Source organism: Actinomyces qiguomingii (assembly GCF_004102025.1).
GTDB lineage: Bacteria > Actinomycetota > Actinomycetes > Actinomycetales > Actinomycetaceae > Actinomyces > Actinomyces qiguomingii.
In genome coordinates this window covers 1,324,805-1,382,475 of sequence record NZ_CP025228.1, presented here as the reverse complement: position 1 = coordinate 1,382,475, position 57,671 = coordinate 1,324,805, and the positions used below count along the sequence as shown (strand labels likewise).

At 64.8% G+C, this 57,671-nt stretch carries 42 protein-coding genes, 6 pseudogenes and 1 other annotated feature (2 of these 49 running past the window's edge); of the genes and pseudogenes, 14 read left to right on the top strand and 34 right to left on the bottom strand.

The genetic code is table 11. The annotated features are described in order from the left end of the window. A protein-coding gene (locus CWT10_RS05680; protein ID WP_128683307.1) for a DUF2142 domain-containing protein crosses the window boundary here: on the bottom strand, positions 1–444 show its 5' portion. It extends 1,014 nt beyond the left edge of the window; 444 of the gene's 1,458 nt are visible here — the first part of the coding sequence; its start codon is at positions 442–444; the stop codon falls past the left edge of the window. Positions 445–597: 153 nt separating this feature from the next. Here CWT10_RS05680 and CWT10_RS05675 point away from each other — a divergent pair, with 153 nt between their 5' ends. Beyond that, complete coding sequence (locus tag CWT10_RS05675) at positions 598–1,920, top strand: UDP-glucose dehydrogenase family protein (RefSeq protein WP_103063631.1); 1,323 nt, start codon at positions 598–600, stop codon at positions 1,918–1,920. Positions 1,921–2,089: 169 nt separating this feature from the next. Here the strand turns inward: CWT10_RS05675 and CWT10_RS05670 are convergent, their stop codons facing one another. From CWT10_RS05670 to CWT10_RS05650, 5 genes are all read right to left on the bottom strand, one after another. Beyond that, the gene (locus CWT10_RS05670; protein ID WP_103063632.1) at positions 2,090–4,150 is read right to left on the bottom strand and encodes a glycoside hydrolase family 99-like domain-containing protein; all 2,061 of its coding nucleotides are present in this window, start codon (positions 4,148–4,150) and stop codon (positions 2,090–2,092) included. 9 nt (positions 4,151–4,159) lie between these two features. Further along, the gene (locus CWT10_RS05665; RefSeq protein WP_233188228.1) at positions 4,160–4,876 is read right to left on the bottom strand and encodes a rhamnan synthesis F family protein; all 717 of its coding nucleotides are present in this window, start codon (positions 4,874–4,876) and stop codon (positions 4,160–4,162) included. A gap of 113 nt (positions 4,877–4,989) precedes the next feature. Next, on the bottom strand, positions 4,990–5,256 hold the full coding sequence (locus CWT10_RS05660; RefSeq protein ID WP_103063634.1) for a methyltransferase: 267 nt from the start codon (positions 5,254–5,256) through the stop codon (positions 4,990–4,992). Then, a complete protein-coding gene (locus CWT10_RS05655; RefSeq protein WP_103063635.1) occupies positions 5,249–6,550 on the bottom strand; it encodes an ABC transporter ATP-binding protein in 1,302 nt (433 codons plus the stop codon). The genes CWT10_RS05660 and CWT10_RS05655 overlap by 8 nt, the downstream gene beginning before the upstream one ends. A 1-nt stretch (position 6,551) precedes the next feature. After that, complete coding sequence (locus CWT10_RS05650; RefSeq protein ID WP_103063636.1) at positions 6,552–7,382, bottom strand: ABC transporter permease; 831 nt, start codon at positions 7,380–7,382, stop codon at positions 6,552–6,554. A 211-nt stretch (positions 7,383–7,593) separates the two neighbouring features. Between CWT10_RS05650 and CWT10_RS05645 the strand changes: the two genes are divergently transcribed. Next, positions 7,594–8,496, top strand: coding sequence for a glycosyltransferase family 2 protein (locus CWT10_RS05645; protein WP_103063637.1), 903 nt, complete (start codon positions 7,594–7,596; stop codon positions 8,494–8,496). 31 nt (positions 8,497–8,527) lie between these two features. Here CWT10_RS05645 and CWT10_RS05640 read toward each other — a convergent pair whose 3' ends face one another. The 10 genes from CWT10_RS05640 to CWT10_RS05595 all read right to left on the bottom strand — a co-directional run bounded on the left by CWT10_RS05640 (position 8,528) and on the right by CWT10_RS05595 (position 22,358). Beyond that, the gene (locus CWT10_RS05640) at positions 8,528–10,798 is read right to left on the bottom strand and encodes a lysylphosphatidylglycerol synthase domain-containing protein (RefSeq protein WP_103063638.1); all 2,271 of its coding nucleotides are present in this window, start codon (positions 10,796–10,798) and stop codon (positions 8,528–8,530) included. Continuing rightward, positions 10,795–11,958: a glycosyltransferase gene (locus tag CWT10_RS05635; RefSeq protein ID WP_103063639.1), complete on the bottom strand. Its 1,164-nt coding sequence runs from the start codon at positions 11,956–11,958 to the stop codon at positions 10,795–10,797. Before CWT10_RS05635 ends, CWT10_RS05640 begins: the two co-directional genes overlap by 4 nt. Before the next feature lie 4 nt (positions 11,959–11,962). After that, positions 11,963–12,991, bottom strand: a complete 1,029-nt coding sequence (locus tag CWT10_RS05630) for a glycosyltransferase family 2 protein (RefSeq protein ID WP_103063640.1) — start codon at positions 12,989–12,991, stop codon at positions 11,963–11,965. Between the two features lie 113 nt (positions 12,992–13,104). Next, positions 13,105–15,297, bottom strand: coding sequence for an N-acetylmuramoyl-L-alanine amidase (locus tag CWT10_RS05625; protein WP_103063641.1), 2,193 nt, complete (start codon positions 15,295–15,297; stop codon positions 13,105–13,107). A gap of 322 nt (positions 15,298–15,619) precedes the next feature. Then, complete coding sequence (locus tag CWT10_RS05620; RefSeq protein WP_233188230.1) at positions 15,620–16,312, bottom strand: response regulator; 693 nt, start codon at positions 16,310–16,312, stop codon at positions 15,620–15,622. 12 nt (positions 16,313–16,324) lie between these two features. After that, the gene (locus CWT10_RS05615; protein WP_158247670.1) at positions 16,325–17,482 is read right to left on the bottom strand and encodes a sensor histidine kinase; all 1,158 of its coding nucleotides are present in this window, start codon (positions 17,480–17,482) and stop codon (positions 16,325–16,327) included. Positions 17,483–17,712: 230 nt separating this feature from the next. After that, positions 17,713–19,683 carry an ABC transporter ATP-binding protein/permease gene (locus CWT10_RS05610; protein ID WP_103063644.1) on the bottom strand — a complete coding sequence of 657 codons (1,971 nt, stop codon included), beginning with the start codon at positions 19,681–19,683 and terminating at the stop codon, positions 17,713–17,715. After that, on the bottom strand, positions 19,680–20,993 hold the full coding sequence (locus CWT10_RS05605) for a peptidoglycan-binding domain-containing protein (RefSeq protein WP_158247671.1): 1,314 nt from the start codon (positions 20,991–20,993) through the stop codon (positions 19,680–19,682). The genes CWT10_RS05610 and CWT10_RS05605 overlap by 4 nt, the downstream gene beginning before the upstream one ends. Then, on the bottom strand, positions 20,980–21,921 hold the full coding sequence (locus CWT10_RS05600) for a hypothetical protein (protein ID WP_128683303.1): 942 nt from the start codon (positions 21,919–21,921) through the stop codon (positions 20,980–20,982). The genes CWT10_RS05605 and CWT10_RS05600 overlap by 14 nt, the downstream gene beginning before the upstream one ends. A gap of 29 nt (positions 21,922–21,950) precedes the next feature. Beyond that, complete coding sequence (locus CWT10_RS05595; RefSeq protein ID WP_128683302.1) at positions 21,951–22,358, bottom strand: peptidase inhibitor family I36 protein; 408 nt, start codon at positions 22,356–22,358, stop codon at positions 21,951–21,953. Between the two features lie 1,108 nt (positions 22,359–23,466). Here CWT10_RS05595 and CWT10_RS17925 point away from each other — a divergent pair. Both CWT10_RS17925 and CWT10_RS17920 read left to right on the top strand, forming a co-directional pair. Further along, a pseudogene (locus CWT10_RS17925) lies at positions 23,467–23,663 on the top strand (transposase); the annotation flags it as partial. 75 nt (positions 23,664–23,738) lie between these two features. Further along, positions 23,739–24,057 (top strand): annotated as a pseudogene (locus CWT10_RS17920) (IS3-like element ISTesp3 family transposase); the annotation flags it as partial. Between the two features lie 219 nt (positions 24,058–24,276). On the opposite strand, the pseudogene CWT10_RS17915 reads toward CWT10_RS17920, so the two are convergent. Then, a pseudogene (locus CWT10_RS17915) lies at positions 24,277–25,545 on the bottom strand (IS3 family transposase); the annotation flags it as partial. Beyond that, positions 25,132–25,263: a sequence feature (AL1L pseudoknot), on the bottom strand. (Overlaps the previous pseudogene by 132 nt.) Positions 25,546–25,569: 24 nt before the next feature. Between CWT10_RS17915 and CWT10_RS17300 the strand changes: the two are divergent. Then, positions 25,570–26,274: pseudogene (locus CWT10_RS17300) on the top strand (IS3 family transposase); the annotation flags it as partial. Positions 26,275–26,493: 219 nt separating this feature from the next. Further along, the gene (gene rfbB, locus CWT10_RS05570; protein WP_103063661.1) at positions 26,494–27,489 is read left to right on the top strand and encodes a dTDP-glucose 4,6-dehydratase; all 996 of its coding nucleotides are present in this window, start codon (positions 26,494–26,496) and stop codon (positions 27,487–27,489) included. A gap of 40 nt (positions 27,490–27,529) precedes the next feature. On the opposite strand, the gene CWT10_RS05565 is transcribed toward rfbB, so the two are convergent. The 4 genes from CWT10_RS05565 to CWT10_RS05550 form a co-directional block, all read right to left on the bottom strand. Further along, entirely contained in the window at positions 27,530–29,242 is a 1,713-nt protein-coding gene (locus CWT10_RS05565) for an LGFP repeat-containing protein (protein ID WP_103063660.1), read from the bottom strand. A 48-nt stretch (positions 29,243–29,290) separates the two neighbouring features. Further along, on the bottom strand, positions 29,291–31,291 hold the full coding sequence (locus tag CWT10_RS05560) for a DUF6541 family protein (RefSeq protein WP_233188234.1): 2,001 nt from the start codon (positions 31,289–31,291) through the stop codon (positions 29,291–29,293). Positions 31,292–31,324: 33 nt separating this feature from the next. After that, entirely contained in the window at positions 31,325–33,286 is a 1,962-nt protein-coding gene (locus tag CWT10_RS05555; RefSeq protein WP_103063658.1) for a DUF6541 family protein, read from the bottom strand. A 122-nt stretch (positions 33,287–33,408) separates the two neighbouring features. Continuing rightward, positions 33,409–34,704 (bottom strand): nucleotide sugar dehydrogenase, encoded by a 1,296-nt coding sequence (locus CWT10_RS05550; RefSeq protein ID WP_103063657.1) that lies wholly within the window; start codon positions 34,702–34,704, stop codon positions 33,409–33,411. Between the two features lie 100 nt (positions 34,705–34,804). Here CWT10_RS05550 and CWT10_RS05545 point away from each other — a divergent pair, with 100 nt between their 5' ends. Further along, on the top strand, positions 34,805–35,962 hold the full coding sequence (locus CWT10_RS05545) for a glycosyltransferase (RefSeq protein ID WP_103063656.1): 1,158 nt from the start codon (positions 34,805–34,807) through the stop codon (positions 35,960–35,962). 18 nt (positions 35,963–35,980) lie between these two features. Next, positions 35,981–37,057: a non-hydrolyzing UDP-N-acetylglucosamine 2-epimerase gene (gene wecB / locus CWT10_RS05540; protein WP_103063655.1), complete on the top strand. Its 1,077-nt coding sequence runs from the start codon at positions 35,981–35,983 to the stop codon at positions 37,055–37,057. A 418-nt stretch (positions 37,058–37,475) separates the two neighbouring features. Here the strand turns inward: wecB and CWT10_RS05535 are convergent, their stop codons facing one another. The 3 genes and pseudogenes from CWT10_RS05535 to CWT10_RS17910 form a co-directional block, all read right to left on the bottom strand. After that, entirely contained in the window at positions 37,476–38,249 is a 774-nt protein-coding gene (locus CWT10_RS05535; protein WP_218937330.1) for a hypothetical protein, read from the bottom strand. A 211-nt stretch (positions 38,250–38,460) separates the two neighbouring features. Beyond that, entirely contained in the window at positions 38,461–38,703 is a 243-nt protein-coding gene (locus CWT10_RS05530) for a hypothetical protein (protein ID WP_218937329.1), read from the bottom strand. Between the two features lie 85 nt (positions 38,704–38,788). After that, positions 38,789–40,124 (bottom strand): annotated as a pseudogene (locus CWT10_RS17910) (IS3 family transposase). Positions 40,125–40,165: 41 nt separating this feature from the next. Here CWT10_RS17910 and CWT10_RS05520 point away from each other — a divergent pair. Further along, positions 40,166–40,737 (top strand): annotated as a pseudogene (locus CWT10_RS05520) (transposase family protein); the annotation flags it as partial. Here the strand turns inward: CWT10_RS05520 and CWT10_RS05515 are convergent. From CWT10_RS05515 to CWT10_RS05500, 4 genes are all read right to left on the bottom strand, one after another. Further along, a complete protein-coding gene (locus CWT10_RS05515; RefSeq protein WP_103063834.1) occupies positions 40,734–42,860 on the bottom strand; it encodes a DUF6541 family protein in 2,127 nt (708 codons plus the stop codon). The pseudogene CWT10_RS05520 and the gene CWT10_RS05515 sit on opposite strands and share 4 nt — an antisense overlap. 49 nt (positions 42,861–42,909) lie before the next feature. Further along, complete coding sequence (locus CWT10_RS05510; protein WP_233188273.1) at positions 42,910–43,785, bottom strand: glycosyltransferase; 876 nt, start codon at positions 43,783–43,785, stop codon at positions 42,910–42,912. Positions 43,786–44,030: 245 nt separating this feature from the next. Then, positions 44,031–45,314, bottom strand: a complete 1,284-nt coding sequence (locus CWT10_RS05505) for a glycosyltransferase (protein ID WP_103063836.1) — start codon at positions 45,312–45,314, stop codon at positions 44,031–44,033. 91 nt (positions 45,315–45,405) lie between these two features. Further along, positions 45,406–46,713: an oligosaccharide flippase family protein gene (locus CWT10_RS05500; protein ID WP_103063837.1), complete on the bottom strand. Its 1,308-nt coding sequence runs from the start codon at positions 46,711–46,713 to the stop codon at positions 45,406–45,408. Positions 46,714–46,863: 150 nt separating this feature from the next. On the opposite strand from CWT10_RS05500, the gene CWT10_RS05495 reads away from it, so the two are divergent. Next, the gene (locus tag CWT10_RS05495; protein WP_158247684.1) at positions 46,864–48,432 is read left to right on the top strand and encodes an asparagine synthase-related protein; all 1,569 of its coding nucleotides are present in this window, start codon (positions 46,864–46,866) and stop codon (positions 48,430–48,432) included. Positions 48,433–48,772: 340 nt separating this feature from the next. Further along, positions 48,773–49,948: a S1 family peptidase gene (locus CWT10_RS05490; protein WP_128683298.1), complete on the top strand. Its 1,176-nt coding sequence runs from the start codon at positions 48,773–48,775 to the stop codon at positions 49,946–49,948. A gap of 75 nt (positions 49,949–50,023) precedes the next feature. Here CWT10_RS05490 and CWT10_RS05485 read toward each other — a convergent pair whose 3' ends face one another. The 5 genes from CWT10_RS05485 to CWT10_RS05465 all read right to left on the bottom strand — a co-directional run bounded on the left by CWT10_RS05485 (position 50,024) and on the right by CWT10_RS05465 (position 55,228). Further along, a complete protein-coding gene (locus tag CWT10_RS05485) occupies positions 50,024–51,031 on the bottom strand; it encodes a glycosyltransferase family protein (protein ID WP_103063840.1) in 1,008 nt (335 codons plus the stop codon). Between the two features lie 79 nt (positions 51,032–51,110). After that, on the bottom strand, positions 51,111–52,349 hold the full coding sequence (locus CWT10_RS05480) for a glycosyltransferase family 4 protein (RefSeq protein ID WP_103063841.1): 1,239 nt from the start codon (positions 52,347–52,349) through the stop codon (positions 51,111–51,113). After that, the gene (locus tag CWT10_RS05475; RefSeq protein WP_103063842.1) at positions 52,346–53,392 is read right to left on the bottom strand and encodes a Gfo/Idh/MocA family protein; all 1,047 of its coding nucleotides are present in this window, start codon (positions 53,390–53,392) and stop codon (positions 52,346–52,348) included. The genes CWT10_RS05480 and CWT10_RS05475 overlap by 4 nt, the downstream gene beginning before the upstream one ends. Before the next feature lies 1 nt (position 53,393). Next, positions 53,394–54,524, bottom strand: coding sequence for a DegT/DnrJ/EryC1/StrS family aminotransferase (locus CWT10_RS05470; protein ID WP_103063843.1), 1,131 nt, complete (start codon positions 54,522–54,524; stop codon positions 53,394–53,396). After that, positions 54,524–55,228 carry an acyltransferase gene (locus CWT10_RS05465; protein WP_103063844.1) on the bottom strand — a complete coding sequence of 235 codons (705 nt, stop codon included), beginning with the start codon at positions 55,226–55,228 and terminating at the stop codon, positions 54,524–54,526. The genes CWT10_RS05470 and CWT10_RS05465 overlap by 1 nt, the downstream gene beginning before the upstream one ends. A 102-nt stretch (positions 55,229–55,330) precedes the next feature. Between CWT10_RS05465 and CWT10_RS05460 the strand changes: the two genes are divergently transcribed. Both CWT10_RS05460 and CWT10_RS05455 read left to right on the top strand, forming a co-directional pair. Next, on the top strand, positions 55,331–56,047 hold the full coding sequence (locus CWT10_RS05460; protein WP_103063845.1) for a glycosyltransferase family 2 protein: 717 nt from the start codon (positions 55,331–55,333) through the stop codon (positions 56,045–56,047). A gap of 21 nt (positions 56,048–56,068) precedes the next feature. After that, positions 56,069–56,419: a DUF2304 domain-containing protein gene (locus CWT10_RS05455; RefSeq protein ID WP_103063846.1), complete on the top strand. Its 351-nt coding sequence runs from the start codon at positions 56,069–56,071 to the stop codon at positions 56,417–56,419. 49 nt (positions 56,420–56,468) lie between these two features. On the opposite strand, the gene CWT10_RS05450 is transcribed toward CWT10_RS05455, so the two are convergent. Further along, positions 56,469–57,359 carry a glycosyltransferase family 2 protein gene (locus CWT10_RS05450; protein WP_233188274.1) on the bottom strand — a complete coding sequence of 297 codons (891 nt, stop codon included), beginning with the start codon at positions 57,357–57,359 and terminating at the stop codon, positions 56,469–56,471. A gap of 147 nt (positions 57,360–57,506) precedes the next feature. On the opposite strand from CWT10_RS05450, the gene CWT10_RS05445 reads away from it, so the two are divergent. After that, on the top strand, positions 57,507–57,671 hold the 5' end (the start) of the coding sequence (locus CWT10_RS05445) for an LCP family protein (RefSeq protein WP_103063928.1). Its footprint extends 1,134 nt past the window's final position; the window shows 165 of its 1,299 coding nt (coding positions 1–165); its start codon is at positions 57,507–57,509; its stop codon lies beyond the right edge, outside the window.

The following is a 57,671-nucleotide window of genomic DNA, read 5'->3' as shown; positions in this document are numbered from 1 at the left end:
AGCGCAGCCGACCAGGGCCACCGCGGCCGCGCCCAGCAGGACGTTCAAAGCGCGTCCGGCCATCCCGGCAGTAAGCACCCCTGCGGTGTCGGTCAGTGGCCCCGCCAACGGGGCCATGAGCAGGTAAAACAGCGGGGGGTGCTGTGAAACCGCCTGCACGGACAACGGCGACTTGGGCCCGGCTCCCGGGATGACGGGACCTTCGAAGAAGTCGGGCCAACGCCCGTGCCAGAGCTGGTAGGCGTAGTCGAGATGGTTGGCCTCATCGGCGCTGCCGAACAGCGGAATGAGCAGTGCGCGCCCCGCGGCGCACAGAACAAACCCCATAACCACCAAGCCTTGGATCCCACCGGGCGTCCAGCTGTGCAGCAGTGCGAGCCCTGCCGCACAGCGGTCTGCGATACCGTCGTCAGGATCCTTGACCCGGGGCGTCGTGCGATTCACCGGGCCACAGTAATCGGAACGGGGTCACCACGTGGCCTCAGTCACGCAAACGTGATCCGGGCTCCGTCTCTGTGGGCAAGGAATCCGGAAACCAACCTGCCTTTGGGACCCGACACGCAGCTAAGACCCTACTGCGTCCGCTAGCCTTCCAGCATGCGCCTTTCCGTAATTGGTTGTGGGTACCTCGGTGCGGTTCACGCCGCCTCAATGGCCGAACTGGGCCACACGGTCGTCGGTGTGGACGTCGACGCCCACAAGGTCGAGCTGCTCTCCCGGGGCATGGCCCCCTTCTTCGAGCCCGGGTTCGAGGAGGTTCTGCGGCGTAACGTGGATGCCGGTCGCCTGACCTTCACCACCGATTACGCGGCGATCGCCGGCGCACAAGTCCATTTCATCGGGGTGGGCACCCCGCAGTTGGACACCGGTGCCGCAGACCTGACCTACGTGGATGCGGCCGTTGAGGCCATGCTCCCCCACCTGGGCAAGTGCGCCGATCGTCCCGAGATCGTCGCCGGCAAATCGACCGTACCCGTCGGTACCGCTGCGCGCCTGGCCGAGTCGATCGCCCCCACGGGTGCGACACTGGTCTGGAATCCGGAGTTCCTGCGCGAGGGATTCGCGGTCAAGGACACACTCGATCCAGACCGCATGGTCTACGGGCTGCCGGCTGACGAAGACGCGGCCGTCAGCGCGCAGGCAGTGCTGGATGACGTGTACCGCCCCATACTCGAGAAGAACAAGCCCCGACTCGTCATGGATTATGCGACGGCGGAGCTGGTGAAGATCTCCGCCAACGCCTTCTTGGCCACCAAGATCTCCTTCATAAATGCCATGGCGCAGATCTGTGACGCCGCCGGCGCCGACGTGACTGCCCTGGCCGGCGCCATAGGCCTGGACGACCGTATCGGTAAGCGCTTTCTGCGTGCCGGTATCGGCTTCGGCGGCGGTTGCCTGCCCAAGGACATCCGCGCCTTCCAGGCCCGCGCCGACGAACTGGGGGTCGGACGGGCGCTCGGATTCCTCGCCGAGGTGGACAGGATCAACGACGCCGTGCGCCACTCGGTGGTGGATACCGCTCGCCGCATGCTCGGGGAGGACCTGGCCGGCAGGCGGGTGGCGGTGCTCGGGGCCGCCTTCAAGCCGGATAGCGACGACATGCGCAATTCCCCCTCCCTGGACTTGGCCGCGGAGTTCGCCGAGCTTTCGGCATCCGTGGTGGTTATGGATCCGGCGGCGGGCCCGATTCTGGCGGCGCGCACGGACCTGCCGTACCAGATCACGGAAAGCATCGAGGAGGCCCTAACCGGTGCGGACCTGGTGGTGCTGGGCACCGAGTGGAAGCAGTTCACCACTTTCGATCCCGCCAGAGCGGCCGAGCTGGTGTCCCGCCGCAACGTGATCGACGGCCGCAACTCCCTGCCGCGTGAGGCTTGGAAGGCCGCAGGCTTCACCTACGCGGGGATCGGACGGCGCTGAGCAACCTGGTTCAGCGGCGTATCTGCGCATTGGGCGGGAGTGTATCGGGCGCCTGCCAGCGCATCGGTATGAGCGCACGGCGGCGGAACCCAGATGCGCACCGCCGCCGCAACCCGTCCCGGCCAAGTCCGCATCTTCAACCGGAAGGACCTCTGCCAGGGCCCGTTGCTCAGCTCCAGACGGCGTCGCGCAGCGCGAGCAGGAATGTCCGCCCGAAACGTGTAGTCGGCTCCAGTACGGCGCTTTCCGCCCATTCGTTCCAGGCGTTGATGAAGACCACGCGCTGCTGCGGATCCCGTGGCATTACCGAGTCGATCAGACCCGCCACCCAGCGTCGGAAGGTGTAGGGGTTCGAGCCGTACCATGTGTCCGCCGTCCATTGGCGGCGCGCGGCGTTATCAAAGGCGACCATCGCCCCGGGGTACTCGTTGTCCGCAAGGTTGCCGGACATGGCCAACGAGGCCTTCACGGTTTCCTGGTAGCTCATGAAATTCCCGCGCCAGCGTGAATCGAGTCCGACCTCAGTCGCCGGGCCGGCCACCCAGGGAAGATTATGCGGCGGGAACTGGAGCGTTCCGTCAATGCCGGTGTCGGACCCCAGTGCCTGAATGCCGTCGAACTCCTCTGCAACGGCAACGGCAAGCACGTACAGCTCACCGACCCCGGCCTCACGCGCCCGCTCACGCCACACCTTTACCACGTCGGGGAAGTTGCTCATCTGCGCAGGCCGGTACACCGCCAGCACGGCCTTGCCGGCTATACGCATGTAGCGGGGGTCGAGGAGGAACTCCATGACATCGTCGATGAAGGTCTCCGCCGGCACCTTGGTGTAGTCCTGGCCCACGAGAATATCGGCCGCCCGTCCGTCCCAGCGGCGCGTCCAGTTCTCATTGGCCCACATGATGCAATAGGGCTGGTCCAGGTCGCTGGCGTGCAGCCGCTCGATCGGCACGTGCAGCAAGCGCTCTCCGGAGAACCAGTAGTAGTAGTACATGAAGCCGGCGACGCCGTGCGCGCGCGCAAGCTCGGCCTGCTTACGGCGGACGTCGTCATCAGCCAGGTCGTAGAAGCCCAGCTCTGTGGGAAGTTTTGGCTGGTAGTGTCCCCGGTATCCGGGGATGGCCGCGGTGACGTTGGACCACTCGGTGAAGCCCTGTCCCCACCAGCGATTGTTCTGCGGCGAGTCATGGAACTGCGGCAGGTAGAACGGGATCACCTGCGCACGCGCGTGCCGTACCGCTCCACGCTCGAAGCGCCTGTATGCATCGGTCTCGTAGGCGCCTTCGCGGTCGAGCTCACTCACCTCCGCCATTCGCAGTCCCGCCTCCTGGGTGAGGATTCCCAACAGACGTTCGACGGCGTGCGCGGTGGTGGCGTCCACCTGCCCGTTCTCCTCATCGAAGTCCGCGGCCTGCAAGTTGAGCGCGCGCAGACCCTGCAACACGAAGCCGCGGATCCAATACATGGAGCCGGAGGCGAAACGCAGCGAATCGGGGTCGTCCAGCGACATCTCCAGCCGGCGCAGCAGTTGCTGGACTATGTACCGATCACCGCCCCAGAACTCCGCACCGACTATGCAGTCCTCCGCCGTAACCAACCCAAGTGAGGAGTCCGAGGCGAAGGCGTTGAGAATCTGCTCCACACGCTCGGCGCTTCCCAGAAGGTCGGACAGCAGCTGTCTCCTCCAGCCGGCGCCGTCACCCGCGAGTTCGGCATGGTCCTCACGCCAGGGACTGCGCTTGGTGTGAACCTTGAGCACTATGTCATAGGGGTCCAGCAAACCGGCGTTGACCAGTTGAATGGTGGGAAAGATGTCCCGACCGTGGTTATCTACCTCGACTATGGACACATGACCCAGGCGGGGCAGCCTGTTGCGCGGCACGGTGATGGCCTGACCGGAGGCATTGGTGATCAGGACGTCGAAGTCGACCGGAACTGCTGCTAGCGCCTGGAACAGTTCATCCATCAGTTCGGGATAGAAACAGTGGATGACCACCGCGACCCGCGCCGGCGAGTCGTTGACCAACGAGTCGTCCACTCGCCAGTGGTCGGGAAATCCGGAGTTCTGCCGACCGCCCAGGCGAGATACATACTCGTTGAAGTCAGCGCAGTGCCGACTCTGATAGCCGTGTATGTTCCCGGAGGCGACGAGATTCGCCAGGGCGTTTCGCCCCCTGGCGGCGAAGTAGCTCGCCCGACGCACAACGCCGGTCTTGGTGACTTTAGTCATCGCATATCCTTACCACTCGTCGACGTCGGCCCCGAACCGCCGCCGGATGTACTGAGCCGCCTCGGCCGCCTCGGCCTGGGTGGACGGGTGGGTCATGATCGTGCGCTTGAGGAACGGAAGACCCGACTCGATGAGATTCTTCCAACCGTCGACGGTGGGGTTCCCGTAGGGCACACCCACTTCCGGACCGGTGACCCACACCTCCGTCGAATAGCACTCGGAGAAAGAGGTTCGCGACACGCCGATCTCATAGGAGCGCACCACTTCATCCTTGCCCCGTTCCACCCGCACGGCGTTGAAGAAGTCCCGCCAGGGCCGGTCCGCCAAGATTCCTCCGCGGAAGGCCAAGAAGTAGCTCTGTATGTGATAGGCGAACTGGTAGGACGCGGTCAGGCCGCGGATGTCAGGACCGGGCTCGGCGGCCCACTCCAGCAGCTCGTCGATGGGGGCAAAGGGCCCCAGCAGGGAGTCATTGGTGAGCAGCACCGTCTCGGCGTGGCGCAGCTCGGGAAAGCAACCCAGCGCCGTCGCCCATGATCCGAAGTCATATCCGAGGTTCGGGCGCCGAACGATCAGGGTGTCTTCCGGGACTCCGGCGGGAAACTCCAGCGGTTCGGCGGACTCGCAGGTGGAGATGACCACGGTGGCGTAGCCGGCTGCGTCCAGCCGGCGCAGGTACTCCGAAAGCGACCGGGGTTGGATCGGCCCGACGGAGAACTGGGCCACCAGCGCCACCCGTTGTGAGCCGACGACGACGCTGGGCCGGCCGCGTTCAACATGAACACGGCCGCGCGATACCTCCGATACCAGCGGACCGCGGCCCCGCAACCGCGGGCGCATCACCGCAGTACCCCCCGCAGCCGCGCCTTAACCGCACGCACCGGAGCCGTCAGCTGCCAAGAGGAGGAATGCCGCATCACGTCGAGCTGCTCCCACGCACCCGCCACCACGCGGTTGGCTCGCCGCAGCTCCTTCTCAAGCTCCTCGTTGCGCAGGGACAACTCGGCGATCTCGTGGCTCATCTTGCGCAGTGTTGCGCGCAGCTGACGGATCTCCTCGTCGCGATCGGAAGCATCATGCACCGAATCGGCATTCTCACTAGTCATTGAAACGGCCCTTCTCCGGCGCGGACTGCCCCGGTCGCTTACTCCACTGGCCCGGCGCAAGAGTAACAAGTCCGGGTTCGTCCATCGTGCGGTCGGCGCGAATGATCATCTCGGTGCGTCGGTCAGACAGGTCATAGATCTGGCCGTCCCTGACGAAGCAGGTGGTCAGCCACAGCCGTCCGGGCTGGAATACGACCTGATCGATGCTGTAGTCGATGAACGAATCCCCACGGTAAAGCGTGTACAGCGTCCCCGCCGCCCGGGAGTTCGGCCCCGCGATGGTCACCCCGCCGTCGGTGGCGAAGCCCAGGCCCAGTTCAACATCATGCAGGTCCTTCTTGGCACGCACGTGCACACGCAGCGTCAGCGGCTTACCGTAGGTGATGAACGGCAACTCCTCTCCGTTCTCATCAAGGAACTCCACGCCCGTCATGCGGCAGTCCCCGTTCCCCTGGTTGAGCTTGTACTGATCGTCCTCGGGGAACTCCTCCTCCGGCTGTTCCTGCAGGCGCTGGGCGGCCTCCTTCTCGTTGACCGAGCTCAGGTAGGCGGAGACGACCTCGTCGGCGTCACCGATCATCTGCACCTTGCCGTGGTCGAGCCAGACCACCTCGTCACACATCTCGGTGGCCAGCGACAGCGAATGCGTCACCAGCACGATGGTGGTGCCACGGTCGCGCAGCTGGCGCATGAGTTCGAAGCACTTGCGCTGGAACTCCTCGTCGCCTACGGCGATGATCTCATCGACCACCAGAATCTCCGGCTCAATGGCAACGGCCGTGGCGAATCCCAGGCGCACCGTCATGCCGGATGAGTAGACCTTGACCGGTTCGTCGATGAAGCCGCCGATGTCCGCAAACTTCACGATCCAGTCGATGGACTCGTCGATCTGCTTCCTACTGCGGCCCAGGATGGCGCCGTTGAGATAGATATTCTCACGGCCAGTGAGTTCCCCGTGGAATCCGGCACCCACCTCCAGCAGGGCGTCGACCTTTGCGGAGACCATGACCTCGCCGTCGTTGGGCCGATACACACCGGCGAGGATCTTGAGCATCGTCGACTTGCCGGATCCGTTGTGCCCCACCAGGCCGAAGGTTATGCCCTTCTTGACCTGGAAGCTCACGTCGTCCAGCGCATGGAAGACGTGGGTGTCCTGCGATCTTCCGCGTACAAAGCGCTCCTTGAGGGAGTCGCGCCTGTCGGCGTGCAGCGTGAAACGCTTCGACACGTTGCGCACCTCAATGGCGTACTCCTCACCCGACTCGGCAGATGTCGGGGCAGATGCAGCGTTCACCTCAGATCCTCTCTCCCAAGTCGGCACCCCAGCGGCGGGAGACCCAGACGGCTCCGATAAGGGCCGCGGCCGCCCAGCCGCAGCAAGCCAACCAGTCGGTGAGCGCACCGGGCTGCAGTGAGTACACCAGCGACCGGAACAGACTGATGAACTGGGCCATCGGCATCGCCTGGACCAGGTCGTGTGCGGGAAGCCCCCACACCGTCTCCGGCACGATATCGGCGTTGTAGATGATGGGGGTGGCGTAGAACATGAGCTGAAGGAACACTCCCACCAGATGGGCGAGATCGCGCACGTAGATGTTCCAGATGGCCAGTATGACGCTGACGGCCCCGGTGAATGTCACCAACAGCGCCAAGAAGGGGACGAGCAGCAGCCAGGTCCACGAGATATTGGTCAGCAGTGCCAGAACCACCAGCAGCAAACCGACCTCGATCACCGACTGGACGCCGATCGCCAGGCACGATCCGAGCACCGCCGAGTATGCCGGGAAGTAGACCTTTTGCAGCAGCCCGCCGGAGCCGAGCAGGCCGTTGATGCCGGCATTGATGGAGTTCTGGAAGAACCCCCATATGGTCAGGCCGGCGAACAGCCATACGGCGAAGATCCCGATGCCTTCGTGACGTGAGGCGATGGTGGCCGGGACCATTTTAAACAGGCCGCCGAATATCAGCGTGTAGATTCCCAGGGAGGCCAGCGGAACCACCAGCGACCAGAGCCAACCCAGAACCGTACCGTTGAACTTCGACTTCAGATCACGCTGCCCGAAGGCACTGATGAGATCCCACTCCTGCCAGAACGGCTTGACGGATCTCACGTTGGTTTTGCTCATGCGGTCCTCACTTGCCTCTGGGAGGCTCCGGGGGCACATGCGAGTCACCGGGGCTCGCATACGGATGTCGGCTGGCGGCAGACCATGCCACCATACCCGGTGGGCAGGACACCCCGCAGATCGGACCCGGTGATCTGTCCCGCAGGCCGCCGCCCACCCGGCTATGTGCCCGGTCTATGCTACTGCCAGATTCATCCAGGAGGTCCCACGCATGTCGATCGTCGTGGCGGTGGTCGTCACCTATGAGCCGGATCATGAACTCACCGGCCTGTTGAACGACCTGGCCGCACAGTGCCGGCATGTGCTCGTGGTAGACAATGGCAGCTCACCGGCATGCCTGGCACGTATCACCGCGGCGGTCACGCAGGCAGGAGCCGAGCTCATAGCCCTGGGGAGCAATCGCGGCATAGGGGCCGCACAGAACGTCGGCATCGCCAGGGCGCGTGAACTAGGGGCCTCGCACGTGCTGCTGTCAGATCACGACTCCCTGCCCGCGCCGGGCATGGTGGACCGCCTGCTGGCCGGATTCGATTCCGCCGGGCATGTGGCCGCCGTAGGGCCGTTGCCGGAGGAGGACCGGGCGGGCGCCGATCAGCTCGTCTATGTGTCCCGCACCTGGAAGCCGGGGCGCGCAACGCGCGAGGAGTTGAACTGTGATCGGCTCGAGGTAGCCTTCCTCATAGCCTCGGGATGCCTGATCCGCCTGGAGGCGCTCGAGGCCATCGGCGGGATGGATGAGTCGCTGTTCATCGACCATGTCGATCTGGAATGGGGCCTGCGGGCGCGTAATGCCGGGTACAGGCTGTTGGTAGTCCCCGCAGCGAGGCTGAATCACCGTCTGGGGGACGAGGTGGTCATGCTGCCCGGACGGTCACAGCCGATTCATGTTCATGGGCCTGCCCGCAACTACTTCCTGACGCGCAACACGATCACGTTGATTCGCCGATCCGGTCTGATGCCGAAGCGCTGGCGCCTGCGGTACGTCTACTGGCTCATCAAATACGTCGGCTTCAATTCCCTGCTCCGAGACCGCGGGCCGGAGCGGCGGCGGATGCTGCTGCGCGGGGTACGTGACGGCATGCGCTCACGCTCAGGCGCCCTGCCGTCTCACTGAGCGTGCCGTCTCACTGAGCGTCCAGCGGCGCTCAGGGGATCCGGCACAGTCCCGCCACGTCGGTGAATACGCCCAGCAGTACCACGGCGCACACGCACCAGGTGACTACGCGCCCGGGTACCCGCACCGGTCTCAGGAGCAAGCCCAGTACCAGCATCGTCAGCGGGATCAGGGTGATCCCGTAACGTGCCGAGACGCTGGGGAAATAGACCTCTTCACGCATCCAGGACTGCGCCTGAACAAACAGAACCACCATGACCGGTCCGATCGCGGCCACGCCGGCCACCACGCGCTCTGAGCCCCGCAGAACCACCAGCCCACAGAACGGAATCACGGTCAGGGCGAGTCCGACCACATCGATGAGCAGGTTCCCCTGATAGGTAGACACCGGGGCGCCCTGCCAGGCGCCGGCCGTGTAACCGAATACATGCGTCAGTGTTGGCAGCCACTCGTCGAAGGGCAGGCCCACGTAGTCTGTGTTGTTCTGCCCCAGCACCAGATTAACCCAGTCCGGAGGCGTATTGGCGGTCACATATCTGCCCCAGGCAAAGGTGACCGCTCCCCCGCCGACCACACCGGCACCCACGGTCAACAGTGGCCGCCACCAGCCCGCCTGCCCGCGCACCAGCCGAATGACGGCGATCACCCCCAGCAACGCCAGCACGATTATCAGGGCGGACAAGGAGATGGTCTTGACCAGTCCCGTGCAGGCACCCGTGACCAGCGCCAGTGGTGCGGCCGATCGCCCATTGAGCTCCAGGGTCAGTACCAGCGCGGCAAGCACCCCCAGGATGAGGAAGGGCGCATCGGTGGACACGGTGGTGGCGACCATGAGGGTGAAGGGATTGGCCAACAGCATCAGGGTCGCCGGAGCGGCGAGTTCACGGGCCACCCCCCATAGTCGTAGCAGGGCGTAGACCATCCCCATGCCCACCGCCACCAGCACGGCGCAGGACAGCCGCATCAGCGTCACGGCGTCCAGCGCGGTCAGTGCAACGCCGATCCTGGTCAGCAGGGCCACCGCCGCGAAGAAGCCCGGTGGCTGCCAGGCGTTGTAGTTCTCCCTGATCACCTGGAACTGGGAGAGATCATCCACTCCGCACGCGGGGAGCTTATCGAGGACATTCGCCTGCTTCCGGCAGGCCCACTCCCCCAGGGTGAAAGACGTGTAGGTGTCACCCCGATGCGGCAGCTCACCGTGCATAATCCGCCACACATAGTCGATATGTGTGGCCTCATCCACAGGACTGATCTCGGTCACCCGCATCAACTGCACGGCGGCGACGGCGATGGTGACTAGTCCTATCGTCAGGGCGATCCCCAGATCTGTCCTCCAGTGCCGCCATGCGCCGAGCCAACGCGGCGTGACGGCTCTGCGCTCCCGGCGCGCAGCGATGATCCCGGCACTGCCCATGGCCAGATCGGCGATTGTGAGAACCGCGCGCGAAAGCAGCACCACGGCGACTACGCCGCCGGTGGTCAGCGACCCCGCCAGGACCAGTGCTAGCACGCCCTCACGCACTCCCGCACCGGCGGGAACGAACACGATCAAGAAGCCCACGGTCCAGGCCATCGCGTACCCGCCTACGCACAGGGCGAGCGTGGTCAGGGATCCGGTCATCCCCAGGCCCACCGCCAACAGCCACACCTGAATCCCGGCGACCATCCAAGCAACGAGGGTCCAGGCCGTGCAGGCGCCGATGCCGGCCCAGCTGACCGGATGCTCCAGCGGCGGCCTCCCGGCGAGCCGGAACACACGGGCAAGCAGCCGGTTCAGCACCGGGGGCAGCAACACGATGACGAAGGCGGGCAGCGTCCAGCTCACCCAGCCGTAGCTCTCGCGCAGCCGCTCGGAGGCGAAGGGCATGATCGCCACGGCCAGCGCCGTACCGGTGACGATGGAAACGACAACGGTCACCGCCATAACGGACACGGAACGTCGCCGGGGGATGTCGTGATCCGCCCCCAACTCGGCGGCGGCCACGATATTCCACACTCCGCCGGGCAGGTACTTGCCCAGTTGGGATACGAAGAACACGCGGAAGGCGATACCCAGTGGCACCGTGGTGCCCATGTCGGCCAACAGAACCCGCCAGGCGAGCATGGTCAGCAACACGTATACGACCCCGGCAGCAAGCGCCCCCAGCAGCAACAGCGGATTCATGCCTACCACGACGGGCAGGATCTCGTCCCATTGCGATACGACCGCGTACACGGCCAGTACCACTACCAGTGCGAGGAACCCGACGCGCACTGGCGTGGATCGCAATGTCGCCATGGCCTTCCCCGGGATCGCGCTCACCGACTCGCCTCCTCGATTTCCGCGTGCTCCAGCGCGGCGACCAGCGGAGCGACGGCCCGTTCAGGCACGAAGGCTGCCGCCGCGGTCCTCGCCCGCTCCCGGGCGCCACGTAGCGCCACCGGATCAGTTGCCAGATGCTGCAGGGCGTCCGCTAGGGCACGAGCATCACCCGGTGGCACTAGGACCGCACCGTCGCCGAGCAGGCGTCGCTGCGGGACGGTGTCGGAGGTGACGACGGCACATCCGGCCGCCAGCCCCTGGAATACCTTGTTAGGGACCACGTCCAGTGCCTTGTCGGTGGTGCCGACGATGCCGAGACAGACATCATGCTCGGCAACCACGCGGGGCAACTCGGCGGAGTCCACCCAGTCACACCACTGAACCATCCGCTCGGCCGGACAGCCGGCCAGTATCTGTTCGCATTCGGCACGATCCTGCCCCGAGCCAATCAACAGGACGCGCACCGGGGCGCCCCGCTCGGCGAGCAGGCGCAGGGCGCGTGCCATGTACGGAGCCCCCTGAAGCGGGGTGAAAAGCCCGAAGAAGACCACCGTGAGAGGACGATCCGCCGCCCGGCGGCCGTCGTCGTCAATGCGCGCCGCGGCGGCGCGACGTCCGGCCGCATACCAGGAGGCGGGGGCACCGACCGGGACGATCACCCCGCGGTGGGCGATGTCGGCGTCCAGCCTGGCGGCGTGCTCAGCGGTGTCCAGGACCACCACATCCGCGCAATGCGTAGCCAGGCGATCGAGGACGGACAACACACGTGCCTTGCTCCCGCCCTCTCCCCGGTCTCGAGCGGTGCCGGAGGCGAAGATCAGGTGGTCCAGAATGATCGTCGTCCGCGGGTAGAGCACACGGGCCAGCAGCACGTCAAAATGACCCATGTAGCCCACGAGCAGGGCGTCGGGGGCGTGAGAGCCGCGATACCGGCGGCTGCCTGCGGCCAAACGGGACCAGCGTGAAGCCAGCCGCCCAGCGAGGACGGGCAGACGCCATGGCTGCTTGAGCATCGCGACTCGTTCGGCGGTGCTAAGCCCCAGCGGCCGATCCAGCTCAAGCACCTGATTGCCGGGGGTACGGCGCAGGCCTTCCAGAAGCACCTCCACGCGTGGGTGCGATGCGACGTCGTAAGTGCCGAATCCCAGGATTCTGCGCATGTGCTCAGGCCTCCCGCGCAGAGGGATCGCTGCCTCCGGGCGCCCGGTCGCTGATGATTGCGTCCCGAATGCCGGATATCCGCGTATCGTCCACGCGACCGTACTCGATGTTCTTCACCCGCTCCAGCGTCTCCTCGATCAGTACCCGGTTGGTGCGCTGCAAATCCGCGATCACCAGCAGAGCCACGCACAGCAGGGCCGCCACCAGCATGGTGGTGCCGAACAGCAGGGACTGGACGTGGCCGCCGGCAGTGCCCAGGCACCACAGGATGAAGAAGCGGATGAATGGGATGGCCCCAATGATCGCGAAGAACGCTGCCAGCCAGCCCAGCACCACGTGCGGCTTGAACATCAGGTAGGAGCGGGTGATCGCTCCCCCTGACTTCGCCATGTGCTGGAAGATGTTGTTGAACAGGCGCGATTCACGGGTCTTGGGGTTGGTGGTGATGGGCACCGAGGCTATGCGCAGCCGCTTGTTGCCCGCCTGGATGATCGTCTCCATGCAGTAGGAGAACTGGGTAATCACGTTGAGTTTGAGCAGGGCGTTCTTGGAGTAGGCGCGGAACCCGGAGGCGGCGTCGGGCAGGCGAGTGCCGGCCGCGTAGTTGACCACCTGGGAGCCGAAGTGCTGCATGCGCTTCTTGAACCAGGAGAAGTGTGCGATCTTGGCGGTCTGCCGATCGGCAATGGCGATGTCGGCCTCACCGCGCACCACCGGGGCCACCAGGTCGCCGATGTACTCCTGCTTGTACTGGTTGTCGCCATCGGTGTTGACCACGATATCGGCGCCGTGCGCCAGAGCGTAGTCCACGCCGTCGCGGAAGGAACGGGCCAGCCCCATATTGCGGGCGTGGAACACGAAGTGCTTGACCCCGTGCGCCCGGGCCACCTGAACGGTGCGGTCGGTAGAACCGTCGTCTATGACCAGGATCTCGATCTCGTCCACGCCGTCGATATGGCGTGGGATCGTGTCCAGGACTATGCCCAGTGTCCCCTCCTCGTTCAGACAGGGGACCTGCACGAACAGTTTCATCGACTTCCTTCTCACGGGCTCACTACCACTCGGGCAAGACACGGCGCGAGGGCCGCGACTAGACTACAAGTCGTAGTGAGCCCGCGCCCATCCGAGAGGTCGGGCCGTGCTGTTCAGCGCACCACTCCCAGCGTGTCCTTGCCGTTCCCGTTCCAGTCGCCCACGATCGTCTGGTCCGTAGCCCGACCGTAGGTCTGGACGATGTCGGCGACCCCGCTGGTCAGAGAGTTGCGCACGTAGTAGGTCGCGCTGCGGCGCACCGCCAGGGTGTCCTTGCCGTCACCGTTCCAGTCACCAACCAGCACGGCGTCGGTGGGTTTGCCGTAGGTGACGACCCGGTCCGCCTTGCCACCCGCCAACGAGTTCTTAATGTGATACTCACGACCTCGCCGCACCGCCAGGGTGTCCTTGCCGTCGCCGTTCCAGTCACCAACTATGACCTGATCGGAGGCGGTGCCGTAGGTGACCACCTTGTCCGCGTTGCCGCCATACATGGAGTTCTTGAAGTAATAGGTGTTGCCGCGGCGCACGGCGAGCGTGTCGGTGCCGTTGCCGTCCCAGTCGCCCACGAGTACCTGATCGGTGTTCCTGCCGTAGACGAATGTGCGCAGGCTGGCACCGGAGGTGTTGGTGTTGCGGAAGCCGTACGATGCACCGTTGCGCACACCGGTGGTGTCGATCCCGTCCCCGTTCCAATCGCCTGCGAATACTGCGGTCGCCGGGGTGGTGTAGGTGAAGGTCTTGTTCGCCTGGGCGGACCAGGAGTCGTTGAGATAAATCTGGTGGCTGCGTGCACTGCTTGACGTGCCCTTGGGCGATGACGTCGAATTGCCGGTCGAGCCGTTGATCTGGCTCTGTGCGGTTGAGCGGATCTGTCCCAGTTTGGAGTAGCCGATGTCTCCCGGGCAGGTCGTGTAGCCGACGTCGCGGTGTCCGGTGATGGCGGGCAGTGAGATCGTCTGCCCGGCACTGTACTTCTGGGTCGACTTGAAGGTGAAGGGGGCGGAGCCGGTGGCGCTGGTGACCCCGGCCCGCTTCAGGAACCAGCCCGCCATCTTGCCGACGTTGGTCAGCTGGGTAGAGGAGGGCGACACCGTTGTGTAGGTTCCCATCATGGAGATGCCCATGGTGCCGGTGTTGGCGCCGTAGGCGTGACCGCCAACAACCATTTTGCCGGCCGCGGCGCTGGTGGATCCGTAACGGCCCTCGAAGACCTGCCCGTACTTGTCCACCAGGAAGTTGTAGCCGATGTCGCCCCAGCCGAGGGTGACCGCGTGGTAGTAGTAGATGCCGTTCACGATCGAGGCGGATTGGCCGGAGCTGTAGTTGTTCGTCCCGGCGGTGTGGTGGACAATCACGTGTTTTGCGGTCGCATACGACGGCGACCAGGTCATGTAGGAGGAGTTGGCGCCCCATTCCGAGCGGGTGATAACCGGGACGGGCAGCCCGCCCGCAGTGGTAGTGGCCGCCAGCGCGGCGGGCAGGTTCGAGCCTGCCGACATGCCCCCGCCCGTGCCGTTGGCCTCTGCGACGGAGTCGGTCTGGAGCGGCTCGGGCTCCTGCGCCGGCGCAGCCGGGTCGTCAGCCGATTGTGTGGCGGACTCGGGGGCGGGTGTTAGCAGGCCACCCGTCAGATCGTCCTCCGACTCCTCCGGGGTGGCCACCGCAGTGGGTTCGGCGTCCGCGGATTCGAGTTCGGCGGGGTCGAGTACCTCCTCCCCGACTGGCCGCCCCGGGATCAGGGCCAACTGAAGATCGGTCGGGAGCTGAGCCGCGTCGCCGACGACGCTGGCCTGGACGGCGTCGGCGCCGCCGGTGACGAATTCCTCGGTGCCGGCGATGCCGGTGTCATCGTCCCTGCCAGCGCCGCTGACCTCGTTGAGGTACCACTCCGACCAGATGCCGCCCTCGCGCACCCGCAGATAGACGTCAAGTCCTTCCGGCAAGTCATCGGCGCCGGTCCAGGTGAATCCCGCCACCAGGAAGTCATCCACCTCCAGTGGCTCGGTGAGCAGAACTGCGTCTATCTCCGGATCCACACCGCCCGCGGCGGACGCCTGGGCCAAAGCGTCCAGTTGGGGGACGAGCACCGACGCAAAAGAGGTGCCGCCACTGACGGAGGCCGACGCGGTCTGCACCAGTCCCGCCTCTGCGGCGTCTGTGGCCTCTCCTGCGGAGGTGGTCAGCTCAAGGAGTTGCACGGGCGCGGCCTCATCCGCGGTATCGGCGACCGCCGTTGCCGGCATGATTCCGGCCGCGAGCAGCGGGATCGCCACGCTCAAGCCGAGAAGTCGGGGGGTTCTCATGGGATTCCTTTCAGTGCACGGTCAACGAGCCACCTTCTACATGTGCACATTGGGACGCGTGTGACTCATGTGATTCATGATGCACCTTACCGCTCACCCGCCTTCAGTCCACCCCTTTGTGCCCCATGCCATAATCGCACCGGCGTAATTACAGCCATGTACTCTCCGGCTTTCGCGCGGTACTCCGCCCCTTCCACCGTATGAGTGCGGGGATTGCAGAACCGTTTCGGACTCCTCGGGCCAAGACCGAGCAAGGGCAAAGGACGGCGGAGGAGACGTAAGTCGCCCGCCAGAGGATCCCCCCCTGCCGAGAATCTGCGACTCAGCGCCGACTATCTGGGTAATACCGCGCGCGGGCAGCGAGCACGGCCAATTGGGTGCGCGAGCCGCATTCGAAGGCGGCCAACACCTGGGAGGCGTAGGTCCGCACGGAGGCCTCTGACAAACCTGTGTGCCGCGCGATCACGCGGTTCGTCACCCCTGCCACAATCCCATCGAATACCGGACGCAGGCGCGGGTCGAGGCCTTCGATGCGAGCATAGAAGGACTGCGCCTGTTGCCGTTCCGCCTCCTGCCTGCGGTAGCTATCGACCAACCGCTCAGTAGCAGCCGGCGCCAGCACCCGTTTCCCCGCTGCTGCCGCGATCACAGCACTCACGATCGTCGAGGCGGGAAGGTCCTTGGTCAAGAACCCATCAACCCTCTCCAGCAAGGCCCGCCCCAGACTCTCGGGGTATTCGAATGCCGTCAGCATGACGATACGCACATCCGGAAATCGACCAGCTATGACACGCGCGGCCTCCACGCCGCTCATCTCCGGCATCGCGTAGTCCAGGAGCAGCACATCCACCTCCTGGCTTTCAAGTGTCACCATGGCCTGCGCGCCGCTGGCGCACGCCCCCACCATGGCAATGCGTGGCTCCCGAGACAAGAGCGCAACCAGGTCCGACCGCAGTGATTCGTCGTCGTCCACCAGCAGGACACGGACAGCGCCAGTGCCACACCCTTGCACCATCGTGTGCACCTCTCACTCCTTCCTTGGCGGGAGAATACAGGTCACGACCCAACGCGATCCTACGGGACCCACATGGAGCTCACCACCACCGGACTGAATTCGGTCACGCATGATATCCAGCCCCTGCCCGCCGCGAAGTACGGGCACATGAGAGCCCTCAACCCGATCGCATGCATCCGGAAGAGCAGATGACACCGTAACCCCGTCACCCTCCTTCCCCAGACTCACGGTAATACTCACCTCTCCCTTGTGCGCCGCGTATTTGAGGACATTGACCGCGGCCTCGCGTAACACCAGCCCGAGTAGCTCGCCGTGGACAGTATCGGGTTGGCACTCTCCGTCAGCACCCTCTATCTCGGCATCGACATCGAAGCCGCGCGTGCGCAACATGTCGGCACATTCATGCGCAACCTCCTGCACCTTCCATGAGGCTGGAGTCTCGTCGACTGTAGGTCGCAGCACCGCGACCACCGAGCGGACGCGCTGCAGCGCCGCACGGACATCCTGCTCGATCCCAGCCAATACGGCCGCGGCCTCCTGCTGCCCGCTGCCGGCAATCTGACAGCGCAGAATGATGTGTGTAAGGTCGGTCGCAACCGTGTCATGCAGATCAGCGCCGAGTGCAGCACGAATCCTGGATTCGGCGAGTTGGCTTTCCACCTCCAGGACATGCACCCGTTGAGCAAGCTTCTCCTCACGGCACTGGTACTCACCTATGAGGTAACCTGCTGCGCTGCAAAGCAGGACGACTACCGCCGTGCTCTCAATGAACGCCGAGGTACTGGGGTATTCCCCCCATAGAGCCCCTTGCTCAACCGCAACACCTGCGATGAATCTCAAATACCAGCCCTTGGCGACCCACATCACCAGGACGAAATAAGCCAATACGAGCGCAGCCCCCGACAGCGCAATCTGCTCGGGCAAAATGTGAACCAGTGCGCACGCGGCGATGACTAGGCCCCCACCAACTCCCGGCGAGAGTCCTGCCAACACTCCCAGAGCGGCCACTACAATCGAGCTCCATATCGCCCCCGTCGGCCCTGTCCCGGAGAAGACGGAAACGATATCGACCCCTAGGAGAACAGCCGCCACCACCGTAAAAACCCAGAACCGCCCGGGCAGCGTAGTAAGGAACGATCGCATTGCGCGTACAGCTACCTGCATAGCCATGGGAGTATCCGACAGAAAACCGGAGTTCCCCGCATTGGCAGATGGTATTGGGTTTCTAACTGGACCGGAGTTCCTCCCATCAGTGAGAGTACGAGAACCGCCGCCGCAAACGTCTTCATTCTGTGTCCCCATCCCCCTTTCGCTGCCGACACCTGGCACCAGAGTACCTTAGTCGCCAAGGCCGACACGCGGCCTGGTCCTCCCCGCCTGAACAGATGGCACGGATGGCGCTAGCGCAGAGCCTGAGCGGGTTGGATGCGCCCGGCCCGATGCGCGGCCCACAGAGACGACAGCAACCCATTGGCGATTCCCAGGACGATGCCCAGAGGCAGCATCCGCAGATCTATGACCGGCTGCCATTGCTGGGTGATGGCCACTATTAGAAGCGCCACAACAGAGCCCACAGCACCGATCATGCCACCGGTGATGCCGATCAGCAGACTCTCCAGGCTGACCAGCCGGCGCAGGTTCCTGGGCCGCGCTCCCATGGCCCGGCGCAGCGCCAATTCACCAGTGCGTGCCTGAACTGCGGAGGTCATGGCGTTGGACAGCACCGCCACCCCCACAACAGTGGCCACTGCGGTGAGAGTCAACAGCACCGTATTGACGGAAGGCTCGATACTTTCGCGCAGAGAGGAGGGATCGGGCGGCGCATCGGTGGTGACGGCGTCGGCATACTCGGGAGACCAGGCAACGGCGGCAACCCGGGCCACCTGCCCAGCAGCTCCCGCTCGCACCTGGATCTCTACACCGGTGGATTCTACTTCGCCTATGTCACGGGCACGCGCCTGGGTCAAGACGATCCCGTCGGTGAGTTCTGGCCGCATTCCCGCCGATGTGACAACACCGGCGATTTCGTAGGGCCGCCCGGCAACCCACAGGGTCGGCGAGGCCTCAAGGGGACCGATGCCGAGTCGCGAGGCGGCGGTCGAGCCTATCAGCACCTGGTCGTCTTCCAGCTGCGAGAAGCCCACGGGTGTAGCGGTCACTTCAAGCAGGGTCGAGGAGTCCGGTACGGTACTGATACCGAACAGGCGCGCGTCCGTTGTGGGGGCATATGCGCTGGTGGCAGCCGGGATCTCCGACAGGGTAGTGATGCCCATAGCGTCCTGCACACCGGGGATGGCACGAATCCTTGTCATGGCCTCAGGATCGGTGACGGCCAGTGCCAACATAGAGGAAGTCGAGTCCAGCGCACCGGTGTCGACGGCGATTGCGACGCGACGGTTGCGGGTGGCGTCGAAGGCGGCGGAGACCTGGTATTTGGCCGTTTGGGCAATACCCATTGTGCTCAGCGCCAGCATGATGGACAGGACGACCACCGCGACCAGTCGCGCTGTGCGTCCCGGCTCGGTGGTCAAAGACAACAGCACGTCACGCAGCATGGCCCGACGCGCCACGAGCGGTAGACGACGGCTTCGGCGTCTAGCTGCCTGCGTTTGCTTTTCCTGTACCGGTAGGGCAACCGACTCGGCGCGTGCGAAAGGCGCCGCCGTTGCCCGCTTGGCGTCCGCGGAGGAGACTGTTGCAACACCGGTCTCACTCAGGCGACCATCAACTACTCGCACACGGCGGCCTGCCCGTGCGGCGACCGCAGGATCGTGAGTGACCACAACAACAGTGGTTCCGCTGGCGTTGAGCGACTCCAGGATGTCCATGATGGCCGTGGAGGAGGCAGAGTCGAGATTGCCTGTGGGCTCGTCGGCCAGCAGTACGGGATTGCCTGCACATACAGCGCGGGCAATGGCAACCCGCTGACGTTCACCGCCGGACAGGCTCCCCGCGGGCACACCCGCCCGCTCCCCCAGACCGACGAACTCCAGGGCCTGCTGCGCGCGTGCCATGGCTTCGGCTACGTCTACATTGTGATAGAGCAGCCCGATCATGACGTTATCAAGGGCGGTGCGGTGAGGCAGAAGGTGGAAGGATTGGAAGACGAACCCGAAGGTCTCACAGCGAAGCGTCGCCAGTTCCTTCTCCCGCATGCCGGCGGTGTCGACACCGTTGATCAGGTAGGTGCCGGTAGTGGGCACATCGAGCAGCGCAAGTATGTTGAGCAAGGTCGACTTGCCGGCACCCGAGGGACCTTCGATGGCAACGAAGTCGCCCTGGAGTATGTTGATGCTCGCCCGGTCCAGAGCTATAACCGGGACAGCCGCGTCATATACGCGGCTGGCGTGGTCGAGGACGAGCGTGGTCATGCGCCGTCCACCCGGAGCGCATCACCTTCTGAAATGGGACCGTCAGCGTCAATGGCGCACTGGCCTCCGACGCAGCCGAGCACCGTGACCGTCTCAGTCGTCGCCGTACCATCGGTGACTTTGATGACGGTAGCGGTTGATTCGGTGGTGCTGAGGGCACGCTTGGGCACGAGCAGGGCGCCGGTAATGGTGGGGTTGCGCTGAATGGTCAGCAGCAGGGTTCCGGTGTCACCGGAGGGGGTGGGCAGGATGGTGCCATCGGTCGTCTGAAGTATGAGCACACTAGTGGTGTTCTGGCGCTTAGTGCCTCCGACACCGGAGTCGGACTGCTCCGTAGCGGTCTCCTCGGTCTTCTTGCGTTTCTCGGTGACAGCGAGGTTGATAGTGGCACCGTCGACCGTGGCGGTGGCGGTGGTGCGAGGATCCAGCGCGGCGGCAACCGAGTCGGGCACCTCGGCCTCGATATGGGGACTTCCGGACGATAGACCGATCTTGGCATTGTCAGCAGTCAGCACGGTGCCCACATCCGGCGCGGAAACAACACTGGTTTCCGCCTGCAGACCGGGAACGAACAGCACCTCGGCCTGGGGTAGGGTGACCAGGGTCTTACCAGAGGTGCTGTCCCGGTTCTGCGCTTCGGAATCGGTTCCGGCGGACGTAGAGTCACGGGAAGCGTCTTCGTTCTTCTTGCCTCCGGCACCGCCGTCGCTTGCCGCGGTGCTTGGGGCAGCGGAAGAACTGGAGGAGGAGGAAGTGGTAGTGGCAACAGTGCTGCCGAGGTCGTGGTATAGGGCGGTCAGGGCTGCTGCGGTGGCGGCACCGAAGTCTCCATCGGCACTGACACCGTAGCCGAGGGAGGCGAGGGCCTGCTGCAACTGGACCACGTCATCGCCCTGGTCGCCCTGGACTAGGTCCCGGTAGGTGGGAAAGGAACCGGGCAGGACGATTACCGGACGTCCGTTAACCCGCATTAGGGACTGCCCCGGAGAAATTGATTGGCCGACCTGCACGTTGACAGAGGTGACGACACTCCGGCTCTCATCCCGCAAGGACAGCATCACAGTAGTGTCCTGCGCCGCTACAACCGAGCCTTGAGCGGTTATCTCGTCACGCAGATCTCCCACAGCGACGGTCGCGGTCACAGGCGCAGCACTGGGAGGCGCGGCGGCGGCATCGCGTTGGGCGGGCGATTCAGTAATTCGAGCCACCCACCAGGTCCCGCCTACAAGGGCGGTTACCAGCACCGCTCCGAGCGCTGCGCCCAGCACCAGTCGTATCCGGCTGGAATCGCCCCGCTCAGACTCTGCCACGGTTCTCCTCAATGTAGCTGATAAGCGCATCGGTTTGTTGTTGGATCAGGTCCGCACGCGCAGCCAGCTCAGCGGAGTGCTCCTGCACGTAGTCGTCCAGGCCCTGCCAAGTGAGGTCGTAGACGAGGCGGTCGTATCCGGACGTCTCGTAACACTCGGCCTCCTGTACGGCCATGTTGATCTCATCCTCACTGATGCTCGCGCTATCAGTCAACGCCAAGTTATCGACCCCATCAAGCCCTAACCTGGTCATGATCGATGGGGCCGTGCCAGGCTCCTCGGGCAGGTCAGGTACACCAAGAGGCTCCATGCACTTATGCCACGCCTCATTGGCATCAACGACAGCCGGGTTCGCAGCAACATTGCCCGGAAAAACCAGGTCGACAGCAGTGACGGTATCGAATAATTCATTGTTCTGCACCCCCTCAGAACACCCATCCAGAGCATTACTGTAGTCGTCGCCTTGCTGCGAGATGTACTCCCGCGCGGAAATCAGCTCGGCATTCATCTCCTCCGGTGCGAGACGGAATCCGTACTGCGCCGCTTCCTCCGGCGTTCTCACGCGCGCATAACTGGGCTCACGTCTGTTACCCGGGTCATTCCAGTCGAAGGACACCACTGGATAGGAGTAGCCCAACTCCTGCATACACATGGCGACAGATATATCCCAGGCGTAATCGGTGAGGCGGTGGTCCACCCCGCGATACGGATCCGTTGGGAGGGTTCCCACGGCGTAGTCCTTGACGACCTCACCGGTTGCGGACTCGGACCCGTCAGCGGGAAGTGAACCGGCGTCGACCGCTCCCAGGTCGACCACACCTCCCGCAGCGGTCTCAGGATCTTGGGCAGACTTCCCCTGCCCCAAACCGCAGGCGGCCAGGGCGGCCACTAGCAGAACAACGACTCCGGCTACGCGGATCCTTTTCATGTCAGCAACCGCCCTGGACAGGCAAATCATCAGCCGCACCTCTTGTAACCGTCGAAGTACGCGGAAGAGATCGTGTCGTTCATGTACCTGTAGTTCGCCAGATTCCTGACATTGCCCCCTCTCGGCACGCGCAAGCTGTATCCGCGGCCATAGGCGCCGGTGAACAGACACGTCCCCTCACTCGTCCCCCTATTCTTGACCGAAGACACCACGTTGTTCGCGTTCTTGCCATTGGTGAGCCTGTGCAGCGACAAATCGGGAATGTAGTGCTTGAACGAAACAGCACCACCCCCATATGAGTGATGCTCCCACATGCAGGTGTTCCCCGTCCCACAGTCGCCCTGCGCAGCCTGCGCGGGAACGGCAAGGGCCGCAATTGAAAGCATTCCGGCAGCCACCACGGCAAGCGCCTTTCGTATTACCTTCACAATAACCACATCCTCGTGAGCTTCTGCGTGCGCCGGCTGGATTACCGACAGCTAGAAGCTATCATCAAACACGGGCACTCCCACACTCCCTGACGTAGAATATCAACATTGATCGATATGGGGCGCGTTCAGGGTGTAGCAGCTGGCCGTAAAGGCCGCCGACACCTGGAGTGGCAGCACCGGCACCGTTGACAAGCGGTAGTCTGCTTGCCAGCGTCCTGCTGTCGGCGTTACCGATGGTGTCGGTTTCTTGCGGTGGGTTGCGGGCCTGCTCGTGCTGGTCGGGGTGCCCCTGCGTTCTGTGCGTCGTCAGGCGACGGCTGGTAGTTGCTGGTTCTGGTGGGTCGCAGAGGAAGCCTTAAGCGATCATGGCGTATGGGATGAGCATGCGGCGGTGGTGGGTGTGGGCCCGGCCAGCTGCTGACCTGTTTCAGCGTTAATGCGGGCCATGGGGTTGCACGGCCACCGGCCGCGCCAAATCACCGCGTACCACGCGCAGCGCTCCTAAGGGAGCAGTGCCCCGGCGGACCTGGCGGGCAGGCACTTCAGCGCGTTCAGGCCCAACGAGTTGTGGGCGTGTGGACATTCCCCCCACTACGTGACAGGTACCCCCACCTGTGTGCGCGCCCTGTCCGAGTGGGTGTATGTGGCCTTCGCCCGCCGACGTGCTGCTCGCCTCGGATCGTCGGCTGGCAGACCACCCGCGAGCCCGTGTACACCGACCTGACCCAGGAGCGCCCCCCTTGAAGATGGGTATCTGGCAGCACCCGGCACGAAGGGCGCGGACCTAAAAGGGCCTGACCCCGCCACACGCGGCCGGGTGCGGCTGTACCGGGCCATCCGAGTGCGGGCAGGCCCTGCTCGGACTGTGATGCTGTGGCCTCGGTGGGCACCCGAGGGCGACTTCCTTTCGGCTTCGCGCTGGCCGAGGCCCTGATACTGGCTGTACAAGGCGGAACTGATCCTTCGGCCGCCACTGCCTCGACTCCCACGACCCCCTGGCAGGGACGACGCCCGTGTTCGCTACCGCCCAGTGGGCGCAACTGGGCCTTGACCCTGTTTGTTGGACACGCTGATTCCGGCCCTGCGGGGCTGGGGAGAGCGAGATGATCTGACTATGGTTATGAAGAGCTATTCGGAGGAGCTTGCGTCGTCAGGCGGTGGACTTGTACGAGACGACACCGGGGGCGATGCGTGCGTGGCGTCGCCCAGGACCTGGGGGTCTGCCGGGGCACGCTGCGCGGCTGGCTGCACCGGTGGGGCACCGGAGGTAAGACCGGTCCGGATGGGGCACCGGCCCCCAGCCCGCTCAAACCCAAGACCGACCTCGGGGACAGGACCGGGACCCAGACGCCAGCGCAGGCCGGCGCGGAGTCGATGGAGGAGCGGGTCGCCCGCCTGGAGGCGGCCAACGCCGCCCTGCGGGCGGAGCGGGCCAAGCTGACCCGGGAGCGGGAGATCTTGCAGCAGGCGGCCAAGTATTTCGCGGGGGAGACGATCTGGTGAGCCGCTTCCAGTTCGTCGCCGACCATGCAGCCACCCATGGGGCGGGAGCGGCTTTGTGAGTTGCTGGAGGTAGCCCGCTCCTCCTACTACGCCTGGAAGGCAGGTGCTCCCAACAGGGCGCAGCGGGCGGCGGCCGATACCGCACCGGGCCGAGCCGGTACGGGCCATCAATGCCGGTGACCGGGCCATGGGCGCTCCCAGGACCCGCCGCCGAGCCAGGCGAGGGGATCGACAAGGGCTCCGACGGGCGGATTGTCAAGCCCCGGGTTTTGTGGAGGCTGTTTTATCTGGCGCCGGCGGTTGCCGGCTGGGGTTGGTTGGGGGTGGTCTGCTCGCCGACGTCCATGGCCTCAGCCTCTGCCTCGGTTTCGGGATCGGCGATGGTGTCGGTGGTGTCGGTGGTGTCTGGTGGTGGTGGGGTGTATGCCTGCTCGTGCTGGATCGGAGTGTGCATGCCTATGGCGGAGTGGGGGCGGACGGTGTTGAACCAGTGCACCCATTCGGCGGTAGCGAACACGGGCGTCGTCGATGCCCTCCCAGGGGCCGTGGGCGTCGAGGTAGTGGCGGTTTCGGATGAGTTCGGCCTTGTATAGGGAGTTGAGGGCCTCGGCCAGAGCGAAGCCGAAAGGAAGTCGCCCTCGGGTGCCCACCGAGGCCACCGCATCACAGTCGGACAGGGCCTGCCCATAGCGGATCGCCCGGTACAGCCGCACCCCGGTCGGAGTGATGGATCAGGCCGGTAAGGTCGGCTCCTTCCCGCTGGCGCTGCCAGATACCCATCCTCAAGGCGTCCAGGGCCAGATCGGTGTACAAGCTCGTGGACGTCTGCCAGCCGACGATCCGACGGGAGTAGACGTCGGTGACGAAAGCCACATAGACCCAGCCCGATAGGGTGCGTACGTAGGTGGGGGTACCTCCCACGTAGTGGGGGAATGTCCGCGACCCACAGCTCGTTGGGCCTGAAGGCGCTGAAGTGTCTTTTGACCAGGTCCGCCGGGCAAGCGTCCTTCGGTGCGGACCGGGTCGTCCTGGGCGATTTGGCGCGGCGTATGCCGTGCAGCCCCATGTCCCGCATAAGCCTCTCCACGGTACAGCGGGCCACATGCCCCAGGCCGTGCCGAGTGGATTCCTCGGGCCGGTTGAGCATCGCATGCATCTTCCTTGCGCCCAGTACGCAGTAGTTGTTCTCATGCACTCGCCCGATTTCGGCCTTCAGAGCCTGGTCGCGCACAGCCCTGGCACTGGGGGGACGGGTCTTGCGGGCCCGGTAGGCGGAAGGGGCGATCTTCATGCCTGACTGTGTCAGGACCTGGCAGATCGGCTCGACCCCAAGGTCTGCCTTGTTGTCATCAATGAATGAGTCGATGACCTCTACCGGCGGTCGAGCTCCGCCCGGGGCGCATATACGCGCTCGCCTTGCGCAGGATCTCATTAGCCCTGCGCAGCTCGCGTACTTCCTTCTCCAGCTCCCTGATCCGCTGGGCGTCCTCGCTCGTGGTTCCCGGCCGGGCGCCCGCGTCGATCTCGGCCTTCTTGACCCAGGTACGCAGCGCCTCGGGGCGGGGCGCCCAGCTCCTCGGCGATCCTCCAGGTTCGCCCCCTTAGACCTCTCGGGGTCCCTACGGGCCTCCACCGCCATCCGGGTGGCCCGCTCCCGCAGCTCCTCGGGGTACTTCCTTTGTGCACTCATGACAGTGATCCTTCCGTGTATTCACTGCCTCCATCAAACCCGGGGCGCAACAGATCAACCGCAAGGCGGGTTGCCCGCCTGATGCGGGCCGGCGGCATTGTGGGGGTGCCGCAAGCGGCGCCGGGTGCGTACCACCGCACCGGGACCAGGCGGCGTCCAAGGTATCCCGACCTGCTGGGGCGGGACTACCGCCGCCGATGCCCCCAACCGCAAGTACGTGGGCGACATTCCCCCACTTCGTGGGAGGTGCCCCCACCTATCTGCCGCTGGCTGACGGGAGCAAATCTGTATCTGGCCACCGTCATCGACCGCGCACGGCAGGCGCCTGGTCGGTTGGGCGATACCGCGAGCCGTATGCGCACATCCCTCGTGGTCGACGCCCTACAGGCTGCCGCGCGTGAGCGCGGGAGCCTTAAAGGGGCTGTCTTCCATACCAGGCCATGGCAGCGTCCACACGTCTTCGGCGTTCTATGAGGCCTGCAAGGACCTTGGGGTTACCCAGTCGATGGGTGCGGTGGGCACCAGCGCCAACCAGCGCCCTGGCGGAGTCCTTCAATGCCGCGTTCAAGCGGGAAGTGCTCATGGACCAACGCGCCTGGCCCGACGAGACCACCTGCCGCCGTCAGGCGTTCCGGTGGCTGACCCGCAACAAACACCGTCCGCAGACACTCCTACTGCCAGAACCTGCCCCCGAACACCTACGACAACCACTACACACCCGCCACGCCAGCCACTACGCGTCGAACACGCCGCATGAACCAAACCCCCGTATCCACAAAACAGGGACAAGCCCCTGGATGCCGGTGAGCAGACCACCACCAACCAACCCCAGCCAGCAACCACCACCGCCAGACAAAACACCCTCCACAAAACCCAGGGCTTGACACCGGACTGTGGCATGATTACGGGCGTTCGCACACCTAGCCAACAACGCAGTGGGAGTTGTTCATGCACGTCCTCATCACCGGCGGCGCCGGCTTCATCGGTGCCAACTTCGTCCACCAGACCCTCGTGCGTCACCCCGAAGCCAAGGTGACGGTGCTCGACAAGCTCACCTACGCCGGTAACCAGGGCTCCCTGGCCGATTTGGGCGACCACGTAGAGTTGGTAGTCGGAGACATCGCCGCCGCCGATACCGTGGACCCGCTGGTGGCCGATGCGGACGTGGTGGTCCACTTCGCGGCCGAGTCCCACAATGACAATTCGCTGCGCGACCCCTCCCCCTTCATCTGCACCAATCTGGTAGGCACCTTCACGCTGCTGGAGGCAGTACGCCGTCACGGGGTGCGCTTCCACCATGTGTCCACCGATGAGGTCTACGGTGATCTGGAGCTGGACGACCCGGCCAAATTCACCCCCGACACCCCCTACAACCCCTCCTCCCCCTACTCCGCCTCCAAGGCCGGCTCCGATCTGTTGGTGCGCGCCTGGGTGCGTTCCTTCGGAGTAGAGGCCACTATCTCCAATTGCTCTAACAACTACGGCCCCTACCAGCACATCGAGAAGTTCATCCCCCGGCAGATCACCAACCTAATCGACGGCGTGCGTCCGAAGCTCTACGGCGCCGGTGAGAACGTGCGCGACTGGATCCACGTGCTGGACCACAATGACGCCGTTTGGGAGATCATTGACAAGGGCCGCATCGGTGAGACCTATCTGATTGGCGCGAACGGGGAGAAGAACAACAAGGAGGTTGTTGAGCTCATCTTGGAGCTGATGGGCCGCGACCCCAGCGACTACGAGCATGTGGCGGACCGACCCGGACACGACATGCGCTACGCGATCGACAACTCCAAGCTGGTGCACGAGCTCGGCTGGACTCCGCAGTACACGGACTTCCGTTCCGGCCTGCAGGCCACCATTGACTGGTACCGGGACAACGAGGCCTGGTGGCGTCCGTTGAAGGCGGAGGTTGAGGCCAAGTACGCCGCGCAGGGGCAGTGAGGCTGCCGGGGCGCCGGGTCCCGACGCCCCGCGCCGCAGCTCACACTCCGGTGGTGCCGAACCAGGTACGGTAGTACCGCCAGAAGTTGCGGTTTCCGTAGGCAGAGCACGCATCGCCACTGCCGTACATATTGTCCAGGGCGGCCTTATTGGGCACGTACGGCGTGTAGTTGTACAGCGCTGCCGTTGCCCGATTGAGGATTGGCACGGTCTGTGATCCGCACCCGGCATTCGGGTTGTTCGCTACTTCCGTGACCTGGCCCGCGCGATAGTTAAATGAGTCGGGCTCGACTCCGTACTGCACTAACCTCGAGGCCGCGTAGTAGATCTGTGAGGGCAGGCCCGCGTAGGTCGGGTCGCAGGGGCTGGTGTCCCGGCAGAACAGACCTGTCGCCTTCGCATAGCGGGTGGCGTTGAGTGTGTTGCCCGTGGCCAGCACGAGTCCCTGCTCCTTCTGCAGGATGACCAGCAGCACCCGGGGGTTGATGCCACAGGCGGCGGAGGTCTTGGCGATTACCGTGGCAACATCCTCGTTGTTGCCGCCCTGATAGGCGCTGCAGTACGCGGAGGTCATGGTGGTGGTGGTCGCCCGGTAGTCCTTCAAGCAGGCGGTACCGTCCGCGGCGGCCTGACAGGATGGGTTCTTCTCGTTCAGGAAGGCCCTTATGGCCGCTGCATCCATGGATGCGGGGTTGAAGAACTCGGCGTCGGAGATGACCATGGCCGCATCGAAACGTGCACCCCCGACGCTCTGCCCACCGGTGCCGGTGGCGATTACACCGTCGGCGGACGTCCAACTGAGCCGACCGCCTGCGAAGGTCTGAGTAGTGATGCCATTGACGACGGTTTCGGCACTGGTGGCCGCGCCCAGGGAACCGTTCGCCCCGCCCCGGGCGGCCCACTCCTTCTGAATGGCGCTGGCATTGCAGGCGCGAACAGGTCGAGATCCCCGATAGACACCGGGGGTGTCTGTACCATTCCCATCCCAGTCGCCGACTATGGCGGTATCTGCGGGACGCCCATAGGTTACAGTCGTTTCGGCGACGCCGGAGCGCAGATCGTTGCGAAGATGCCAGCGCGATCCTCGGCGGACCGCCAGGGTGTCGACGCCGTCACCGTCCCAGTCCCCCACCAGCACCTCATCCCCCACACGACCGTAGGTGATTACGTGATCGGCCTGTCCGCCCGCCAGCGAGTTGCGCAGATAGAAGGTGTTGCCACGCCGCACCGCCAGGGTGTCAACGCCATCACCGTCCCAGTCCCCCACCAGCACCTCATCCCCCACACGACCATAACCAAACACAATCTCCGCCGGTCCTCCAGACAGTGAATTGCGCAGATAGAAGGTGCTCCCACGCCGCACCGCCAGGGTGTCAACGCCATCACCGTCCCAGTCCCCCACCAGCACCTCATCCCCCACACGACCATAGGCGAAAGTGGTGGTTGCGGCGCAGGTTTCGGTCGAGGCGAGCAGGTTGAAGACGGCGCCGATGCGGGTACCCACCGAATCGGCGCCGTCGCCATCCCAATCGCCGACAGTAATCGCATTCGGGCTGCCACCGACGGCCAGGGCAGTATCCGCGAGACCACCCCTCCAGGAGTCGCTCAAGTAGAAGGAGCAGTCGTCGTCGACGACGCAGGGGTCGGTGGCCGTCGCGTATGCCTGTGGTTGCAGGGGCGTTGTGGCTGCTACCAATGCGCAGGTCGCCAGGGCGACGGCGGCGAGAGCGGACAGGGACGCGCGGCTATGCATGGCGCTACCCTCCCAGGAAATCCGTCGCATGGCCAGCGACGCCCCGAGTCACTGGGCATTACATGCGGTTATGCGCCACAGCTGTGCGGCGCCCTGGGAATCAACCAGCTCCACTCCCGTATCGGGCAATTGAGCCAGGGGCGCATCCCAGCGCAGCGGGGCCGTCCCCGTTTGGGAGCCGGAGGCCGTAAGGTCGGTATCGATGAAGAAGTAGTAAGCGCGCATCTCACGAAGTGAGGCACATGCGGACTGATCCAGGTTCGGCCACGTGGACAGCAGCGCCGCCTGCGGCGTGCCCGCGGCGGGGGCGGCGCGCATGGGGTAGGCCACGTGCACCCCGCCGATCGACCACAGGTAGGCGCCGCCCAGTGAGGGTGAGCCAATGACGACGGCATCCCGGGGCAATACCGATGCGGCCCGCTCGAACAGAGCGATCTCATCGGCAGTGACCAAAGTGCCGTACTGGATGCGTCCAGGATCATATACCGATGCCACCATAGCCCGTTCCAGGGGAATCCTTCCTGCCACGGGCAGCGCCACTAGCGCAGCTAACACCAACGCACCGGCATGACGTCGCCAAGGCGTCGCGTGCGCTTGTATCAGCCTAGTCACCACCACAGCCATGCCTTTGGCAGCCAGAGGCATGGCTGGCAGCAGGACTAGCGGGACAATTCTGGCCTTTTGCAGATACCAGGGCGCGCCAAGCTGCCGCCCCACCCACTGTGGTCCGCCCACCGTGACAACGAAGATCAGCATCAGGACCCACAGCACCAACCACGGCCGCAGTCTTCGGTCGCGCCGTCCCGTCCATGCGCCCGCAATGACGAGTGCCCCAAAAACAGCGCCAACAGGAATCAGGGCGCCGGGATATGACCCGTACATCGGTAAGTCCGTCAATGCTTGTACCAGTGTGCCAACAGCTCCGGCCGCACCTCCGGATGGACGCCGATAGCTCAGCACCGACGCCAGAGCCCCTCGCAATCGCCAAGTACTGAGCGCCACGGCGAAGGCGACGACCGCTCCCCCGCCCAGCAGCCAGTACCGTGCGCGTACGGTGCACCGCCCGACCCTGAGCACCATCTCCGCCAGGAACGGCGACGCCAACAGCACCAGATTGAACAACCCCGTTCCATGCGCGGCCACTACGCCGCCGCAGGCCCCGATCAGCAAGACTGACCATGAAATCCACAGGCGTGGTGCGCAGCGCCCCGCCGTGCGGCGTAGCAGATCTAGCGCAACCATGATTCCCGGGAGTCCTAGCACACTTAGTGCATAGGGCCAAACCGCCAGCGCCGTCATGGGAAGCAGGGCGAAGGACACGAGTCCCGCCGTCATCGCCGTCGTGGCAGCCACACCGATTACCCGGGTCAAGTCGCCGCCCACGGCGGAGTCATCGGCATCAACTAGTTGGGTGAGCAAGCCGAATACGCTCAGCGGCCATGCCACAGCAAGGATCGCGAGAATCGCCCCGTTAGTGGCCACCACCGCGCTGCCAGGAGCCAGGGCGACGATCCCGTGCCAAACACTCGGGTAGTAGACGGGGCGACCGGCGTAAAGATCCGCTAGCCCGCCGAACATTGAGGCATTGCCGCCTTCCCGGATGGCAGCCACGGCGTTGAGGTGAAAGACTGCGTCGAATGCTTGGACGGGGTATCCCGCCCCGGGCAGAGTTGTCGTATACACCAGCGCCGGCACCGCCATGGCAACAATCAGCCCAGCGAGAAGCAACCTCTGCCCGTAGGCCCTGCCTGCGACATCCTTCCGATTTTCGAGAATCCTTCCCGTGATCAAGCGTATAAGCGCGGCGGCCAAGGCCGTGACACCGCCGATCACCGCCCATCCCGACGGTCGCCATGCCATCCCCGCGGCCTGCGCCACAACCTCCGCCACCCCAATGATCGCGCTACTGAGCGCCGGCGAGAGCGCAAGGGCCGCTCGCGCATGCAGGTGCCCTGCTCTTGCCACTAGCCATCCGGGAAGCAGAACAATGAGTACGACGGTCGCCGTGGCGACTAACAGCCCGACTGTGCTACCCGTGAATGACAGCATGTTCGTGTTCATACGAATTGCCAGTGCCCCGTGTCAGTCGCAGGCGGTGACACGATATAGGCGCGCCGTGTCTAGCGTCGCCACCAGTTCGAACCCGGAGGTCAGGTCAACCTCGTCGTATCCGGGGAAGTACATCCACCGCTCCAGGTCGGAGATGTCGGAGTCCTCGTAGTAATACGGTGTCCCTCCGATCCTCCTGACGGCATCGCAGACCCTGGGGTCGGTGTCGATACTATCGAAACTGTCGGCCATGAGTCTGGCATCCGGATCGCTTGACGGACTCCATGAGCGGTGCACGCTGGTTGCCGGAGTCAAAACCGGTATGAGGCCCGCGCCGGACTGTGGGAAGCCGTAGACCACGGCGTCACCTGGTAGCTCTTCACCTACGGCCCTCATGCGTTGAGCCTCCAGCGAAGTGACCCACGGCGGATGAATCAGGTATACGTAGCCGCGCACGGCCAACTGCCGGAAGGCTGCCGTGTTGGGCATGCAGATGATCAGTGCGAGCGTCAGGACTACGATCCCCGTTACCGGCCGTGCCATCCGGCGAACGGTTACCGACCGCTCCGGCCGCAGCAGCATCTGGTGCAACCACACAGCGAACGCATCCAGGGCGAGGGAACCTAAATAGGCCAGAATGATCACTTCCAGCGTCAGGAATCTAGGGTAGTCCCGCCACCACCCTCCAACCAGAGCCCACCACGGTCCGTCCGGAAGTCCGGTGATCCACACGCACAGCATCGTGACCGCCAGCGCCGCGATCGGCACCTGCCCCACTCTACGGCGGAACAGCGCCAGGCCGACAAAACCCAGGATGCTTAGGGGCAGGCACATCCACAGCGCGATGGGCACCGGCGACACCTTCCCCACCATGTCATTGAGCAGCAGCGGCGCCAGAAACCGCGACCAGAAGGGGATCTGTCCACGCTCAAAGGAGCCCATCGCGCGCAGGGTGGGCATACCCATCATCACGATCAGGGGCAGCGACGAAACCAGGGCCAGACCAATGATCCCGCCGACACGCCTGTACCGTCGCTTTAGACCGCGTACATGGGGCAACAGCCGCATGAACAGCAGCAGGCAGCCGACCTCAACCGCCCACTGGCCGGCTCCCGGACTGGCGAGTCCGATCCCAAGCACCAATGCCGTCCCGAGCAGCAGCGCACGCCAATCCAGCCTCTCCCTCCAAAGCAGCACAACTGCGGCCAGAGCGGAGGGGATCACGGCAACCGCGAACGCCCCGGAGACCTGTGCGTTGAAGGTCAGCATGAGGCCGGGGAACCATGGTGTCGCCAGGGCTAACCACGGTGCGGCGATCCGTGCGGCCGGCCCCCCACCAGCGGTGGCGGCCAGCATGCCCATACCCGCGGGGAACAAAACGGCGAACAGGGACACGGCCATGGCATTGAATACGAAGGGCGTGCCGACGAAGGGAGTCAGGAACACGGAGAATGCGTGCCAGGCGGTTGGATAGGTTCCCCCCGTCACTGGTAGGGCCGCGGTGAGCATGGAGGCGTCGCCACTACGGTCGATCTCGGTTATTAGGTTCAGCTGCACCATGGCGTCGGTGTTTTGCAGCAGGGCATCAGGAGCGCCGATCGCCCTGGCGAAAAGTGCGATCTGGGTGCACCCGGCCGTGACCACTCCCACGACCGATGCGAGGGCGTCCCGAGCGCGGATGGGTGCGCCAGCGAAGGAGTACTCAGTCGCATCACCTTGCTCGGCCGACCGCCACTGCCGGCGCATCAGTGCCCCAGCCGCTCCCGCACCGCTTATGAGCAGCAACAGACTGCCCGCACTCCACAGGTCCCAGCTGAAGCCGACCCATGGGAACAGTATCGATGAGACACCGACGATTGCGACCGTCACGGCGGGGCCGGCGGCAAGGGCCAGGGGCCGATCTGCCCCTATGCCTGCCAACAGGAGCGTCCCGGGCAACAGCACCGGGAGACTCACAGCCACAGCGGCGATCACAAGGATGACCCAGTCGACCAAGGGCACTCCTCTTCGTGTGGGCGAACTCTAGAAAGGCTGCACGAAACCGGATGGCCGTGATGCAGCAGAGGACTTCACGAACGACGCCCTCGATCCCGTGGTTGGCAGCGCCGGGAGCCTGATCACTCGCCTCCGCCGATGGTCAAGCGGGGGGTGCCGGCCCACAGGGCGGGGTCGGTGGCGCGGCGGCCGTCGAGCAGCAGTCGTACGCCGGGCAGGTCCGCGGGGGCGAGGGTGGCGTACTCGGGGTGGTCGGCCTGGACGATGGCCACGTCGACGGCGTCACCGAGCTGGTATGCGTCCCAGCCGAAGCCGGCCAGCTCGGCGTCGGTGTACATGGGGTCGTGCACCAGCACCTGCGCGCCCTTGGCACGCAACGCCTCGACCGTGGGGAACACACCGGAGAAAGCGGTCTCCTTGACCTTGCCGCGGTAGGAGGCGCCCAGCACCACCACGCGCAGGCCTTCGAGGCTGCCGAGCACCTCCACGGCGCGGTCGACCACATACTGCGGCATGGTGGCGTTGAAGGACCGAGCGGTGCGCACGATCGAGGCGTCCGGATCGGTGGACAGGTACAGGCGCGGGTAGACGGGGATGCAGTGGCCGCCCACAGCGATGCCGGGACGGTGGATGTGGGAGTAGGGCTGGGAGTTGCAGGCGTCAATGACGCGCTGGATGTCGAAGCCGGCCTTGTCAGCGTAGACGGCGAACTGGTTGGCCAGGCCGATGTTGACGTCCCGGTAGGTAGTCTCGGCGAGCTTGGCCATCTCGGCAGCCTCGGCGGTGCCCATATCCCATACCCCGTTGGGGTAGGGAAGGTCCGTGCGCTCGTCAAAGTCGAGTACCTGTTCGTAGAAGCGGATGCCGGCCTGGGTGCCGGACTCGTCCAGGCCGCCCACCAGCTTGGGGTAGCGGCGCAGGTCGGCGAATACCCGCCCAGTCAACACGCGCTCGGGGCTGAACACCAGGTGGAAGTCCTGCCCCTCCTTGAGCCCGCTGATCTCCTCGATCAGCGGCTTCCAGCGCCCGCGGGTAGTGCCGACCGGCAGGGTGGTCTCGTAGGAGATCAGGGTGCCGGGGGTCAGGTGCTCAGCCAGGGAGCGGGTGGCGGCGTCCATCCACTCGAAGTCGGGCTCCCAGGTCTCGTCGTTAACGAACAGGGGCACCACCAGGACGACGGCATCAGCGCGGGGAATGGCCTCGGCGTAGTCGGTGGTAGCGCGCAGGGTGCCAGCAGGTACCAGCTGCGCCAGTCGGTCGGCGAGCTCGGCCTCGCCGGGGAAGGGCTCCCGGGCAGCGTTGACGGCCTCAACGGTGGCTGGGTTGACGTCCACTCCGATGACCTCGTGACCCTTACCAGCGTACTGGACCGCCAGGGGCAGACCAATCTTTCCCAGGGCGACGACGGCGATGCGCATGCAGGTTCCTTCCTCAACAGGCCTTTGTCTGAGACATCGTAAGTCATCGCCGGCTGCGTATCGACCAGCGGGCGTAGTACGACTGCTCTAGGATGCTCCCGTGAGCCATCGCCCCACCATCCTCGTGATCTCCTTCTCCCCAATCGCCCGTGACTCGCGTGTCCTACGTGAGATCAGTGCACTGGCTGAGGTCGGCGAGGTCACAACTGTGGGCTATGGCCCCACTCCCCCACACGCGGCCAATCACTTACAGATACCGGACTCCGCGCCCTCCCTTCCGCAAACCCCGTCCGGTGTGTTGAAGCTGGCGACCCGCCGCCTCCGCTCCTCCGAAACGGCCGCCCCTGCGGCACGCGCGGCGATACGTCTGGTCGGTGATGCCCGCTTCGACATGATTGTTGCCAACGACGCGCGCGCTATCCCCACCGCCTTCGCCGTGGCCCACGGCGCACCCGTCTGGGCGGACATGCACGAGTGGGCGCCGGAGGAACGCACCCACGTGACAAGTTGGCGCCTGCTGGTGGCGCCACTCATGGATCATATCTGCCGGACGTATCTTCCGCGCTGCGCCGCTGTGACGACCGTAGGCGGCGAGATCGCGGACCTATACCGCCGCCACTACGGAGTCACTCCCGAGCTGGTACGCAACGCCGCACCCTTCGCAGACCTGTCTCCAACTACTGTGAGCTCGGACGGATCACTTCGGCTGGTTCACTCCGGCGGAGCCGTCGCGGGACGCAACATTGAGGCGATGATAGACGCCGTCAAACGTCTGGATGAACGTTTCACCCTTGACCTGTACCTCGTCGCCGGGGGTGACGGCGGCACTTACCTTTCTTCACTCAAGGAACGAGCAGCAGACTGCGACCGCATCTTCTTCCGCGAACCGGTGGCACCCGGCGATTTGCCGGAGACCCTGAATCAGTACGACGTCGGCGTCTACTGGATTCCCCCTTTCAACACCAACGCCCGTCTAGCACTGCCCAATAAGATCTTCGACTTCATCCAGGCGCGTCTTGCCGTGGCGGTTGGCCCTGCAGTCGAGATGACGCGCGTGGTTCGCAGCTTCAAGATCGGCGTTAGCTCATCCGGCAACGACGTGTCGGATATCGTGGCTACACTGAGTGCTCTGACACCGGAAAAGGTGTCCCGCTACAAGCAGGCAACCGACCGAGCGGCACACGAGCTGAGTTTCGAGCACGAGAAGCAAACCATCCACACGATTGTCAATGAGTTGACAGCCCCCACGTCACACTAGTTCATAGGAGCCCTCCCCATGAGAATAATGTCCGTCGTCGGCGCCCGGCCGCAGTTCGTCAAGCTGGCCCCGATTGACCGCGCTTTCAAGCAAGCTGGAATCGAGCATGTCATCGTGCACACTGGTCAGCACTACGACCCGATGCTCTCTGACGTGTTCTTCTCCGACCTGGGCATCGCGGCTCCGGATCATCATCTGGGTGTCGGCTCGGGCACTCACGGGCGCCAGACCGGTGCGATGCTGGCCGCCCTGGACGGTGTACTGGAAGACGACCGCCCCGACTGGATGCTCGTCTACGGCGATACCAACTCGACCCTGGCCGCAGCACTGGCTGCAGTCAAGATGCACATTCCGGTCGCCCATCTGGAGGCCGGTCTGCGTTCTTTCAACCGGCGCATGCCCGAGGAGATCAATCGCGTGCTTACGGATCACGCGTCCGACCTCCTGCTTGCTCCAACACAGGTGGGAATGGATCACCTAGCAGAGGAGGGCCTGGAGTCCCGCTCCGTGCTAGTTGGAGATGTGATGACCGACGTGCTGTATCGCGTGCGCGACCAGGTCGCCACGCGGCCCGGTTGCGTCATCATGGATGAGCTCGGGCTGACTGAGGGCACGTACTCCGTGGCGACAATCCATCGCCCGGACAACACGGATAATCCCGAGATCCTAGACACGGTGCTCAACTCACTGGGAGCTGTCGACCATCCGGTCGTACTGCTCGCGCACCCCAGGCTGGTCGCAAAATGCGACGCCGCCGGAATAAATATCGAACGCGGTTCACTGCGTTCTCACCGGCCGCTCGCCTACCCGGACCTCATTGCCTCGGTTATGCATGCGCGTGGCGTCATCACAGACTCCGGCGGTTTGCAGAAGGAGGCGTTCCTGCTGCGTGTTCCAACCACAACCGTACGTCCACAGACCGAGTGGGTAGAGACGGTGCAGCTGGGATGGAATGTACTGGTGGATCCCGGCCCCGACCTAGTAGCCGCAGCCCAGCGCCCGCGACCTGCGGAGACTCTCGCAACCCCTTATGGAGACGGCAATTCCGCTGGAAAGGTAGCCCAGACCCTCTTGGCCGCCGAAGCCGGTTCATGACCACACATCATCCTGGAGGGTTATTCATGGGGGGTGTGGGGGATTTGCGACGCGTGTCAAGCCCCGGGTTTTGTGGAGGGTGTTTTATCTGGCGCCGGTGGTTGCCGGCTGGGGTTGGTTGATGGTGGTCTGCTCACCGACGTCCATGACCTTTGCCTCGGTGACCTGTTTCAGCGTTAATGTCCGCTTGGGGCGGTTGGATCAGACATCATCGTGGTCTTCTTGGTTGGTTTGATTGTCTCGTTGTTTGCGGTTGTAGGCAAGGCGCTGCTGAGCGGCCCGTTTCAGGCCTTCCTGGCGGGCCTTGCGGATGGCCGGCCCGCGCCCGGTGTGCTCGTCCAGGGGTGTGACGTAGCCGGCTTGCGGAGTGCAAGCGTCGGGTTGTTGTACTCGGTGCGCACACAGTCGAGTTCGGCCCTCAGGACAGCGGGATCGGTGATTGCCAGCAGGTGAGGCCACTGGCGCCTTGAGTGTTCCGCCCGGGGACTCGACCCCGGGCCTGGTCGGCCGCGTGTCGCCGGGCGTGGCGGGAGTGCTGGGCGATGGCGACCATGGCCATGAACCTGCGGGTGTTGGCAGCAATCATCTGGGAGCCGTTGTCGGACACCGCCAACAGGATCGGGGTCAGTTCATCGTCTCCGTCAAGCGTCAGCTGGCGCTTCAGGGCCTGGGCTCGTTCCAGGGCGGCCTCGAGCAGGCCTTCGGCGTCCAGGGCCTGCTCGAAGGCGAGGCGGACCTGGTGGTGGGTCTCCTCGCTGGAGACCACATGGGTGATCCACTTGCGTGAGACCAGATCCTCGATGATCAGCACAGTCATGCCGCAGGCGGTGAAGTGAGTGGAGTCGTAGATCCAGATCGAGTTGGGCTTGTACGTCGCCCAGTCGGGGAACGGACGACGCTTGGAGCGCGCTGGCCGGGCGGGATGCCTGAACCGAAGCTCGTGGTCATTCAGGACCCTGCGGACGGTGGAGGCCGACGCCCAGAACAACCCGTTGTAGGAGCCTCGGTGAGCCAGGCGACGGTGAGAGAAGTCCTTCTCACCGAAAGTCTCGAAGGCGTCCACAATCGCCTCGATCTCGCACGGCATCAGGGCATTGACAGCGGCGCCAGGCCGGGCGTCGGCCAGTCCTACCCCGTTCTGGCGCCGTGCCCCGGCGCCGGTAGCGTCGCTCGGCCAGTCCCAGGACCTCACAGGCCTTAGCCACGGTCCAGCCCTGACCGGTGGCGTAGTCCACCAGCTCCAAAAGCCCCTGTTTGACGGGCGCATCCACCCGGGCGGGGACCGGGGCACCGGGCATCAGACCGAGCCCCCTTTTTTCTCCAGCACCACCAACTTCACCGCCTGCTCCGTCACCGTACGGGTCAAGCGGTCGATCTCGGCCCTGGCCTGCTCAAGCTCGACATCACGAGCCGACTTGCCAGACGAACCCGCACCCCGAGGCCGCAGGCGCGTCCAAGGCGCCTTGCCTGGCGACCTGCCGCAGCCTCACGATCGTGGAGCGGTCCACTCCGGCCTCGGTCGCAGCCGCCCCCACCGTGACCTCCTCTCGCATCAGCCTTACGTAGATCTCATACTTCTGCCAAGGCGACACCAACACCTTGGCCCGACGCCCCCAACCCCTCGTCGTGTCAGCATCACTGCTCATCGCCCACCCTCCTCAAGGTGTCACCAAGACCCTACCCATGCGGTCTGATCCTCAGCCCAAAACCGGACACGAACGCTGAAGCAAATCACTCGGCCTCTGCCTCGGGCTCGGGCTCGGCGATGGTGTCGGTGTCGTCTGGTGGGGTGTAGGCCTGCTCGTGCTCGATCGGAGCGTGCATGCCTGTGGCGCAGTGAGGCCGGGTGTTGCCCGACCAGTTGCGCCCACTGGGCGGTAGCGAACACGGGCATCGTCGATGCCCTGCCAGGGCCCGTGGTCGTCGAGGTAATGGCGGCCCAAGGATCAGTTCCGCCTTGTACAGCCAGTATCAGGGCCTCGGCCAGAGCGAAGCCGAAAGGAAGTCGCCCTCGGGTGCCCACCGAGGCCACAGCATCACAGTCGGAGGGGGCCTGCCCGTAGCGGATTGCCCGGTACTGGACCCCGCGGTCGGAGTGGTGAATCAGGCCCTTCAGATCCGCGCCCTCGCGCTGGCGCTGCCAGATACCCATCTTCAAGGCGCCCCTGGGCCAGGTCGGTGTACAAGCTCGTTGAGGTCTGCCAGCCGACGATCCGACGCGAGTACACGTCGGTGACAAAGGCCACATACACCCAGCCGGACAGGGTGCGCACGTAGGTGGGGGTACCTCCCACGTAGTGGGGGAATGTCAGCGACCCACAACTCGTTGGGCCTGAACGCGCTGAAGTGCCTGCCCGCCAGGTCCGCCGGGCACTGCTCCTTAGGAGCGCTGCGCGTGGTACGCGGTGATTTGGCGCGGCCGGTGGCCGTGCAGGCCCATGGCCCGCATCAGACGCTCCACCGTACAGCGGGCCACATGCCCCAAACCATGTGCAGCGTCAAGTCTATTGAGCATGGCGTGCATCTTCCTTGCGCCCAGTACGCAGTAGTTGTTCTCATGAACCCGCCCGGTTCTCGGCCTTCAGAGCCTCATCGCGTCTACTCCTTGCCGATGGGGGACGACTCCTGGCTGCGCAAGTAGGTGCTCGGGGCGATCTTGACACCGGCGCTGGTCAGCGCCTGACAGATCGGCACAGGCCCCGCATCTCCTCCCTGCGGGAGTCGATGTACTCACAGATCAGCGGGACGGGCGGCCTGGCTCCGCCGCGAAAAATGCCGACGCACTCCTCAAGATCGCGTTCGCCCGCCGCAGCTCACGGTTCTCGGCCTCCAGCTGCCTGATCCGCTCAGCATCCTGACTGGTGGTCCCCGGCCGGGCGCCCGCGTCGACCTCGGCCCCTCTATCACCCAGGTACGCAACGCCTCCGGATGGACGCCCAGCTCCTCGGCGATCCTCCTGATCGCCCCCTTAGACCGCTCGGGGTCCCTACGGGCCTCCACACCCCAACCTGGTAGCCCGCTCCCGCAACTCCTCGGGATACTTCCTCTGAGCACTCCCGGCAGTGATCCTTCCGTGTATTCACTGCCTCCATCAAACCCGGGACGATTCAGCGGGCCGCCACCAGCTGGGTACAGGCTGTCATGTTGCTTCGCTGGCTGATCCACGCAGCCGACGTGGCCGGCACCTTGATCCGCACCGACCGGGTCGCCGAGCGTGACCCCGACACCGGATACCACCTGTGGTACTCGGGCAAGCACAAGGCGCCTCACGCGGGAACATCCAAGTGCTTACCGACTCAACCGGCTATCCGGTGTGGACCTCGCCGGTCGAGCCCGGCTCGGTCCACGACATCAAGGCCGCCCGTACCCATATGCTGCCAGCCCTGCACCCGGTAGCCGCCGACGGGACGCCCACACTGGCGGACAAAGGCTACGTAGGCGCAGGCATCGGCATCAAGGTGCCCATCAAGGGCTCCAAACCCGACACCGGGACACGCTCCTACAACCAAGTCAAAGCCCACCTGCAAGCCCCCGCCGAAACAGCCAACGCCCTCCTCAAGGGCTTCAAAGCCCTCAAACCAGTCACCCTCGACCCATCCACCATCACCAAAATCACCGCCACCGCCCAAGTCATCCTCAGAACAACAACCTCCCCTGATGAGAAAGGCTCAATGATTTAAGGATCAAGAACCAGCACGCCCTTGTCGTCGAAAACGTTCACCTCGCCATCGGGACCGTAAACCGGCTCGTATGGGATCTTGAGGCCCCAGGGGTCACGCTCAGGAGCAGTGGACGCATCCAGGTCACCGCAGGCGGTGATACGCCATACTGATGCCGTGTCGCCTTCGGCCACCAGTTCGAAGCCGGTGGACGTGTCCACCCCGTAGAGTCCGGGAGCGCGCTCCGCAATATCCACCCCCGGGACCGTGCCCAAATCATCGGCGTAGTAGTAGCCCACTCGATAATGGCGTATGAGTTCGCAGACAGCGGGATCCTCGTGGATGTCTGCGAAATGCCGTGCCAGGTACTGAGCATCCCAATCCAGAGAGCGGAAGGTTATATGGGGGAATACCGAACGCAAACCTGCGAGAACTTCAACGTAGGCAGCACCGGCGGCTGGATCACCAAGAACCATCAGAGAAGCGTCGGTCCTGCCGCGCAACGACCGAGTCATCCGTACCTCGTCGGCGCTCAAGGTGCGCACCAAGGCGTTACTACCGGCCTCGTAAGAGCTCTCGCTCACGCTCCGACGCGCCGCATCAGCCCCGATGCCTCCCACCAGAAGAATCGTCGCACAGGCCGCGGCAGTAATTTCCGCGGCCGCCTGGCGGCGGACGGCAGACGCATGTAGGGCTACGGTACTCGCGAAAGTCTCGACAGCTACCACCGCCAGCAGGGAAATCGCCGGCATGACCAGAGGGATGATGCGGTATGGATCGTTGTACCAAAGCCCCGTGAGCGCAGTCAACGGACCGAGCGGTAGGTAGGCGGCAACCAGCAGTACCATTGGCAACAGCCATGCCCAGGCGATCCATCGCCACTCTCTGCGGCGCGCTGCGATTACCAACCCCGTGGCAGTCAACAGTAGCTGTAGTACAAGCGCTAGGCGATACCCCAGGTAGCCACTGCCCAACGGCCATAACGTGATCAGCGCCTGTAGACGCCGGGGCAGGTTGGAGACACCGGCGTACCCCTCACGACCAAGCCGCGCCATTACACCGGGCTCGAGTATCAACACCCCTATCACCAGCATAACCACAAACACGCCAAAGGCGAGCAGAAGCACCGTCCCCCGTCGTCTTCCAAGACGACGGGATATGAAACCGGTAGCTACCTCCATTATGCCATACAGGAGCGGAATACCGGTTAGCATGACCGAAAAGACGGCGGAAGGATACGTGGCAATCGCTCCGCCCAGGGCGATGACGAAAGCTAGAAGGGCGATGACGGCACGACGCCTTCCCGCCATGCCGGTGAGGCGGAGCATGCGCATTGCCCGACACAGCAACGCGAGCATGGCAGGAAGGACCGCATATCCCAAAGCGTTGGGCCACAGCTGCCGATAAGCGAGCATGTAGACCGGGAAGGCCGGAAGTAAAGCCACCGTCAGTGGCGCGATTACCGGAGCCCACCTAGAGGTGGGAAAGGCCTCCAAGGCGAGGGCGGCTATACCGAGCGCCCATATACCGGGAGTGATGGCGACCAACGCATTGGTCACTGCCACCACCTGCGTGGGACCGGCGACGGCGGCGACAATGGCATGCCAGACCAAGGGGTAGTACGCGGGAATCGCACGCAGGGAGAAAGACCAGGAGGCGCCGGTTAGCAGGGAGGCATCACCGGTCTGAGTAATGACCCAGGCAAGGTTGTAGTGGAACACCGAGTCTATCTGCTGAGCCGGCAGTTCCGGATCCCACTGGCTAAGTATGGGCACAGCAATAAGAACCCCTGTGGCGGTCGCCACTAGCAGCGCCATACTTGCCGTACCACGCCTTCGCCGAGAAAGCTCCTCCGGCAAAACCGCGGGGAGACCACCCAGGACTAGCCGCGCCGCCAACGAGACAACAAGCACGAACAGAACCAGACCTATCGCCAGGGTGATGATCGTGTAGCGCACTCCCATCCAGGAATATACCTGGCCGAGCAGGGCAATCCCGGCGAAGGTCACCGGCGGGGCTGCTGCTACCGGGAGCACGCCGCGATATCCCAGAGTGTGCAGCACCGCCCAGCCCGGCACAAACACCAACCCGATGAGGCCTAGGAGGTAGCCTGCATTGTGCAGCCACGGCAGAAGGACTGGCATGTATAACTCACTCTCGGGATAAGGCCAGGCGGATCTGTGACCGATCGGCTCAGGAAGGGTCCTTGAGACTATGTGGAGCCAAAGTTCTGGCCGCCTCGCGGGCCCGATCGGCCCAGGTGTTGACTCTGGCGGCTGCGCGTGCCGCCGCCGCGCGCTCCTCGATCTCGCGAGGCTCTTCCTGCAACCGCCTTAGCAGGGCAGCGATGGCCTCCCGTCGATAATCGACAACCCATCCAGCACCATTTGCCTCAATAATTCTGCCTGCTTCGGTGCCTCTCGTAGCGATCACCGGCCTACCATACGACAGGTACTCGAATAGCTTGACAGGGACTGCGATATCGCGATATTCGGAAGGCTTTACAGCCAGGACACCGACGTGCGCCCGACCATAGACCGAATCAAGCTCGGAGGAGGACAGATGATACGCATTTATTGCACCGTCATTTAAAGCAGGGGTGCATCTCAGTGCATCTCGCCACTGCGACTCGCGCACAACCAGATCTAACTGCACCCCCTGAACCATAGTAAGAGCACAAAAGAAGTCTCGAAGATCATAATGGGCACCTAACCCACCCACATACACCAACCGCAACCCACCCATATCGTCAGGTAATGCACGCACGTGCGCGGGATCACCGGCGGGCGGAAGCGCGGAGAAAGAATCCATACGACCCAGCCCTACCAAATTGGACATGGGCGACGAAGGCAAAAAGAAGTGCACCCGGTTGCGCCTATACCCCAGCAGATCGGCACACTGAAAACTATTTGCGACGCGAGTGTAGAACGTTGCCGACTCGTCCACGGAAACGCGCCAGTACGCATCGCGATAGAACACGCCTACAGGCACTGCGGCACGGCGCATGGCTCGCATGATGCGGTAGTCAAGCAGTGGAGCGATCCCGGTGCGCACACTGGTGGCCAACACGTTGGGCTGAGTGGAGTTTTCACTGTACAGGAAGGCTGGGCGATCACCTCCGGCGATTCGCGCGCGCAGAGCTGCGAAAGCCTCGCTTCGGCGTCGCACCGACCCAGAAAGGTCGAACACCCTGTAGCCGACCTGCGCAAACGCCTCCCTCATTCGCAGCGGACGCAGACGGGACGCTGAGGTCGGATTCGAGTCCAGCGGGTATGGGGCGTGGAAGACCATCCACGGTCCGGTCCTGTTCGCGCTCATGCCGCCGCCCCCTGCCGGAGTCCTTCGGCCAGCTCCACCAGCCGCCTCGCCATCCCGCGGTACTGTCGTTCGGCGTTGAACTCCTCATCCCAGGTGAGTACAGCCTGCTCGCACATGCGACGGAAATCATCCGGTGAGGCGTCAACTGCCTGGGCAATGGCGTCTGCTAGTTCCTCGCCTGTGGCCTGCGCAGGCGCCAGTACCCCGTTCACGCCGTCGTGGACGATCTCCTTAGTTCCCCCCACATCGGTTGCGACAACCGGTATTCCGGCTGCCATCGCCTCCATAACTGACACCGGCACCCCCTCTCCAGCCGACGAGTTGACGAGCACGGTATATCCCGCGGTCTCAAGCAGCGAACGAGTACGATCGTTGGGCAGGTAGCCGAGAAACTCGATCTTCGCCTTAGGTGCGACACGAGCCGCGTACTCCCGCATGGCCTCGAGCCTTTGCTCATCCCGCTCACCGATGTGCGTCCAGCGCACGCGCCTGCCCCGCTCGCTCAGCGCCCCCACGGCGTCGGCGAGTCGGTCAATGCGCTTATAAGGGGCCAGATGGGAACACGAAACGATGTGGATCGGCTCTCTCGTGCGTTCACCCCGGCCGCTGGCGGGCACGCCCAGGTGCCGGATATCAAGTCGGGCACCGCCTGCGGACAGATACGGGGTCAGGAATGACGCGGCGTATTGGGAGATCGGGTAAACCTCATCCAGCCCTTCGACGAGCCGACGGCGAGCCGGCAGATGGCCCTGAGGCTTGTAGGACTCATTGACGTCATAGGCATGTGCCCTAGACACGGCGGCAACCGGGGCGTCATGGGTCGCTCGCAGCATCTGCGCCATTGCGGCGCCGTAGTACAGCCAGTAGCCATAGGCGATCAGCGGGCGACCCACGAGTCGTTCGCGGTACAGGCGCGTACGCGTGAAGAGCTCGAAGCGGTGCAGTGCATCGACTGCGAAGTGCAGTTCGCGTACCGCGCAGACGGCGGACCGCCGTGTATTGCCGAGCTCTACCCTCCCGGGCCCCGCCACGAGCCGAGGCAGATACCACGGCACGCGCTGCTTCCACCCCCGAGCGTCCTCCAGCGGAAGCAGCACCGCGGAGACGTTCTCCGGCAGCAGGCGCGTCTTGGAGGCGCCCACGCCGACCCGCATCGGCACCACCCAGACCTCGGTGAAGCGCTCGGCTAGGTAATTGATCTCCTGTTCGAAGAACTCCTCACCTACATCGAAGGGGTAGTTGTCGGTGAAAACTACCAGAGGAACGGACGACTTCTTCACGCTGCTCCTTCCCCGTGTCGCGGGAACGTGAGGCTATAAGCGACTGTCGCATTCTCGCACAAGATGCGCGTTCGCAGCGGCAGGTCGATCATCAGGGGTCGTCCCGCCGCGCCGCGCCGCCAGCGGCGCGGTCGTACGTACGCGCGGTGAGCACAGCCATGCCCAGCATGCCCAGCAGCATCAGTGCCATGACCATCCCCAACACGAAGACGGTCTGCATAATCGGCAGTGGGCTTAACCACAGCCATGTCAGCGGTACGGCGCAGTAGGCCACGGCAAAGGCCAGCAGGCGGCTCTGCTGCTCGGTGACGACGAAGATGTTGGAGACCGGCGACGTCAGCACGTTCATGAACAGCCAGGGCGTCAGTGCCCGGGCGTAGTACCCAGCGTCGTCCCAAGTAGCCCCGAACAGGAAGGGGAACAGCCAGGGGGCCAGCACGTAAAGCAGGGCGAACGGGACGATCGCGGCCAGGAATGCCCGCCACAGCACTGACCGGACCATAGGCAGCATGGTTCCAGGCGGCGCATCCGACAGCTTCTTCAAGAACACCTGAGACACTGAGCCGGATATTAGGGCCACCGGCACCTGCATGATGTTCCAGGCCAGCTGAAACTGTCCGAGCGCGGCCACCGAAGCTGCCCCGATGATGAGGTTGATGCCGTTGTTCCGCACCGAGTCTACGAAGACATTCGGGCCGTTCAGCAGCGGCATCTTCCAGTAGCGGCGCATCATATCGCGCATGGCCGGCGCCTGTGGGTCCTGCGGGCCATGCAGTTCGGGCACGCGCCGTTCCAGCGAGATCAGGGTCAATAGCTGACCGGCGATCGTGCCGATGATGATCGCCGAGAGTCCGCCGTGCATCGCCACACCCACCAGCAGCTGGCAGCCGGCCACGGCAGTCGATTGGAACACCCGGTTGCGTGCGATGTCCCCGAAGCGTCCCTTTCGGGTGAGCCAATACTGCACGTTGGCGATCTGCGCAACAAGGAACACCGTGATGCCAGAGGCCATCAGCCACCACATGAGCTGCTCGGAATGGTGGTAACTGTCGCGCAGAAGTGTCGCACTACACATGCAGACGAGGGAGGTCAGCAGCGAGCTGACGACTATGCAGCGTCGGGACAAGCGCTCCAGAACCTTGGCGGAACGGTCGTCCTTGGGAAGCATGACGGTAAGGTCGAAGCGCAGGGCGGCGAAGGTGATGACGAAGCCGGTGATCGAACCGTAGATGCCGAACAGGCCCTTGTCCGTGTCAGAGTAGACCCGAGCTATAAAGATCTGCAGGAGGAAGGTGATGCCCTGAGCGGTTGCCGTCCCCGAAACCAGCGTCAGGATGGCTCCGAGAACCGGGCTCCCCGTTTTCAGATTCTCCCACCGGTCACGCAGCCGCTGTACCATACGGGTATTGAACCATGCGGTACACATCGCAGCGAACGCGCAGGCACCCGCCGCGCACACAGGCGGGGCCCGTCTCGCTGTACGACTATTTTTGCTAGGAGTTCCATGGAGGGCGTGCATCTCGATCTTGTCTCCGCCAGGTGGTCGCACGTGGCTTCTGCGGATGCATGGCTCTGGCGTCCGATCAGGAACCAGGACGCCGATGAGACGTGTGCGGCCAGGATCGTGGTCGCAGCCCCCGGGCAGCGACGCGGGCAGTGGACCGTTGTCACCCGGCAGGGCGACGATCTGCGCATCGATACCGACCACACCCGCTCCCACCACTTGTTGTTCGCGCGCGTGGGCGAGAAGTGGATCGTCAGCGACGATCCGGACCGTCTGCGTCAGCACGTCGGCCTATGGAGGCGTGACGACGAGGCGGCAGATGTGTTCCTCCACACCGGATTCGTCGTCGGCACCCGCACCCTGGTACGAGAGGTGCGCGCCACCCCGGCCGCATCAACGGTGCTCCTGCACCCAGACGGCACCTGGGAGAGTCGGCTGTGGGATTCCTATCGTTACAGCGACGATCCAATAACCTCTGAGGTCGACTACTCCGCTGCTTACGACGCGGCCATGGATCAGGCCGTGGGTCGCCTACTCGAATGCACGGGCGGTCGACAGCTGGTCTTGCCGCTGTCGGGAGGACTTGATTCGCGTCTGCTGGCCATCTGGCTCAAGCGACTGAAGGCGCCGCGTATCGCCGCCTTCACCTACAGCAAACCAGGTGCACGTGAGACCGGTATATCGCGCAGCGTCGCTGAGGCTCTGGGAATCGACTGGTTCTCCATTGATCTTGACCCGGTCAAAATGGCGCAGCGATGGGCGTCCGCCGAGGGCACTAGCTTCCAGGCCGCCACCTGGGGCATGACCTCCCTCCCCCACGTTCAGGACTGGTACGCCCTGACCACGATCCGCGAGCAATCCCTGATCGACGACGATGCCGTGCTACTCCCCGGATTCGCCGCCGTCCTGCGCCCAGGCTATGCGCTTCCCAGATGGTTAGGGGGAGCCCGCGACCTGCTGAGCTCCTCCCCCACCCGTACCGAGGTACTGACCGCAATCGCCCGCAACCACGCCACAGTCCAGGGCAGCTCCAATGCCTGGCGGCACCTACCGCTGTTGCGCGAGGAGATCCTGCGCAGCGAGAAGGAAACCCCACCGACCGGTGAGCGCGGTGTGCAGGGGCTGATGAGCTGGTTCAACGTCAGGGAGCGTCAGGCCAAGTACATCAACAACTCCACGAAGGCATACGAGTTCTTCGGCTATGACTGGGCACTTCCCATGCTCGACTCCGAGGTCTGGGACTGCTGGCTGCGCGGTTCGGAGCAGTTGACCGCGACCCGCGACTGGTATGCGCGGTACATCGCGCAGCACTACGCGAGCATAACCGGCCAGGAACAGGAGCTCTACCTGGCTGCGAGCATTCCCATGCCGGCGGCACCCAAGCGCGCACTGCAGGCCGCCATGCGCGCCACCGGAGGAGATCGTCTGCTCTCCCGCAGCCGTTCGGTGCGCACTATGCTCGACCACCCCATGGCATTCGAGGCCTTCTCGGCAAGCTTCACGCGCCTCCAACAGGCCCGTCTTTTCGCCGCAGGCAGCACCACACTGGGACTGTGGACCCGTCTGTTCCTGGACAACCAGTGGGGCGCCGAGCTAGTGCCACAGGAGAAGTGAACTGCGCCGACATCGACACTCCACACGCACCTAGCAACATGCATGCTAACTTCCAGCCTTGCTGGCCCCCAACGGAACAACCAGGCCAATCATGCGAGCGCACTCGCCAGCACGGCAGCCGATGAGGCCACAGCGAGCCGTCACACAATCGTGACCACGGGCGTCTATGCACCATGTTAACCTCTGGATCACATGAACCTGAAGATCGCACTCCCCGAAGCGATCTAGCTCACGCAGAGAGGACGACGCTGTGCGCCCCCGAAACCAAAGCATCGCGCAACGCCGGATATCTACAGCACTACTAGCCTTCTCCCTGTCATTGGGAGTTACAGCACCAGCCTTGGCACAACCGGACGTCAGCGGCGAAGACAGTTCACCATCCGAGGCCACGGTGGAGGACGCAGTGTTCGAAGCTCAGACCGACGACGCCACAGAGACCGAGATCATTGAAGACGCGGCATTCCAGGAACACGTGAACTCGGTCGTCGATCCTATCATTCTCAAACATGAGGAAATCTTCTCCGAAGCAGGTTTCGAGGGCTCGGACACAGCCTATGTGGTATTTGCCGAATCCATCCCGGAAGAGGACGCCTCAATCATCCGCAATATCCCGGGAGTAACGCTTCGCGAAGACGGCGTTTACACGGCGGACGAGGCGGACGATCTCATGGAACAAGTGTCAGAGGCCGTTGAAGCGGGCCTTCCGGAAGATACCTCATTCATGGTGCAGATCTCTCCAGTGGACGGAGAGGCCACTATCACCGCATCAGATGCCATTCAAGAAGGCACACAGTCAGAGGTCCGAAGGATCATAGCTGATTCGCTTTCCGCCGACGCCACCTCCGACCCTCAGAACACCACCGACTCTACTGACTCTTCAGACTCCGACCAGCAAGTGGTCTTTGCTGTCGACCAGTCCCTTGACGCCAACGATGAGGCAGTGAACGGCGGAGACAAACTGACTCACAAAAACACCACACGCCACGCCTGCACCGCCGCATTCCCGGCGCGATCCGGTAGACACGCTGGACTCTTGACCGCCGGACACTGTTCTAACGACCTTACCGTAGATCGCGGAAACCGGCTCTACCCGGCAACAAAAGAGAGGACCGGTTTGAGCGGTGACATGCAATGGCATCGCGCCCGGGAACGCGTCAACGGCAGATTCCGCTATAAGTGGGGAACATATCGCGCAGTCAAGTCTCACCCGGTTCTAAAGGTAGGAACCAGAGTTTGCCGTTTTGGGGCGACGTCTGGGAACGGCACAGGGTGCACGACCGTGAAGTACGTCTCCGCTTGCATTACCTACACGAATGTGGGAAAGTATTGCAAGCTCGCTATGACCGATGGCCACACCGGCTCTAAAGGTGGCGACAGTGGCGGCCCCTGGTTCTACGGGAACAGCGCATACGGCATCCATAGCGGGAGCGGGACAAGAGACGGAAAGTACAGGAACTGGTTCTACCCCTCTAGGGTCGCCCTAACTACATCCGGACTCACACCTATTTACGGATGACAACATTCTGCGGCACCAATCGCCCAGGCGGACGTAACCAACCGCCGAGGTTGCATGTTTGACTGTGCCGTCGGCTCATATCTGCCCGAGGTTGAGTTTCATGAACCTCTCCTGCAGGCGCTCCACGGCAAGAGCAGGTGAGTGATTGGCCGCGACCCACGCGCGGCCATCACTCACCCTCTTGCCGCCCAGACCCTGGCGTACTCCGTTCAAGGCGACTTCGACTAGCTGCTCATCATCAGCCAGCCCTCCCAGAACGGGCACGTCCCTGGTAGTGGGATGGGTGCCGTCGTACGAACGCGAGTCCAAAGCCATCACCGTAGTCGTACCCGTGGCGATCGCTTCGAGCTCGGAGATGCCCATGTATCCTGTCATCTGGCCAACGGCCAGCGTGCCGCTGCCGAGCCACCGCCCGTAATCGCGGTGACTCATTCGAGGGCGCAGCACCACCCCGAAGTCCCGCGCCACCACAGCCGCATTCTCCCCCCAGTCCAGGCCTTCGAGCTCGATTTCATAACCGTACTCGTCGCGCAGTGCGGCCAAGAGTTCGAGTTGGTTGGCGCCGCCTTTAGCGGCATCCCAACGCGAGGGAAACAAGATGCGCGGACGCTGACCTCCCCTCCCGGTGGCAACGGGGATCTCACGAACATCGACAATCACCGGTTGAAGAGTGGCCTCGGGCGCGAGATCCAGCACATGCTTGGCCAGGTCTGGGGTGGTGTAGTAGACATCCCGCGCTTCACGCACCGCCCGCTCAACCAGCGCTGTGTAGGCAGGCTCGTAGCGGCGCACACGAATATCGGTGCCGTGCAGATGCAGCACATACGGGCGGCGCAGCCAACGGGTGTGCGCTGTAACCGTCGCACCATGAACGTCAAGAAGATCGGCAAACAAGGCCCTGCGCGCCAGCCCCGCCTCCCAGGCTGCGCCGCGCAGGGCACGACGCAGGGCGCGGCTTCGCGGCGACCAGCGAGGATCAACCCGCGCAGTGTCGTACAGACTCCAGTCAAGACCGGAGCTGCGCGCCTGGCGCACCAGGGCACTGCCTATACGAGCGACATCGTTGACATGCAGGACCTTCACCAAGTCATTCTCACATGCTGCGGCACGCCCACGGGAACTGACCAGCGCAACCCCTCTACACGGAGCGCGAACTCACGGGTCATTCCGCCAGGAGTACGTCGGCCGCATCGCGCAGGGCGGCCTGCATGGAGCGGTTCCGCATGACCCATTCCCGACGGCGATCCGCCGCCTCGGCCCGCTGCGCCTCACCCGCCCTGGACGCCTCCAGGGCGGCGCGCATGGCGGAGGCCACCTGCTCGACGTCGTAGTCGCTGGCCCACCCCAGGGCGTTGGCGGGCAGGTCGGTACGCGCCGGCCCGGGTCCGGCGTAGACCACCGGTGTGCCGCAGGCCAGGGCCGCGAAGATCTTGGTCGGGTAGGCGAAGTCGTAGCCGAGGCCGGGACGGATGGATACCACCGAGGCCACCGCCCCACGCTGCCAGGTGGCCGCCTCCGCTGCAGGAACCAGGTCGTGGAACTCCACGCGCGCATCCCCGCTCGCCAGGTCCTTCAGTGCCTGCCAGTCGGAGCCCTGCCCCAGGAACACCAGCCGCGCCTCAGGCTCCTGCTGGTGCACCAGGCGCAGCGCCTCAATGAATACGCCCGCCCCCTGCCACTCCGAGGCGGTGCCGGCGTACAGGAAGTACGGGACCTGTGGCGCCTCGGTGGCACGCGGGCCGACGGGGGTGAACACGTCGGTGTCGATGCCATTGGGCACCACCGTCACCGCCCTGGCACCCAGCTCCCCCACCCGCTCGGCGACGCCGTCGTTGACTGCCAGCACGGCGCCAGCGCCACGCAGCACCAGGCCCTCCACCGCGCGCAGGGCGCCAACCACCCAGCCGGGGGCGCCCGTGGAGGCGGCGGCGTCGGACCACACGTCGGCGGCGTAGTAGGCGTAAGGCGCGCCGCGCAGGGCGGCGGCCACGCGCACCACCGCCCCGGTGGTGGGCGGCGGCTCAGCGACGATCAGGTCCGGCGCGGGCCCGGCCAGCAGCCGGGCAGCGAGCGGAATATCGAAGCTGAGGTACTGGGCGTAGCCGCGGATATAACCGCTCTCGTCCCGCAGCGCCGGGGCGGAGCGCACGGTCACGCCAGGGTCGGCGGGGGCCCTCATACCCGGCGGCGTCGAGGTGATCACCGTGACCTCGGCGCCGGCGTCGGCCAGGGCACATGCCAGTCCGCGCAGCCTCAGCGCGGCGGCGGCGGGCTCGGGAGCATACAGACGGGTAGCCAGCACCACCCGGGGGCCAGCGCCGCGCCGCCGGATGCGCAGGACGGCCGCCGCCAGCGCCGCACCGGCCCCGGCGGCGGCCAAAGCAAGAATGCGGCGACTCACAGCTGTACGGCGCGGCCCTCGGCCGCGGAGGTCAGCACCGCCTCCACCACCCGCAGCGTGCTGACGCCCTCGGCCATGGTGACATGCTCGCTGCTCACCCCGCGCACGGCGTCGCGGAAGCGCTCCTGCTCCAGGGCCAGCGGTTCGCGCTTGGGGATGGCGTAGCGGATCACGTCGCCCTCGGTAACGCCGCGGAAGTTGGCAACCTGGTCCCAGCCGGAGGTGACGGTGCCGTTGGCGTAGAAGGTCAGGTCCCCGGTGAGCGTGTCCGCTACGAAGGCGCCCTTCTCCCCAGTGACGATGGTGACGCGCTCCTTGAAGGGGGTCAGCCAGTTGACCACGTGGGACACGATCACGCCGCTCTCGAGCAGACCGGAGGCAACCACCATGTCCTCGTTCTCCCGGCCGGAGCGGTGAGCCACTTGCGCGCTGATGGACACATAGGGCGAGCCGGCCACCCAGGCGGTCAGGTCGATGTCGTGGGTGGCCAGGTCCTTGACCACGCCGACGTCGCTGATACGCGCCGGGAAGGGCCCCTGGCGGCGGGTGAGGACCTGGTAGACCTGGCCCAGCTCACCGGCGTCGAGCCGTTCCCGCAGCGCCCGCAGGGCCGGGTTGCAGCGCTCCACGTAGCCGACAGCCCCCACCAGGCCAGCCGCGGAGAAGGCATCACGCACGCGTTCACCCGCCTCAACGGAATGGGCAATGGGCTTTTCCACCATGGTGGGCACGCCCGCCTCGGCCAGCGCCAGTGCCACCTGCTCGTGGTAGACGGTGGGGACGGCAACCATGGCGGCGTCCAGGCCGGCGTCGATCAGGGCGTGCACATCCGGCAGCACCGGTAGGTCCCCGGCAACGCCGAAGCGGTCACCGCCCGGGTCCGCGACCGCGACCAGGTCCACGCCCTCGGTGGCGCGGATGACGCGGGCGTGGTGGCGGCCCATGGAGCCCAGGCCGATCAGGCCCAGGCGCAGCGGGGAGGCGGCGGCGCCCTTGTCCGGGAGGGCGTGCAGTGCAGCGCCGGTGGTTGCGTTCTCGCTCATATCAGGCACCCGCCTTCACGACCGCGGACACGGCCTGCACAATGCGGTCCAGGTCTGCCTGCGACAGTGACGGGTGCACCGGCAGGGACAGGCACTCACGCGCGGCCAGCTCAGTGTTCGGCAGCTCCAGGCCGGGGGCGTAGGGGGCCAGGGACTCCAGGCGGTGGTTGGGAATCGGGTAGTACACCCCGGTACCGACCTGCCACTCCTCGCGCAGGGCGCTCTGGGCGGCGTCGCGCTCGGCCGCCGCGGCCCCCTCCAGGCGGATCGTGTACTGGTGGTAGACGTGCCGGTAGCCGTCCGGGACTTGCGGGGTGAGCACGCCGGGGACGTCAGCCAGTCCGGCGTCCAGGGTGGCGGCATTGGCGCGGCGGGCCTCGGTCCAGCCCTCCAGCTTCTTCAGCTGCACGCGGCCGACGGCGGCGGCTACATCCGTCATGCGGTTGTTCAGCCCCACCAGTTCGTTGGCGTACTGCTTCTCCATGCCCTGGTTGCGCAGCAGGCGCACCCGACGTGCCAGCTCGGCATCGGAGGTGGAGACCATGCCGCCCTCCAGGGTGGTCATGTTCTTGGTCGGGTAGAAGGAGAACGAGCCCCACGCCCCGAAGGTGCCCACGGGCTTACCGTTGATGGCGGCCCCGTGCGCCTGCGCGCAGTCCTCGAAGACTGCCAAGTTGTGGCGTGCGGCGATCTCTACAATGGCGTCCATATTCGCTGGCAGGCCGTACAGATGCACCACCTCAATGGCGACAGTGTTATCGGTGATGGCCGCCTCCACCGACTCCGGGTCCAGGGTGAAGGCGACCGGATCAATGTCGGCGAATACGGGCTTAGCTCCGGCGATCGCCACAGAGTTGCCGGTGGCCGCGAAGGTGAAGGAAGGGACGATCACCTCCGGGACGGCGCCATCGGCCTTGAGATCGCAGGCCAGCGTGGCCAGGTGCTGGGCGGATGTGCCGGAGTTGACGGCTACGCATTGTGCGCCGGCGACGACCTGCTCCGAGAACTCCTCCTCGAAGGCTGCGACCTGCGGCCCTTGCACCACCATGCCGGAAGCGATGACGGCGTCTACGGCGGCGCGCTCATCGTCCCCGATGATCGGCTTGGCGGCGGGAATGAACTCGCGTGGCATCAGTGGGTGACCTCCCGGATCGTGTTTTCAGAACTGTTGGCGGCAAGTGTTTCTTCATACAGGGCGCCGGTTGCGGGGCAGCGCCACAGGCGCGTTCCCGCGGCCGGGGGCGGCACGGCGGCATCCTGGGCGCGAGAGGCGTGATCGGCGGTGGACACGCCCACAGCATCGTCTTGGGCAGGAACGAGCGGCCGGCCGGCGCGTCCCACCCAGCCGATGCGTCGGGCAGGGACCCCGGCCACCAGAGCGTGCGCCGGCACGTCCTTGGTGACCACAGCGCCGGCGGCCACGGTGGCCCAGGCGCCGATACGTGCTGGGGCCACGCATACGGCGCGCGCCCCGATGGAGGCTCCGTCCTCCACGGTGACCCCGACCGGCTCCCAGTCGGAAGCTGATTTCAAAGTGCCATCAGGATTGACGGCGCGGGGAAAGTGGTCGTTGGTGAAGGTGACCGCCGGGCCGACGAACACGCCGTCGCCCAGGCGGGCGGGCTCATAGATCAGGGCATAGTTCTGCACCTTGCAGTTGCGGCCCATGCGCACGCCCTCGCCGATGTACGCGCCACGGCCCACGATGCAGTCCTCGCCGAGCACCGCGTGCTCGCGCACCTGGGCCAGGTGCCAGATGGATGAACCGTCACCGATACTCGCCTCGGGCGAGACGTCGGCGGAAGGGGCGATCCGGGCGGGACTGGCCGGACTCATGGCGGCTCCTCACTGACCTGGGGGCGGTTGCGATCAGCACCAACCCTATCGGGAGGGCGCTGCGGCGCCATCCTAAGCCCAATCGTGTGCGAGAATGCGCCGGTGACCCCCTCTGACGGCCCCCAGTCGCCATCGCCCGCTCCAGACGGCCCAGTAACCGACGCCTGGCTGGTCATTCCGCTGTACAACGAGGCACCGGTGGTCCGTGACGTCATTGCGCAGGCCCGGCGTGTCTTCCCCCTCGTGGTGGCGGTCGACGACGGTTCGGTGGACGAATCGGCAGCGCAGGCGCGGGCGGGCGGAGCCGTCGTCGTGCGCCATCCGCTTAACCTGGGCCAGGGGGCGGCGCTGCAGACCGGCATCAGTTACGTGCTGGAACGCACCGACGCGCCTTATCTGGTCACCTTCGACGCCGATGGCCAGCACTCGGTGCTTGATGCCGCCGCCATGGTGCGTGCAGCTCGGGATGAGGACCTGGCCTTCGTACTGGGCTCGCGGTTCCTCCAAGGCCCCTCCCCCGTCGGTTGGCTCAAACGGCTGGTGCTGAGAACCGCGGCGGCGGCGGCCTCGCACACCACCGGCATGCGCCTTACCGACGCTCACAACGGCCTGCGAGTCATCCGCCGTGACGCGGCCGCACAGCTCGACCTGCGGCAGAACCGGATGGCGCACGCCTCCGAGATCATCCGCCAGCTCGCCGCCACGCAGCTCCCGTGGCGGGAGTTCCCCGTGCACATCGCCTACACCGACTACTCCAGGGGTAAGGGGCAGTCACTGTGGAACTCGATCAACATCCTGGTCGACCTACTGTTCTCGTAAGCTCCAGTCATACTTGATGTCATGAGTTCGCAGATCATCATCCAGGTCCTTCTCATCGCCGCGGTCGCCGTCGTAGGTTGGACGATGCTGCGATCCCCGGGTGGCGCGCGTCATCAGGCGGGTCGTCGACTTCTCACACTGGCCTTCGTCGTTTTCGCCGTTGCCGCAATCGTGGCGCCCTCCCTGCTGACCCGACTGGCCCACCTGGTGGGGGTCGGCCGCGGCACGGACCTGCTGCTGTACGCGCTGGTGGTGGCGTTCCTGTTCCAGATCCTGTCCTCATTCCGGCGCAATGCCGCCCGCGAGCGACAGATTACCCGCCTGGCACGGCGCGTGGCCTTGGATGACGCCCCGTCACCGCCCTCGCCATGAGATCCGCACGGCGCGCATCGGCCGACGCCGGCCGACCTCCCGGCTAGGCTCAGCCCCGGCGAGCGGCACGCACTGCGATCTCCTCACGGGCCCGCAGCCCCGCCGAGACCGCCCAGCGCACGGGCGCCTGCCACAGGGCCGGATGACTTGCACTGACGTACCGTCGCGCGGAGGCGTGGTGAGCTCGAATCATGCGCTCGGGTCGAGACTTCCAGCTGGCACCCTGCGCATGGACGACGACGGCATCGGGCACCTGCAGGTTGAGCCAGCCGGCCCGCCCCACGCGCGCACCCAGGTCCACGTCCTCGAAGAACATGAAGTAGTCCTCGTCGAAACCGCCCAGGCGCTTCCAAGCGGCGGCAGGCAGCAGCAGGCAGGCGCCGGACAGCCAGCCAACGGGGTGAGTGACGTTCTCATTGCTTCCGTGGTAGGCGGCTGAGAAGGGGTTGGAGGGCCACACCCGCCCGAGCACTGCGTGTCCGGCTCCGCCGACCAGAGATGGCAGGGCGCGTCCAGACGGATACACGCTGCCGTCCGGATTCAGCAGTCGCGGCCCCAGGCAGCCGGCGCGGGGCTCGGTGCGGCCCGCCTCGATCAGCGTATCCAGGCTCCCCGGGCGCCACACAATGTCCGGATTGGCGACTACCAGCCAGTCCTCGGTCAAGTCGCGGGCGGCGAGGTTGGCACCTGCCCCATAGCCGCGGTTGTTGCCGTCGCCGACCACGCGCGCCCCGTAACGCTGCGCCGCTCGCTCGACCCGCTCGTGCTCGGTGCCGTTGTCCGCAATCACGACTACCGGCTCCCGCACGGTGGCGGTGCGCAGAGAGTCAAGAAAACGCTCGAGTTCTTCGCCGGGGTTGTATGCGACCGTGACGACACGCACTGTTCCCGGCGGCGTACCGGCAAGGGCGCTGGACGGGGTGGGCGCTGTATCAGTCACGCGTGGGAGACTACACGTGCTCACCGCACCGGGTCTGCGCGCGTCTGGAGACGGCATGACGTAAGGTGGTGAGCCAACAACTGTCTGAAATTCCTCCTTGCGAAGGATGAAGGATCACAGCTTCTCACAGACGGGTTCTTTATGATGATGGCCGTGTCATCCCACGCCAAAGCCAAATCGCATGCGCGGCACTCCTCCAAAGACCTGACGCGGCGCGCCGCGCGCAGGTCCATGCTGGCGGGCTTCGCCGTCGTGCTGTTCCTCGTCTCCGGCGTCGGCATCGCCTGGTATGACCTTCAGTCGCAGGTGAAC

What these genes read in the sequence shown, in the direction of transcription:
- CWT10_RS05675 (WP_103063631.1), top strand. Translation starts at nt 598, where the DNA reads ATGCGCCTTTCCGTAATTGGTTGTGGGTACCTCGGTGCGGTTCACGCC.
- CWT10_RS05670 (WP_103063632.1), bottom strand. Translation starts at nt 4,150, where the DNA reads ATGACTAAAGTCACCAAGACCGGCGTTGTGCGTCGGGCGAGCTACTTC.
- CWT10_RS05660 (WP_103063634.1), bottom strand. Translation starts at nt 5,256, where the DNA reads ATGACTAGTGAGAATGCCGATTCGGTGCATGATGCTTCCGATCGCGAC.
- CWT10_RS05650 (WP_103063636.1), bottom strand. Translation starts at nt 7,382, where the DNA reads ATGAGCAAAACCAACGTGAGATCCGTCAAGCCGTTCTGGCAGGAGTGG.
- CWT10_RS05645 (WP_103063637.1), top strand. Translation starts at nt 7,594, where the DNA reads ATGTCGATCGTCGTGGCGGTGGTCGTCACCTATGAGCCGGATCATGAA.
- CWT10_RS05635 (WP_103063639.1), bottom strand. Translation starts at nt 11,958, where the DNA reads ATGCGCAGAATCCTGGGATTCGGCACTTACGACGTCGCATCGCACCCA.
- CWT10_RS05630 (WP_103063640.1), bottom strand. Translation starts at nt 12,991, where the DNA reads ATGAAACTGTTCGTGCAGGTCCCCTGTCTGAACGAGGAGGGGACACTG.
- CWT10_RS05625 (WP_103063641.1), bottom strand. Translation starts at nt 15,297, where the DNA reads ATGAGAACCCCCCGACTTCTCGGCTTGAGCGTGGCGATCCCGCTGCTC.
- CWT10_RS05620 (WP_233188230.1), bottom strand. Translation starts at nt 16,312, where the DNA reads ATGGTGCAAGGGTGTGGCACTGGCGCTGTCCGTGTCCTGCTGGTGGAC.
- CWT10_RS05615 (WP_158247670.1), bottom strand. Translation starts at nt 17,482, where the DNA reads ATGGCTATGCAGGTAGCTGTACGCGCAATGCGATCGTTCCTTACTACG.
- CWT10_RS05610 (WP_103063644.1), bottom strand. Translation starts at nt 19,683, where the DNA reads ATGACCACGCTCGTCCTCGACCACGCCAGCCGCGTATATGACGCGGCT.
- CWT10_RS05600 (WP_128683303.1), bottom strand. Translation starts at nt 21,921, where the DNA reads ATGAAAAGGATCCGCGTAGCCGGAGTCGTTGTTCTGCTAGTGGCCGCC.
- rfbB (WP_103063661.1), top strand. Translation starts at nt 26,494, where the DNA reads ATGCACGTCCTCATCACCGGCGGCGCCGGCTTCATCGGTGCCAACTTC.
- CWT10_RS05565 (WP_103063660.1), bottom strand. Translation starts at nt 29,242, where the DNA reads ATGCATAGCCGCGCGTCCCTGTCCGCTCTCGCCGCCGTCGCCCTGGCG.
- CWT10_RS05560 (WP_233188234.1), bottom strand. Translation starts at nt 31,291, where the DNA reads ATGCTGTCATTCACGGGTAGCACAGTCGGGCTGTTAGTCGCCACGGCG.
- CWT10_RS05550 (WP_103063657.1), bottom strand. Translation starts at nt 34,704, where the DNA reads ATGCGCATCGCCGTCGTCGCCCTGGGAAAGATTGGTCTGCCCCTGGCG.
- wecB (WP_103063655.1), top strand. Translation starts at nt 35,981, where the DNA reads ATGAGAATAATGTCCGTCGTCGGCGCCCGGCCGCAGTTCGTCAAGCTG.
- CWT10_RS05530 (WP_218937329.1), bottom strand. Translation starts at nt 38,703, where the DNA reads ATGAGCAGTGATGCTGACACGACGAGGGGTTGGGGGCGTCGGGCCAAG.
- CWT10_RS05515 (WP_103063834.1), bottom strand. Translation starts at nt 42,860, where the DNA reads ATGCCAGTCCTTCTGCCGTGGCTGCACAATGCAGGCTACCTCCTAGGC.
- CWT10_RS05500 (WP_103063837.1), bottom strand. Translation starts at nt 46,713, where the DNA reads ATGGTACAGCGGCTGCGTGACCGGTGGGAGAATCTGAAAACGGGGAGC.
- CWT10_RS05475 (WP_103063842.1), bottom strand. Translation starts at nt 53,392, where the DNA reads ATGAGCGAGAACGCAACCACCGGCGCTGCACTGCACGCCCTCCCGGAC.
- CWT10_RS05470 (WP_103063843.1), bottom strand. Translation starts at nt 54,524, where the DNA reads ATGCCACGCGAGTTCATTCCCGCCGCCAAGCCGATCATCGGGGACGAT.
- CWT10_RS05465 (WP_103063844.1), bottom strand. Translation starts at nt 55,228, where the DNA reads ATGAGTCCGGCCAGTCCCGCCCGGATCGCCCCTTCCGCCGACGTCTCG.
- CWT10_RS05455 (WP_103063846.1), top strand. Translation starts at nt 56,069, where the DNA reads ATGAGTTCGCAGATCATCATCCAGGTCCTTCTCATCGCCGCGGTCGCC.